This is a genomic window from Chitinophaga sp., assembly GCF_035538455.1.
Classification (GTDB): domain Bacteria; phylum Bacteroidota; class Bacteroidia; order Chitinophagales; family Chitinophagaceae; genus Chitinophaga.
Genome location: NZ_DATLKJ010000079.1, coordinates 1 through 56031, shown reverse-complemented (window position 1 = coordinate 56031; position 56031 = coordinate 1). Strand labels below are relative to the sequence as shown.

The following is a 56031-nucleotide window of genomic DNA, read 5'->3' as shown; positions in this document are numbered from 1 at the left end:
CTAGAATTTGAAAGCGATGCTTCCGCTGAAGTTTCTTGACTTTTGCGGATTTACGGTTGTGTAACCGGTCCAGTATTCTTTGTCTGTAATGTTGTTGAGTTTGAAGCCCAGGCGGAAGCGGCTATTTTCATAGAAGATACTTCCGTTTAATACGGTGTAGGAAGGCAGGTAGAAGTAGCCAAGTGATCTGTCGTTCACAACTTTATTATCACTGGCGTAGTTACCGCCGATACCAAAGCCCAATCCTTTTACAGCACCACGCTGTATGCGGTAACTCACCCAGAGGTTAGCTACAGTGGGAGATCCTGCGGTAGCGGGTCTTAGTCCGTCGAGTTTCTCTTCGATCTTTTCATACTTTGAATCATTGTAAGCATATCCTGCCACGATGTCGAGGCCGCGTACCGGATGAGCTATCACTTCCGCTTCTATACCTTTACTGTACTGAGTTCCATCCTGAACAGATACATTGGGTCTGTCTGTGCTGGGGCGGATTACATCTTTTACCTTGATGTCGTAATAGCTTACACTACCTGTCAGCATACCATTCAGCAACGACACTTTTACGCCGCCTTCCATCTGATTGGCCTGCTCCGGCTTAAAGGGCGTGCCCGCCGAGTTGGCTGTAGGCTTATTGGTGAAGCCGTTCTGGTAATTGGCAAAGAGGGATACTTTATCTTTCAGCGGCTGATATACGATACCGAACTTAGGCGAGAAGGCAGTCTGCGTGTAGCCATCAACGTAAGTTCCCTTTACATCGTCGTAATTGCCTTTGTGTTCAAAATAATCAACACGAACGCCGGCCTGTACCAGCAGGTTGTCTGTAATGTTCAGCACATCGGAGATGTAAGCACTGTAGGTATTGGTAAGATAATGATAGGGAAGCGTATAGTCCGGGCCTTTCGTTTCATACACCTTGTCCAGGTTGCGGCGGTTGAAGTTGCGGTATGTGGGGATATCGCCGGTACCACGGATGGTATCGTAAGTAGCTCCGCCGAAGAGCTGGTTGGCATTATGGTGAAAGAAGTCGAGACCACCTACAAAGCGGTTTCTCAGGCTGCCGATATTGAAATCGCCGTTGAAGTTGTGCTGGATCTCAATTACGTTGTCGTGGCTGTTGTTGGTGTTCTGATCATTACGGGAGATCATACCGGCCGGCATCAGGTAGAAATAAGGTGAAGGACCGTCAGAATAGCTGGCGGTGCTGGTCACGTTTGTTTGCATAGACCACTGGCCTGACAGGCGATAGTTCATTTGCCCGAACAGGTTAGTGCTACGTGAATTCTGGTACAGGTCGTTCATGCTGTAGGCGCGTTTGTAATCCACCTTCAGTTCATCGGCGCGGTTGGCGCCCAACTCCGACATTTTCATACCGGGGTTAAAGAAGAACACACTGAGGCCGGTATTCTGGCCCGCGTAGTATTCCGCATCGAAGTTAAAGGAGAGGCGGTCGTTCACGCGATAGCTGAGGCTGGGCGCCAGGGCCACACTCCTGGTGAAGCCATAGTCCTGGAAGGAGCCTTCGTAATTGTAGGCGGCGTTGACACGGAGGAGAACATCGCGGTTTTTGTCGAGCGGCGTGTTAACATCGGCGCTGAAGCGGTTGAAGCCAAAGCTGCCTGCTGCGAAGCCCACTTCGCCGCCGAAATGATCATATGGCTTTTTCGTAACGCGGTTGATCAGACCACCATAAGAGGTAAGGCTGCTGCCAAACAAGGTAGCAGAAGGGCCTTTGATCACTTCAATTCTTTCGAGATTGGCGGCATCGATGCGGGAGGTAACGTTGCCTGCAACGCCATTACGCAGTTGGCTCTGCACGATAAAGCCGCGCATATTATAGTAGCCGCCGCCATCGCCGCCACGACCGGAAGCATCCCACATTTTAGTAACACCGGTAGCATTCTGCATAGCATCATCCACAGAGAACACGAGTTGCTGTTGCAGCAGGTCTTTTGTGATGGTAGTATATACCTGTGGGTTCTCCATATTCTTCAGCGGTATCTTCGCCACATCGTAGGTAGCGCTGCGGGTAAGCTTTTGCTGGGTACCTGCTACCACTATTTCCTGCAAAGCTTTGCTGGAGGCGGACAATTTCAGTGACACTACAGCCGTTCTGCCGCCTTCCACCGTCACTTCTTCCGTAACAGTGCTATAGCCTGCCAGTGATACGAGCAGGTGATATTTTCCGGGCGCTATATGACGGAATACAAAAGAGCCGTCTGTCTGCGTAGCAGTAGTAACATTGGGTTCTGCGAGGACGACCATTACATCTTCCACTGCTATCGCGTCAGAGGTCAGTACCTTTCCGCGGATGGAGCCTGTTTTCTCATCCTCCGGATCGTTAGCCGATGCATTGAAAGCAACGAGCAGCAGCAATCCTGCTATCAATATTCTGAATATTCCAGAGCCGTAAACCCTTTCCATAGATCCTAATTTTGCGCAAAGGTGGAAAGCGAGCGTTTCCTATTCGTATCGGATCAGGAAAAAAATTTACGCGATACGGAAATATCACTGTAGTGGCGTTATCTTTACGGCCATGGACCGGACCGAACTTATCGTTGCACAGACAAGGAAATGGATAGCGCATGTGGTAGTAGGATGTAATTTCTGTCCGTTTGCCTCGCGGGAGCTGCAACGCAACAGCATACACTACCAGGTGGAAACCGGCGCCGGCATGCAGGCGGGTAAAGACGCTTTTCTCCGGGAATGTGCACGCCTTGATAAAGACAGCAGCATAGCCACTACCCTGCTGATCTTTCCTGATGCATTTCCATCTTTCCAGGAATATCTTCAGCTTTTGTCTGCAGCCAATCAATTGCTGCGACGTAAAAAATATACAGGCATTTACCAGGTGGCCAGCTTCCATCCGCAGTATCGCTTTGCAGACAGCGAAGCAGAAGATCCTGCCGATTATACCAACCGCTCTCCGTATCCGATGCTGCACATCTTACGTGAAGCGGACGTACGAAAAGCGGTGAAGTTCCATCCTGATCCTGAAGGAATACCAGCGAGGAATGTGCAGTTTGCCAGGGAGAAAGGGATTATTTATATGCAACAACTCTATAAGGATAGTTTTTGACTTTCCTGATACAGGAATCAGTACCAGGAAAATCAAAAGCTATCATCGTGGGTTTATTTTGAATATAGCTTATAAAAGATTACGCCATCAGGAGTAGTCTTAGGGGAATACCCTTTACAGTAGTAGACTGCATTGCTTTTATCCTGCCCGATAAGATCCACTTCCGAAAAACTGACCCATTTGGCTTTACCGGTCTCTTTATTCTGTTCTTCCGGAAATCCAATATAACCAGTTTCAGTTCCTGCATAGCAATAAGCTCTCATATCCGTGAGATCATATGCAAACAATGAGGAATATTCTGTGTGTAATACTGTTCCATCTGACATTATAAGAAGAGGTTGAAAGAGATAGTATATTGTATTAATATCCACACTGCCAAGCCTAACGGTACCATTCAGTCTATAGGCCGGATTTTTCTCGTATGACTGGAAGCTGAAACTATTATTATTGGGAATGCTCGCCAGTACGTCGTTCTCTTTCGGATCATATCTTTGGAGAAATGTGGTAACATAGTCAACCGATGAGAAGCCATGCAGGTATCTGCCCATCAGATCAGGGAAGTAGATAGGAAGGGCCACTTTGAAACCAGGCGTAGTGTAATCAAACCCTGAGGCCATCACTGCCGTCACTTTACCATCTGCTGTCATTTTATCTACCAGCGATACGGAGGAAGGAATTGATTCCTGTGTTGCACCTCCATTGGAAATCCCTGCGTACCAGCTGGAATGATCGTCCGAAACATTATCCGGGGCGTAATAGTTAGTGAAGTACAGGTTATTATTGATATCCAGGTTCAGGTGTTTGGCAATAATCTTCAACCGGTCCATCATACCGGTATAAGGGCTTCCGTCTTCGCTATTCGTAGCTCTTACTTTCAATACCAGCGTACGGTTGATGGTGGTGACACCACCGGTAGCGATGTCCATTTTACAGATCCTGAAAATATAATTGGATACAGCATCAGCTGTATTCTCATTATTTTCTGCAGAGAAATACAATGTACTGCCGTCAAATGAGATGGTGCTGCCCAGTATTTGTATAATGCTAAATTTCGCGCCTTTATCGTCTGTGAAGGCGTCACCGGGCTTAATTATATTCTTCACAGCTGCTTTCTCCAGTTTATAGACGCCCAGCTGATTATCGAAATAAACAACGCCATTTCTGTCGTTATGTACAGAGCGGACCAATGCATATCCTTTTCTCAGATATTCATCCTCGTTATCCGGCTTCCAGGAGCCAATCCTGTCTACCCATAACGTAGTATCGGTGCGGGCGCTGCTTTCTGCAAATTCGCGGACAGCAACAGGTCTTCCATAAATAGTATTGCCATTGGCAGTCACTTCTACTTTACGGCCTGTGCCCACGCCCATTTCTCTGGTAACCACAAAGCGGATCAGATCTATAACCGGATACGGATAACCGTGGTTATCGCTATTCCCGTTCGGGTCCAGTTTTTTCTTGTCCACTACCTTCACCGGCACGCCACCTATAGCGACAGATGCGCCAGGTTCGCCGGTAAACAATTTACCGATCAATACAGCAGTATCCCCTACGATCAGTGATGAAGGATACAGCCATTCATTGTTAGGAAAACCAGCCAGGCTGTAATGATCTGCCAGCCAGGGTTGATTGGCTACCAGGGTAGCATGGTTGTCTACCTTACTGCAGGATTGCAGTGTGATAAAAAACAAGGCTACCGGCAGCAGCCACTTTGATATATAAATGTTGTACGCTTTTTTCATGATGAAACCGGATTTAGAAATTCTTGATCACAGTGATAGTAAAATTGTTTTTTATCTCTACACTCCTGCCCTTGCGTGGGTCGATATATATACCGGGATTATTGTCTGAATACCCGCTAATCACCAACGTATATGCATGACCGATAGCTGCTTCCAGGACTGTGCCAGCCAGTAATTCCCGTTCCTGGCTCTTTTTCAACACCTTTACATTGATAGTGCTCCGGCCTGTAAAATCTACCGGAATAAACGATGTATAATTACCATAATAAGTAGCAGACGGAAACCCTGCCGGCACTTCTTTATTAAAGGTGATATAAACAGAATCTGTGGAGGGCGACAGGTTAATGATACGCACTCCTATCTTTCCTTCCGCCGGTATGAATTTATCAGCCAGTGCTATGCTGCGGTAATGTCCCAGACTGTCGCCATAGAACACAGTGGCGGGAATATCCTTATCCAGGCGAACTGTATTGCTGTCCAGTACCCGCCCGGAAGTATCAGCCAGTATCAGTTTATGCGCTCCTGCAAGTAATTCCTGATAAGCGGTCCAACCCTGTATAAGATTGGGGAATGCATTCAGGTAGGACAAACCGAATCCGGGCACTTTTCCAATAATATTGTCCTTGTCCTGATAAGTAGTATCGTAACTGTCGATAAGAATGTGGTTACTGATAGAACCTCCATGAACAAATTCACCGGTGAGGGCTGTAGAAGCATTGTAGAAACTAATATTTGCAAGTACAGGCCTTTCCACCGGGTCAGCATCTTTCGAACAGGACGCCAGTAGTATGACGGCCAGCATGGTGATATATAATGAGCAGGTAATTTTTCTTTCTCGTTTCATAATAAATGCTTTAAAGGGCATAGGTTAATTGCAGTAACCAATACATACCGGGTTTATATCTTGTGTAGATGTTGTCTCCTGTATAATAAATACGGTCGCCAGATCCCAGCTTCGGTTTCTCAGCATCGTAACGCTGGTTATAATTCTGGTCTTCCACAATACGATAGCTCTGATCCAGGAGGTTCTGTATACTAAATTTCACCTGCAGAGACTTTATGAGACGCTGCGTAATGGAAAGATCCAACAGATGCATGGGGAGCTGAAGCAGGTGTGGACGGATGGCTTTATCTTCGTAGGTGGTATCGTTGACGGTACGTTCACTCTTCGCATAAATACGCGCACCGTTCACATTGTACACCAGTCCGATTTTGGTACCCCAGGCGGGATTCTCATAAAACAGGCCTGCGTTTACAGTATAGGGAGATTGACCCTGGAGCGGTTCTCCCTTTTTGGTGATACTGTCTACCGGGAAGCCAAAATTCAGTTTATGCGTTACCGTTGTACTCTTCAACAGGGAACCATTCACTACGATGCTGAGGTGACGGAAAAGGCTACCTGGCAGAAATGACAGGCTCTTTCTGATCTCCGCTTCCACACCATATATCTCCGCACTAACAGAGTTGGCAAAAGAAATACGGGTATAATTCCAGTTATCAGCAAATGCAGCGCTGGTCATATCCCTGCGCATGCGCTCTATCGGGTTTTGCAGACGTTTATAAAAGATGCCGACGTTAAACATCTCATTTTTATTACGCTTTGGATAAAACTCTCCACGCAGATCATAGTTATCGATGGTGGCAGTTATTACATCACGATTCCCTTTCATGATCTCTCCCCGCTGAAAATCGAAATCGTTGTAAGGCGTCAGCTCACGGAAATCAGGCCGGTTTACCGTACGGCCATAGCTACCTCTTATCACAAATGCATCGGAGGGGCGATAACTGAGATTCACAGAAGGCAGCAATACAGTTTTCTTATGGTCAATATTGATCGGATAAATGGTACCAGATCCTGCAAAAGAGAGGGAGTCAGCGCCAGCGAGTTGCTGGCGGTCATATTCCAATCTGGCGCCGGCATTTACTGTGATCTTTTCTCCTGCGGTTTTCCAGTCGCCCATCACATAAAAGGCATTATACTGTTCACTGGCGGTATATGAATCCACCGGGGAAGTAGCATCATATGCATCCAGTCCGGTATTGTCATTCTTAAAGTATGCAGGGCTCCAGACTTTTGAAAGATCAGATCCTTTAAAATGCAGCAGTTTAGGATCATTAACACCGTATCCATCATACCATCTCACGTCATCTGAGGGTGGATCGGTTTCACCCGCACCCAGTCCGGCTCTGTTGATCCGGAAAAAACGGCGGCCTACCTGCCTTGTCTTAAACAGGAGATAGGCGCCGGTTTTCAAATAGAAGTCTTGATGGATATGAAAAGTGTAGTCTGCAGATCCGTTATATACCTGCTCCAGGTTTTTGATATACTGGCGGCTGATCATGCCCTGGAAATTGGAGGGTATGGCAGACCAGGTGGTATCAAAAAGGCCGACTGCTCTTCTCAACCGGCTGATGCGCAGGTCTGGTATACTCTGCAGGTCATGTGTATAGCCGATGTTCCATTCCAGCTCGTGTTGTTTTTTTTCTCCCAGCGTATGTGCACCACTTATATTACCGGAGTACATCATGCGTTGCTCAAAGGACAGCAGCACTTCCCGTTGTTGCCACTCGCCGATACTTTCCACTGCTTTATTACTTACGATGGTGTTGATATTGGAAATGCGGCGGCCGTCATTCACAAAGAAATTCTTCCATACAAGACGATGCCGGTCATTCAGCTGTAATGTCAGGTTTTGCAACAGGTTGACCTTAGCCACTTCTGATGATGGGCTGCTGTAGGTGATCTTGTTATTATCAGCATATGATTGCGTTCCATCATCTAAAGCAATGCCGAAGGCGTGGGTATTTCCGCGCTGGCGGTAAATATCATAAGCAATGGTTTCACGAGTAAACGTAAGCGAGGTTAGATCATACAGGCGGGCTTTACCGATGCGCCAGCTGTTGTAGTAATTGCCGAATACCTGCATGTCGGGCAGACTTTTGCGGGTACCTAAATCCAGTACCGGAGAGAACCCTTTTATCTTTTCTTCCGGGCTCAGGTGCGGCGCCTGCTTATTACTTTCGAAGATACCGGGGGCAAAGCCGGGCAACTTTCGTGTACCGTCATCAAAGCCCAGTACATCGTATTTACCGCCGTTATAGCTGTTGATCTCTTTCATGGTTGACCCTACGCGGTGTGCCAGTTGTATGCCTATATCAAAATGTTTTACGGGCATGGCGTTCTTTGTATATATTTTCACAGCAGCGCCGGCGTAATCCGCCACGAGGTCGGCTACCGGCGACTTGTAGACGAGTATCTTATCGATCACACTGCTGGGCAGCAGGTCGTAAGCAAATGCTTTGCTGTATAACTCTGTAGAAGGTGCAATGTTGCCGTTGAGATACGTGAGGTTGTAACGCTCATTCATGCCACGTACCACGATGAAGCGGTCGTCTACCACGGTTACGCCGGCAATGCGTTTTACAATTTCGGCGGCGTTGCGGTCCGCAGTACGGGCAATCAGTTCATTGGAGATACCAGACACCACGCCGGTGGCGCTCCGGATCTCCTGCAGCAACTGTTGATCTGTACTATGTGTTACGGCGCGCACCTTACGTGGACCGGCATCTACCACTACTTCCTTCAGGGAGCCGCCGGCCTGCATTTTCACATCGTAGGCCGACTGCCTGTTGCCGGATACATTTACATTGTCTATCACCCCTCGCTGATAGCCTATAAAGGTGATCACTAACGTGTACGCACCTACCGGAACATTATTCAGCTGGTAATAACCTTTATTGTCGGTCACCGCACCGGAGGCTGTGCCCTGGATCTGCACAGTTGCGCCAGGAAGTGGTGCGGACGTCTCAAAGTCTACTACACGGCCCCGGATACTTCCGGGTGGAACTGGTTGTCCTGATTTCACCGCCACGGTATTACCATTCACAACATAAGACATCCCTGTAATCTGTGTCAGCTCTGCCAATGCAGCTTTCAGGGGGACGCCTTTCCAGGAGACCTTGTGAACTTTCACGGCGCTGAGCGAGCCACGATCATATGAGAAAGCAAGGGGATTCTGTTGATCCAGTTCTGCGATCACCACTGCCAGGCTGGTGTTGGTGAGCGACAACGTTACCGGCTGATCCAGCGCGGGCGACTGCCCCTTTGCATGCCCTGCTAAGAGCAGGACCAGGAAACATAGAAACGTCCAGCGTTTTCTTTTTCGCCGGTTTGTGTTGCTTTGTGTAAATTTGTCCATACGTAAACTTTAAAAACAATTGTTTTTGATGTCCCGCCGGCCAGCGGGGCATTTTTTATGTGATCAGTGAATAAGCACGGTATCGCCGTGGATTTTGTACCTGAAACCATGAATAAAGCTGATATTCTTCAGGATTACGTCCAGTCCGGCATGCTCGTAGGTTCCGGTAAAGCGGGCGTCGGTATAAAGAGATGGATCGAAAATGATCTTCTTATGGAAGCGGTCTTCCAGTCGTTTGAAGACAGCCGCCAGCGGCACATCATCCAGTACGATGGCGCCACGTTTCCAGGCCTCCTGCTCATCAGCCTGGAATGGCACGGTAGAGAAGTGTTTTGATACAGGCGTATATGTTAGCTTCACTCCCGGTTCGAGGTGTACAATGCTGTCTTTATGCGCCAACGGTAAACGCACCGCTACCCTGCCGCTGGTGAGCGCAATGCTGGCGGTAGTTTCTCCTTTGTAGGCTTCGATATTGAAACTTGTACCCAGCACTGTGGTGCGCAGGCTGCCGGCATCTACTATGAAAGGAGCCGTTACCTGCTGTACCACTTCAAAATAAGCCTCTCCACTTAGTTCCACACTCCGGGTCTTTTCTCCGTAATTATCAGGGATACGCAGACTTGAATGCGGCGTCAGCCAGATGTGACTTCCATCAGGCAATGAGAAGCGGCGTACTTTCGTTGCCGGGTTGTCAATTGTTTGCCAGCTCAGTGCGGGTTTATCTGAGATACCCCCTCTCCGCTGCTGCCACCATAATAATGCGCCGCCGGCCAGCAGTAATAAGGAAGCCGCAGCTGTCCACCAAAGACGGTATGTGTGCTGTTGTTTCCCCTGTACTGTCTTCATCACACCTGCATATAGCTGTGCTGCCGCACCGGCAGGCATCGGTGAAGGCTGTTCACTCCATCCTTCAGATAAATATTTATCCAGCAGCTGATCATCCTGTTCCTTCAGCCATTTAAACACGGCTTTTCTTTCGTCGTCTGTACAGGTTTTATCAATGTAACGCTGCCATAATTCCCGGTTCATCATAACAATAATTCTATATCGGGGGAGCCCCGCTGTAATAAACACGCAGCAACCATCATCTACCTCAATGAAAAAGAGCAAAATTCTTTACAGTTAACAATTTGGTAATACAGTCATACGCAGGACCGCATCTTATATTTGTGCTGATTATGCCTGAAACTGCACACCATAGGGAGCGTATCTTCACACAACTTTATCACGCCACACAGGACAGCCTGTATCAATATCTCTGCTACTATACGCAGGATGTGCACCTCGTGCAGGATCTCATGCAGCAGTGTTACATCAAGGTATGGGAAAGGCTGGAGCAGATCAGTGAGCCGGAGAAGGCGTTACCATTATTGAAGACTATTGCCCGCAATCTGCTTACAGATGTGGTGCGCCGTCGCATACGTGAAGACACCGCATGGCTCGAGTCTGTACAGGAAGAAGTTGACAAACTGGTAACTACCCCACAAAGCAATACAGGAACAGCTTTACAGGCGCTTGATATAGCGATCGAAAAACTTCCTGATAATTGCCGGCAGGTATACCTGTTACATCGTGAAGAAGGATTATCGTACCGGGAGATTGCATCCCGTTTAGCTATTTCCGTTAGTATGGTGGAGAAGCATATGAGTAACGCTATCAAATTACTTAAGCATGATCTCCTGACAGATTATGCGTTACTGCTGATAGTTGCCATAAAGCTACTGTGATTTATGTGATGTGAATGATTATGTTGATGAGCGAAGAGGGAATATTATTCTGTGATAATAAAGTTGAAAGAGCGAACCCGATCCTACTTATATGGATCGGGTTCGCTCTTTTAATTTGATCTTCGCTCATCAACATAATCATTCACATCACATAAATCACAGTTAGTAGCCTGGGTTACGCGACAGTTGCGGATTCAGGGCCAGTTCTATTTCAGGTATAGGGAAAATACGACGGAATACATCGTTATCTTTTTGCTTGTATCCCCATTGGCCTTCGAACTTGCCAAAGCGGATCAGGTCATTTCTTCTCCAGCCTTCCCATGCAAATTCACGGGCACGTTCGTTCAGCAGTTCATCCAGGGTGATTCCTGCTACGGGCGTGGTACCTGCGCGCAACCGGATTTTGTTCACCAGGACGTCAGCAGTCTGCATCTCTCCTTTCACTGCTGTAGGTGCAGCACCGCGGAGAATAGCTTCTGCTTTCATCATCATCACATCTGCAAGACGGAATAGCGGGAAATCGTTGTTCTGGAAACGTGTGGATGTGTTGATGTTTTTGTCAGGATAAAATTTGACAGAACGTACACCTTTAAGCTGCGCGAGGACATCATTACCTACATCCAGCTTGCCTTCGCCGCCGGGTTTCAGTTTCATTTCCGGTGTGATCTCCACCCACCACAGGGTATCCTTGTCAGGACCCGGATAAGTAGCATCCAACGTTTTGGTGGTTGTTTTCAGCATGTTCTTTGAACCATCTTTCTGATACTGCTTTCCAGCGAGCCAGGTACTGTTGCGGACATCATTAGGCAGGTTGAAAATAGCATAGAAATCAGCGATCGTGCTGAGCGCCACGCTGGGGCCAAAACCATCAGGCAGGTCGAAACGCGCTTTCAATGTAGGATGCAGACCGAAGCGGGTGAAGTGGTTACCAGGTATCAGGTTGGCATCATAAGGAATAGCGAAGATCGTTTCTTTGGTCTGCGGGCCATTATCAGGTTTGAAGATGGAAGTATAGTCAGTTTCCAGTGTATAAGGCGCGTTGGTGAGGATACTGTCAGCCATCGCAACGGCATCTTTATAACGCGGTGCGCCGGTATAGTACTCAGCATTGAGGTACATTTTTTCCAGCAGCGAAAATGCCATCCATTTGGTTGCACGGCCATAGGTAGAACCATCCACCTTGGTAGGCAGGTCTGGAATAACGGAGAGCAGCGACTTTTCAATGAAGTCAAACACTTCTTTACGAGGCTTTGTTACGGGCAGGTTGTTTACCGGGAAAGTATCCAGCACGGGTACGTTACCGTATGAGTCCATCATAAAGAAATAGAAAAGGGAGCGCATTGCCTTCAACTCTGCGATGGCGGTGGATTTGGTGGCAGAAGCAGGCAGCTGTGCCACCAGGTTCAGACCATTGTTGGCGATGTTGATACCGCCAAAGCCCCATTGCCATGAACTGATCACGAAAGGCAGATTACCCGTCCAGGTGTGCAGGTGCAGGAAACGGTATTTACCGCCATCATCCCAGTTACCATCCCTGGCAGGAATGATTGCTTCATCTGTGCACAGTTCTTGCAGCATCCAGTAGTCTACTGCGTAGCTGAAGCCAGTACCGTTCATGAAATAAGTACCGTCGCCGGATTTTGAATTAGCCAGCTGGGAATACACGGCGCCAACGGCTGCTGCATAAGATGCATTGTTGGTAGGGAAGTTACCGGGCGTATATCTCGACTCTACGTCTACATCCAGCTTGCGGCAGCCCGTCATGGCCAGTACTGCCAGCAGTAATATGCAGAGAAATTTATTTTGTGTCATACTGTTTTCCTGAGTTTGGATAATTAAAATGTTGCGTTCACACCAAGGATGAAAGACCTTGTTTTAGGATAATAGTTCCTTACATCAATGCCTGGCGTGAGGCCACCCAGGTCAACTTCAGGATCTATACCGGTGTATTTTGTAATGGTAAACACGTTGTTTACGTTCGCATACAACCGCAGTTTGGCGATATGGATACGGCTGGTGTTGAAAGTATAACCCAGTGTAAGATTATCCAGGCGGAAGTAGGAACCGTTTTCCAGGAATCTGTCAGATACGAGGAACGAGTTTTTATCATTGTAAGATTCCTGTAAAGTGAATCTCGCCACGTTGGTCATTTTCGCATCAGTAGGTGTGTTGAGGCCCGCCAGTGTAGCGTTCAGGATCTTGTTGCCAGTTACGCCTCTGAAGAACATGGTGAGATCAAATGCTTTCCAGTTAAAGGTGTTGCTCCAGCCGAAGGTAAGAGAAGGCTGCGCATTACCTGCCACCAGCAGATCTGCGGTGCTGGGAGAAGTTGTGGTGGTGCCGTCTGCCTTCTGATAGGAAGAGATACCATCTTTGTCTTTCCCTACATAATGGAACAGGGTGAATGTACCGATAGGCTGACCTTCCATTACTTTCTGGCTCCAGTTGCCGGATTGTCCTTTACCACCAAGAATAGCTACCGGTATATCTTTCAGTGTGAACTTCCCGTTAGCCAGTGAGCTGATCTTGTTGCTGTTATGCGCAACGTTTACTGTGGTGTTCCAGGTGAAGTTCTTTGTAGACACCGGTACAGCAGTGATGATAGCTTCCACGCCCCTGTTGCTTACCTTACCTACGTTAGCCAGCAGAGTAGTGGCAATATATTGTGTAGTGGAAACAGGATAGTTCCAGATAAGATCGGAGGTTTGTTTGTCGTAGAAGTCGATCGAGCCGCCCAGTCTGCCTTTCAGCACGGTGAAGTCGATACCGGCATTGAACATGGCAGTACGTTCCCATTTCAGATCCGGGTTGGCATTCTGCACCGGTGCGATTGCGTTGATCAGGTTGCCGTTATCGTAGTAGCGGCCTACAGTGCTGTACTGCAGTTGCGCAGTGAGCGGATCGAAGCCGAGAGAGTTACCGGAGATACCGTAGCTTACCCTGAGCTTCAGGTCATCGAGGTTACGCACTGATTTCAGGAAAGGTTCCTGGCTTATACGCCATCCTGCTGAAACGGCGGGAAAGTAGCCCCAGTGGTTGTTCTTACCGAATGCTGAGGAACCGTCATTACGCAATGATGCCTGGAAATAATATTTGTCGGCGTATTGATAGTTGACCCTGGCGTAGTAAGAGATCAGGCGAAGGGTGGTTAAAGTGGTCTGTGCGGAGTTATCGAATACGATAGTACCGCTGGGCGGGTTGCTGAGCGCGAGGTTGTTATAGGTGAGTGCATCGCTGCCGAAGCCCTGGGTGGTAACGCCGAAACCGTCGCCGCTGCGGTCTTCCTGCCAGGAGTACCCAGCCAGCACTTTGAAGTTGTGCTTACCAACCGTTTTATCGTAGTTGAAATAGGACTCAATGATATTCCGTGTATTCGTCCACGTATTACGGCTTGCTTTACCGTTGTTTCCTTTGGCGAGGGTAGACAGACTGTTGTAATAAACGTTCCGGTTATATTGTTCGCGCTGTGTGGTGAGGCTGGCAGTGTAATACAATCCTGGCAGAATCTTCACTTCAGCAAGACCGTTGGCGAGGAACTTGTTGGTTTTGGTCTGATCGATATTATTGTCGATGAGAGATACCGGGTTGCTGCTACCGCGAACGTTACCGGCGTAGTCTTCTGTATAGCTGCCATCAGGTCTCTTCACGGACACGGTAGGCAGGTAGTTGAGCATGTTTGACAATACGGCATCCGGTACGTTGTTTTGTTTGGTAGTGGTGTTGTACACGGAGAGATCGAGACGCAGCCTGTCATTGAAAGCACGCTGGCCAATGTTTGCTTTTACGGCGAACCTGTTGAGCGATGAGCCTTTGATGATACCGGGGTTGTCGAAATAGTTAACGCTGAAGCCGTAGGTAGTGGCTTTGGCGCTTCCCAGCAGCGCAATGTTGTGATTCTGTGATACACCGGTACGTTGTACTTCGTCCTGCCAGTTGGTGTTCACCAGTTTGTTGGTGCCGGGTATAGTATCGTTATTGGCGGGCGACAATACCTGGCCGTTATCTGCCAGATATTTGCGCAGTTCATCACCGGTAAGCACATCCAGTCTTTTGGCTACTTTTTCGATGCCGATATAACCGTTGTAAGAAATATGCATCTGATCATTCTTTGCACGGCGGGTTGTTACCATGATAACGCCGTTGGCGGCACGGGCGCCGTAGATCGCGGTGGAGGCGCCATCTTTCAGTACGTCGATGGAGGCTATATCATCCGGCGCAATCATATCGATGGGAGCACCGGGTACACCGTCGATAACATAAAACGGTTCCTGGGCGCCGCTGCGTAATGTTGACGGACCTCTCAGTATAACCGTTGGTGTTTGGTTGGGGTTACCGCTTTTGGTGATGTTAAGACCAGGCACCTTGCCCTGCAGCAGCAGGGAGGGATTACCCACAACGCCTTGTGCGAACTCGCCCGCATTTACGGAGCTGATGGAGCCGATCACATTCTTCTTGCTGGTTTTACCGTAACCGGTGATCACCACATCATTGAGCTGGCGCAGCTGCGGCGCAAGTGATACATTGATAGTATGTCTGCTGCTGATGCTGATGTCCTGGTTCTCATATCCCACAAAAGCAATGTGCAGTTGTGCATTACCGCTGGATATTTCCAGTTTGTAAACGCCATCCACATTGGTTACCACTCCTGTTTTGGTTCCTTTCTCCGATACACTCACACCAGGCAATGGTTGATTTTTTTCGTCCGTAATTTTTCCCTGTACACTGAATTTCTCCTGCGCCCACGCTTCGGAGGAAGACAGGCTCAGACCCATGAACAGGCATGCAAGAACAAAGCATGTTCTCACAGAGAAATTCAGCAGATAACTACTGAAATAGAATTTGTGCATAAATGGGAGCTTTAGTTGACTTTTATGATGAATAATAAAAAGCAGCTGGTATCCTCTGAAAGTGGATGGTGTATACGATCTAGCTATGGTTTATGTGACAGACTATTTTTATACTGGCAGTTACGAAAAAGATATTGGTTTAATAAAGTTCGACGAAGCTATATACAATATAATGCATTTTTTTCATGAACCTATTAACCCATGAACGAATTAATTAAAGCTGCAAAACTAGACAGTGCTGCGGGCATTTTGCATTTATCCGTGTTACCAGATTATTACCATTTCATTTTTTTATTTAGTCATTTTACTATGTAGCTATGTAAATAAAAATGCAGCGAAGATTATGTTATATTAAACAACATAATCTTCGCTGCATTTTAAATAACTACATAACAAAATAGAAAATATCCTTAAGCTAACTTCTCTCCCGTTTTCCTTTTCACGTGCATGCTTACACGGTATACCATGATAATAGAGATTGCTGAAAGTATGACCATCAGGTAACCTACAATATCGTAGTGTTCCAGCGGGCTGGTTTTTGTTTGTTGTACAACAATTTTACCTGCAACAGCAGCAGCAATACCTCCTGCAATTTGTTGCAACGATGAGTTGATACTCATGAAGGCACCACGGTCTGCCATGTCCGGCACTGCGCTTACCAGTGCGGTGGAAGGGATTACGCGGCTCATGATACCTATCATCATTAGTACGTTGAGTGCAACTACAAGCCACAATGGGATCTGATACTGATTGGTGTAGATCACCACCATGATACAGGTCCAGATCACTGCCACCGCAAAGAGCTTGAACTTATCGATCCTGTCGCTCAATCTACCGGCGAGCGGCATGATGAAAAGCGATGTTACGCCAGATACCATGAAGAGCAGCGTAAGTTGTTGCTGTGACACATTCAGGTTATTCACGGCAAAGGCGCTGCCAAAGGGCATCATCATGAAACCTCCGATAGATATGAGCGCTGTGGCCAGGAAGCCGATGCGGTACTCTCTTTTCAGGAATGTTTTTATCAGATGCGCCAGTGGATCACGGTTTTGTTTCACTGCCAGGTGTGCATTCACGGGACGCATTTTAGTAACGATCAGGAACAGCACGAGCAGCGCCAGCATCGCCACCATCAGGAACGGCGCCTGCCATCCCCAGTAGTTGGCGATAAAGAGACCTACAGGTACGCCCAGCACCTGGCTGGCGCTGAAGCCCATCATGGTGAAACCCATTACACGGCCGCGATGATGAAGATCAAACAAGTCGGTTACGATGGCCAGGGATATAGATCCTATTACACCACCGAACAAACCGGTAATAATACGCGCTGCTATCAGCAACGGATAAGTAGTGGCTACGCCACAGAAAATAGTACCCAGTACGAAGCCCAGGTAAAAGAATAATAATAACTGCTTACGATCAAAACGATCTGCAAAGCCGGCTGTGAGCAGGCCCGACGCGCCGGCACTGAAGGCATAGGCTGATACAGCCCATCCAAATTGATCCGGATGCAGGTTCATTGATTTCATCATCATATCACCGAGCGGCGACATGATCATAAAGTCGAGCACCACTGTAAACTGAGTAAGCGCCAGTATTACTATGATGAGCTTTTGATACGAAGTAAACGGGATCTTAGCGACATCCTTTTTATCGGATACCTCTGCGGTTGTTGTTTCCATAGATTATGCTTGTGTATAAGTAAAGAAGTGATGTTATTTTTTAAGCGCTTTTAATACAAGTCCGAATGTTTGCCAGATGATCTTCTGACTGATCACAAATGGCTTTCCACTGAAGCTGCTGCCTTCATGATGGAAGCGCAGTAATGAATACAAAGGAGAAAAGGCAATGGACCAGAAGACCTCCACCGGCATTTTTTCGATTTCATTGCTGTCAATTGCGTTCGCCAGGAATCTCCCCATACTGTCCTTAAACTTCATCAGGATACAACTCCATACTGTTTCCTGATAGGAAGAGTGTCGCAATTGTTCGAAGAACATGACCGTCAACGGGTTTTCCATCATATGCTTTGCCCTGTTCTTCCATTGAAGCCGCAACCCCTCCGCAAAGGGCGCTTCCGGATCAAACCCCTTCAGCACCGTTGCACTCATCCGCTCTGCTTCTTCCTTTGCCACCTCGGCAATCAGATCGTCCTTGTCTTTGTAATAAATGTAAAGTGTAGCCACAGAAATACCACATGCTTTCGCCAGTTTGTTGACACTGAAGCCTTCCAACCCATCTTTCACCACCATCTCAATAGATTTTCTCTTAACCAGCTCCTGCTTGTCTGCATTTCTTGTTCTCATGTTTTACATCTGAATTTTTAGGTTGTACATGCTATTCTTTTTTACAAAAATAAGTGAATATTCGCTTACTTATGAAATTTCTATATAAAAAAATTCCGTCCCGCTGTCAGCGGAACGGAATCATATTATCTTCCGTAAAAAAAACATTATCCTTCGGAATATCTTGTCAGCCGGGGTTTTCAGCTCAGGCTCTTCACCGGGTTTACCAATGCAGCCTTCACTGCCCGGAAACTTACTGTAGCCAGTGTCAGCAAAATGGCCACCAACGCGGTGACTACAAACACCCACCCACCAATACTGATACGGTAAGCAAAATTCTGCAGCCAGCGCTCCATGATCAGCCAGGCGAGCGGCGATGCCACTAAGATAGCCACCACCACCAGCTTCAGAAAATCTTTTGACAACAGGGTAACGATGCCGGTTATACTGGCTCCCAGCACCTTGCGGATACCGATCTCCCTGGTACGCTGCTCGGCGGCATAGGTAACCAGTCCGAATAACCCCAGGCAGGAAATGAATATCGCGAAGAAGGCAAATGAGACGAAGATCCTGCCCGTGCGTTCTTCTGACTTATATAACTGGTTGAAGTTATCATCGAGGAAAGAATAGTGGAAAGGCTGGCCTTTCATATCACCGGCAGCATGATACTTCTGCTCTATCTGCGCAATGAGTGCCGGTACATTGGCTGTACTGATACGGAAAGCCATGTTCTCCCTTACCTCCACCAGCCGCATTACAATCGGCGGGATCTTCTTACGCAAAGAGCCGGCATTAAAATCCTTCACAACGCCGATGATACGGAAAGGCTGATGACCACTGTACAACACTTTGTCATTGATGTCTGTAAACCCTAACAGTTTGGCAGCCGTTTCATTGATGACTACTGCACTGCTGTCGGAAGGGCTGTTAGGCATGAAATTCCTGCCTGCCGCCATCCGCATGCCCAGCGTCGGGATGTAGTCAGCATCCACCAGCCATTCAAATATACCTGTTACCTGGCCGGCGCTGGAAGCGGCATCTTTTGAATAGATACCCGTATACATCATGCCGGTTGTTGGCAGCTCACGGGTCATGGTTCCTGATGCTACACCAGGCAGCTGTAGCACCTCCTGCCGGAGTGTTTTGGCATGGGTTCCTAAGGCAGATACGTCATGCAACACCAGCACCTGTTCACGATTATATCCCAGCTTGCGGTTGCGTATATAATCAAGCTGACTGTATATGACCAGGGTGCCTATCATCAGTATAATGGCGGTAGAGAACTGGAACACCACCAGTGCATTTCTCATGCCCCCGGCCTTCATCCCCGCTGCCAGCTTACCTTTCAGTACCTTCACCGGCTCAAAGGATGAAAGATAGAAAGCGGGATAACTACCTGCGAGGAACCCCACCACCAGAACAACGCCCACAGCTCCGGGCACCAGCCATCTGTTCAGCAATACTGCTGTACTGATCTCCTTGCCCGCCATCTGGTTCAGAAAGGGCAGCAACAGTACAGCTATACCTCCAGCCAGCACCAGTGCAATACTACTGGTCACCACAGACTCCACCAGGAACTGCGCGACCAGGTTACCTCTATGCGACCCTAATACTTTCCTTACCCCTACTTCCCTGGAACGGCCGGCAGAACGCGCTGTGGAGAGATTCATAAAGTTCACGCAGGCGATCAGCAGTATCAGCACAGCCGCTACCAGGAAAATGTATACATACTGGATGTTGCCGGAAGGCTCTATTTCATTGGTCAATGTTGAGTACAAATGGATCTTTGTCAGCGGCATGGCATAATAACCAAAATGGCCACCACTTTTTTCGATCTCCGCAATACTGCTGCCAGTCATCGCTTTCAATGGTTTATCCATATAGCGTAGCGTTGCTTCACGGAGATAGCGGTTAATTTCCTGCTCTCCTGGTCCAGGCTTCGCCAGCAGGTAAGTATCGAAGATGTCGCTCATCCAGTTATCATTGCGACTCTCCTCTGTACCGACCATTGCTTTAATGAAATCGGGATGTATATGTGAAGCGGCGGGAAAGTTGCGGATTACGCCTGTGATGCGATATGTGATTGTATTATCTGTGAGCAGCGTCTTTCCTACGACATCTGTGCTACCGAAATATTTGACAGCCGCACTTTCGGAGATGACCATGCCATCAGGCTGGGTCAGCGCGGTGCGCGGATCTCCGGCAATCATAGGAACCGTAAAAATGTTGAACAACGTAGAATCGGCCAGCATAATATTCTTCTCCCTGAACGTCTGCTCACCTTTCTTCACCAGTATGCCCTGTCTGGCTGCTAATATGCGCACATAGTTCTCTATCCCCGGAAACTCCTGCTGCAGCACCGCCCCCAGCTGCCCGGGCGTATATCTTTCCTGAAACGCACTGCCATTCACCAGGAAATCTGCATTCACACGATATATCCTGCCTGCCTTCTCATTAAACCGGTCGTAACTGAGTTCATCTGTCACATATAGTGTAATGAGCAGGCACACTGCCAGCCCTATCGCGAGCCCAATAATGTTGATGGCAGAAAAGCCTTTGTTTCTCCAGAGATTCCTTGCTGCGATTTTTAGATAATTCCTGAACATACTGGTTGATTGATCTGTATACTGATCTTATCAAAAGAATGCCATCTTTCTACCGTATTAAGAATAAGCATGTTAGATAAATGATAAAAAGGGAGATGTTCATTTTTGAACAGATAATGTCCGATTTAGGTTCTCGCAAAGGCGCAAAGGGTGCAAAGAAGCAAAGGATATTTTTAAGTTAAATAAGACTATTTAATAGTACCCAAAATATTTACGGACTATAAAACAGTTCTTTGCTAACTTAAAAATACCCTTTGCTTCTTTGCTCCCTTTGCGCCTTTGCGAGAAACTTATCTGATTTCAGGTGTAGGACGGGTTACCCCTTTCACTGATTTTGTTTTCAGCTGCGATACGATCTCTTTAATGGCGGCTTCCAGCTGTGGATCCACACCCTTGGCCATTTCGCCGAGGTTTTCGCTTACGCGGATATCCGGGTCCACACCATGACCTTCACGGAACCACGTACCATCCGGATTGATCATACGGAAGGAGGGCACGCTGAGGTCGCCGCCATCTACTAACGGTGGTGCTCCACTGATACCGATAAGACCACCCCAGGTACGGGCGCCAACCAGTGTACCCAGGCCGGCTTTGCGGAAGTAGTCCGGGAAGGCATCTCCACCGGAACCGCTCCAGGCATTGATCAGCATCACTTTGGGACCAAGGTTTGTAAGCATAGGGCCCGTGTTGGGATCTTCGTTGCGGCTCACCCAGTAAGAGGCAGGCTTGCGGTTCAGCAATTCTATGAAACGATCGGGAATTTGTCCGCCGTTATTGAAACGTTCATCGATGATCAGGGCGGCTTTGTTCCATTGTGCAGTGAACTGGCGCACCAGTTCATCCTGTCCGTCGATGCCGGTGCTAGGAACAAAGATGTATCCTACCTGGTCGTTGGTAGCTTCAGCAACACGTTTGCGGTTGCCCTCGATCCAGGCGAGGTGGCGCAGGCGATAGTCGTTTCTCATCGCTTTCACTACGGCTGTCTTAGCGCCGTCCCAGGAAGGACGCGTGTTATAGGTGAGTTCCACCGGCTTTTCAGCGAGAGTCTGGAATACTGCAAACGGCTCCTGTGCAGTAGTTAACGGCACACCATTTACGGCGAGGATGTAATCTCCTTCATTGATATTTACACCTGCCTCGTCCAATGGAGAGCGCACTTCTGCATCCCAGGGGGCTGAGCGGATAATGCGTTTTATCTTATAGTACTTACCGTCTGCTTCCCAGTCAACACCCAGGTAGCCGACGTTTTCCTGACGCGGAGACTCGATGTCGCCGCCACTGTTATAAGCATGTGAGGCATTCATCTCACCAATCATATCACCGAGCACGAAGCTTACTTCCTCACGTGTGCGGGCGCCTTCCAGCATGCGGAGGTACTTTTCTTTTACTTCGTTCCAGTTAACACCGTGCATGTTGGGATCATAGAAGAAATCGCGCTCAATACGCCATGCATCCAGAAACAACTGTCTCCATTCCTGTACGGGATCAAGCATCATTTCCATTTCTTCTACACGCAGCGTTTTATCCAGCTTCTGGTTTTCTGCTACATCAATCACGCCAAGACGGCTGCCTTGTACGAGTATCTTCTCGCCGTTGTCGGAAAGCTCATAGTCACCAGGATTTTTGAAAATCGTTTTCTCTTCCCGCTTCTCTGTATCATAATACTTCAGCACTCCCTGCTGGTCGTAGGAACCGGTGTTCGGGAAATTGACATAAAGTATCTTACCCTTGACGGCGTTCATCCTGCCATAGTTGCCGGCTTCCACTGGTAACACGACCATACGGTATTCCAGGCCATCGAGGTCGATGTCGGTAGCCGCTGATTTTGAAGGCTTCTTATCCTCTTCCGGTTTCTTCTTTTTATCGTCCTTCTTCTTATCATCTTTCTTCGCTGCCTCCGGAGCGGCATCTGCCTGTTTGATACCTACAGTGTCATTCCTGGTATAGAGCAACGAGGGCGTATTTTTCTTCAGGCTTATGGCTGCTACATTAGTAGAGTTAGAATAAATGAAGCTATTGTCATGATCGCTGTAGGAGGGCCTGAATGTGCGGTTGGTGAATAAGTACAGGTACTTGCCATTCGGATCAAAAGCAGGTTCGCTGCAGTCGTAATACCCGCTGGTGGCCTGGTGGAGCTTACCGTCACGGGTGTCGTAGAGGAACACTGCATTGTGCCTGTTCTCAAGATTACGGCTATACGTAATCCAGCGGCTGTCTGGCGACCATTTAATACGGAAGCCTTCCATGCCGGGATGACTGAGGGAAACCGCTTTATCGATGCTCGTGGTTTTACCGGAGAATACATCCAGGAGATAGATCTTCTCATTACTATCGATGAAGACTACCTTTTTGCTGTCGGGCGACCAGTAAGGGCGGTAACGGAAGCCAGGGCCATAAGAGGTGATCTTCTTAGCCAGGTGTTCTTTGCCGGTTTCTGCCAGATACAATTCATACTCACCTGACTGATCGCTCCAGTAAACGATATAGCGGCCATCGGGCGACCATGCTGCATATCTTTCAGCGGCGCCGCTGGTGCGCGTAACATCTTTCACGTAGCCATTCTCCGCGGGCACGGAGAATATATCTCCCCTTGCGCTGAGCAGTGCGCGGTTGCCATCAGGGCTAATGGTGGCATACTGCACCAGTGAACCTGTTTTCACTACACGCGGTCTGAGCGCTGCCAGGTCTGTCGTGATCTGCACAGGCACTTCCTTCGACTGCTGCGTGGCGAGTGAGAACAAATATAACTTACCGCTTGCTTCATATACAATATCGGATGGCCCCATTGAAGGGTAATGAATATCATAGTCTTTATAATTCGTAAGCTGTTCGTAGGATTTATTGTCCAGATTATAACGCCAGAGGTTCATCCTCTTCTCCTGACCGCGGTCAGACAGGAAATAGATGTAGTTCTTGTACCACATCGGGAACTCCTGCCCAGGCTCATCTTCAGGGGTGATGATCTCTGATTGTCTGGTATCGAAGTGGAAGATGTTGATATCTGCTTTCCATCCGCCGCGATAACGTTTCCAATTGCGGGAAGCCTGCGAACGTGTAACAAGGGCCATGCTCCTGCCATCGGGGCTGTAGGAGCCGAATTCAGCGATTGCTAACGGGAGTTTCTCTGCCGGGCCGCCATCCTGCGATACGGTATAAAACTGGTTGTAGCGGTCTTTGGTACTCTCTCTGCCGGACGCGAAGAGAATACGTTTTCCATCGGGAGTCCAATCCACTACGGCATCGGGGTAGCCATGCTGTGTGAGACGCAATGGAACGCCGCCATCTACCGGCAACACATATACGTCGACGTTGCCATCATAATTAGCGCTGAACGCCAGCTTCTTTCCATCCGGCGAAAACTTGGGATAACGCTCTGCTCCCGGTGGAGAACTGAGTTTAATGGCGGTTCCTCCTTCTTTGGGAACAACCCATACGTCGTTGGCATAACAAAATGCGATCTGTGTCTGCGACACATCAGGGTACCTGAAAAGTCCGGCGTGTATTTGCGCCGTCGCCGTGGAACCTAACATAGCAGCCATAAGCACCAGGGTACATCTCATACTGTGATTTTTTTGATGGTTTTGATTATCCTGATTGTCGAAGATTTTGGCGAATAGGTAAAATCTATTAGGATAAAAATATACCAAGGAAGATACATTTAATATCTATATCGTCAGATAAAATAATACGAAGCATGGAAAAAAAGGTATGAAACTCCAATTAGTTTATTTGTCTGGTTATCATGCGCAAAATATAAACTTGGATTAAGATAGCAGATTTATTATCTTTAATATATATGAAATCGGGGAGCCTGTACCCTACTAAGTCGAGCGCTATAAAATATCGCAGCAGTGTTTGTTTGATAAGTCACCCGAAACAATAATATTGATACAAGTAAGTTAATTCCGCGGCGTCATTAACCCGCAATTGGCAAAACAAGTCAGCTATTCTTATGCCCTGACGGCAATGTATTTGTATGGCTACCAACGATTGCTAAAAAGCCTGTTGACTCAGATATCCTCAATCCTAAATAAATAAACTATGAAAAAAGAAAATCAGAAAAAACTCCGGTTAGGCAAAATCCAGATTGCGTCACTCCACAATGACGGCCAAGGCCCCCAGGCGATTGCTGACACCTGGACATTTACTTCATGCTGGCCCTTTCATTGCACCCCTGGCCCCGGCAGCAGGTTAGAACATTGCCTTCCAACTGCAAAAAATGCCCATTGACTCCACCTCCTAAATCTAAACAGATAAACTATGAAAAAGGAAAATCAGAAAAAACTCCGGTTAGGTAAAATCCAGATTGCGTCACTTCACAATGACGGCCAGGGTCCCCAGGCGATTGCTGACTCATGGACTTTTGGTTCATGCTGGCCTCTTCATTGCAGTCCTGACGTACTTAGTAAACTTGGTACCTGCATCAAGAATGCTCGTTGATGCAAACAATCCTTAGTCCGATTAAAGTAAAATCAGTTATCATCAGATAGGGGGCTAGGCCCCCTATAATTTTCATGTAGGGAGCTATGCCTGATATAATTACCCCTGATTACGGGCGTCACTGTTGCCCTTCGAGCCAACTTTTAAATTCCGTAACCCTTTCACGGCTAATAATAACATCAGTATCAACATGAGGCGTCAATTGTAAGATTAGTCTGCTGTTGTAATAGGTAGTAATTTTCTTGATGGCATCCAGGTGGATGATGAACTGCCTGTTAATGCGGAAGAACACATTTTTATCGAGCAGCTTCTCAATCTGGTCCAGTGAGTAATCGAGCGGCACACGCTGGCTGCCGGTGGTAGTGGCGATAGTGGCGCCCTTGGTAAACTGAATATAGGCAATGTCCTGCGCTTTCACATATACCAGCTGGTTGTTGATCTTACCGATAAAGCGGGTACTGTTGCGGCGCATAAACTCTTCCGCGATCTTTGCGATATTGATGGCATTGTTGGCAGCAGGCCGGAAGTGTTCATACTTTTTCAGGGCATTCTTCAGCTCTTCCAGGTCGATCGGTTTCATGAGGTAATCTATGCTGTTCACCTTGAAAGCCTGTAGTGCGAAGCCATCGTATGCTGTGGTAAAGATAACGGGCGTCTGTACTTTTACTTTGCTGAAGATCTCGAAGCAGTTGCCGTCAGACAATTGTATATCCATCATCATCAGATCTGCCGGCGGATGCTGTTCCAGCCATTTGATGCCGTCAGCCACGGATTCAATCACACCGGCTATTTCAATACCGGGATCACATTTATGAAGCAGCTGTATCAGCCGCTCCGCGTTATGCATTTCGTCTTCAAAAATTACAATCTTCATGCAATATTTATAACGGGTATCTTTACAATAAACATCTCATCCGCTGTCAGAATTTCAATTTCTTTGTCGCTGATCAGGCTGTATCGGTTGCGGATGTTTTCAAGCCCTATGCCGGAAGATATATCCGGATTGGCTTTCCGGCGGATATGATTAGACACCACCAGGTAGCCGCCTTCACTTTTCACGGTAATCACCAGCGGATCATTGGCGGAAAAGCGGTTATGTTTGATGGCATTTTCTATCAGCAATTGCAAGGTCACGGGTGGTATCATGCCTTTGGATTTCACCTGCTCATCTATACTGGCCAAGAACTGAATACTTTGCTGGTGGCGTATCCTGATCAGGAAAAGGTAAGCGTCCAGAAAGTCCAGTTCTGTTTGTACAGTTACCAGGTTCTCAAATTTTTTATCCAGTATATAGCGATACGTCTTGGCCAGCTGTGTGATATAATCTGCGGAGAGGTCCGGGCTTTTATATACCAGGTTGGTCAGCACGCTTAATGAATTAAAGAAGAAGTGAGGATCTATCTGGTTGCGCAGCGCATCATACTTGGCTTGTATATTTTCGCGCATCAGGCGCTCCGTCTGCACCTGGTATTCCTTCCAGATGGTGTAATAATGTACAATACCGTTAAAGGCAAGAATCAGCAGGTAGAACAGGAAGATACCGAAGTTGAGGTCATAGCTGAACGACAACCAGCTGTCCCACGCTTCATAGCGATGGAATAACACCATATCCATCAATCCATACACGAAGCCGAATGCATATGCAATGAGCAGGCCATAGATCACCAGCGTAGTGCAGAGGATGGCCAGCTTCCGCGATGTCTGTTTGTGTGCGATTCTTTTTTCAATGATCCTGCTAAGGCGCACCGCCCCTTCCCAGGCCAGCAATCCAAATACTACAGCGATAATACTGAACAGTTGTCCCCGGAAATCAAAGGTCCTGAAATTGTGCATGAAAGTATGATCAAAAGATTTGAAGATCATACTGAATGTATAGAGTATCAGTATCCTGGAAAGATACAGGAACAGTTTGCTGGAGAATAGTTTTTCGTTCTGCTGGAAATTCATGTTATCTGCCTGCATAGATCTAAAAATAGCCATTTTCCTCAAACCAGCCCAAAGCAGCGCCTACAGCCTCTTCTATCGGCGTGTAGCGTACCGTCAGTTCCCGCTCCGATTTTTTGCCGGTATAATAGTTATCCAGGCATAACAGGTAGGCCGACGTAAAGTTCAGTTTACCGGAGGTACTCGTAAGCCGGTGGAACATCGATGCCATGATGCCGGCCAGTTTCAGTACAAAAGCCGGAATGCGCACCATGATCTTTGATTCTTTCGATACTTTATTGAGCAGCGTAAAAAATTCACGGTAGCTGAGGTTCTGGCCGGCCAGCAGATAGCAATCTCCTGTCCGTCCTTTTTCAATGGCATTGATGATGCCTGCGCATACATCCTGTATATGTACAAAATTCTTTCCACCGGGAGGATAAAACAGCAGTTTCTTCTTCAGCCCGTAGAGTATCAGTTTTCCTGAGCTGGGAGCCGTATCCCGCGGGCCTATCATGAAGGTGGGATTCACTACTATTGCCGGCAGGTTACGCGCAACCACCTGCTCCAGTATGTATTGCTGCGCCAGATATTTGCTGTTGATATACCCTGAATTGGCGTGAAAGAGCGTGAAACCATTCAGCTCCGTACCTGGATTGCTTTTGGAGCCGGGCCCAATGGTATTGGCCGTACTCACAAATATGAGGCGGCTCACCTTTTGTTCGAGGCATGCATCCGCGATATATTTTGTGGCAAAGAAATTAACCCGCTCATATGCTTCAAAGGTAATGTCCCATTGCGCAGTGATGCAGGCAGCATGTATCACGATACTGCAGCCGCTCACCGCCTCTTTTACATCATCTTCCTTGTCTATCCTGCCGTAAAATATCTCACAGGGAATGTCTTCAATGCCTTTCAGGTTGGCTGATGGCCTCACCATCACTTTTACATCGTACCCCCTTCTGTATAACTCTCTTGTGAGATTAGCGCCCAGGAAGCCGTTGGCGCCTGTAACCAATACCTTATTCATGGTGATTATATAAATTGGATTTCTTTCTTTACCTCCCTTGACACCAGCCGTAATTTGAACGACAGTGGCAGCAGCTGCATCAGTTTATGATTTAACCTGTTCATAAAACCTGGGATAATGACCCGGTATTTTGCCAGGGTGCCGCGCAGTGCGATGCGCGCGATCTCTGTAGTGGGCAGCAAGCCCATTCTGGCTTTCATGCCCTGCCCGATGATCCTGCGGGAAGTATGTGAATTGGTCATAATCGGGCCGGGATAAACAACGCTTACTGAAAGGCCGGTGCCGGAAAGCTCTTCCTGTAGTCCGAGGAAGAAGGATGAAATGAATGCTTTTGATGCAGGATATACCGTTTTATAGGCAATGGGCATGAAAGCCGCCATACTGGCTATGTTCATGATATAGCTCTCTTTGTTCTCCAGCAGGTGCGGGATCAGCAGACGGGTGAGCAATACGGTGCTGCGTACGTTGAGCTGAATGATGCTGTCCAGTTTTTCCAGTGGCGTATCCGTGATGGAAGCGGTACCGCCCACTCCTGCGTTATTAATCAGGAAATTGATGTTGTATTGCGCCATGATACTGGTTAACTGTTGTTTCAGCCGGTCCGTATCGGTGAGGTCGAATTCAAATACCGGAACATCCACGCCGTATTCCTGTTGCAGGTTATCGGCCAGGGAGTGCATATTGCCACCTGGCAACGCTATCAGTATCACGTTCATGCTCATTGCGGCGCAGCGCACGGCGAACTCCTTCCCCAGCCCGGAACTGGCGCCTGTTATCAATGTGTAATTGCGGTTCTGCATCTTTCTTTGCTATTCAATGGTACGGTACAAAATTGCAGCGGCCTGCACACACTGCCATCAAATTTCCAATGAACTGTCGAATAGAACAGCTGGACTGTTGAATATGCCGTTCTCAGTACCGCCACCGGAACTGCTCCATTGCGGCGGACGATATGGCGCCGGGAAGCTCTCCGTGAGCCTGATCTACTTCAAAAACAAAGATGTCTACATCGTATTGTTGTTCCAGGCTGGCGGCCATGGCATGTACATCTGCGCCGGGCTTTACGGCCAGTATAATATTCATGCCCTGGGATGCATACCGGGCAGCCAGTTCCATGTCCGGCTCCGAAACGACCCCTAGTATCAGTATGTATGTAAGCTGCTGCATTGCGATGCGGTTTGTGCGCACGCAAAAATGTAACGGCCATCGCTACCAGTAAGCAATTTTCCGATGATCTGTTGGATAGAAAGGATGGAGTGTTGCTAAAAGCAAAAAGCTGACAGTGTTCCGGTTTCTGCTACATGGAAAGAAGAATTGCCACGTAGTGGCAGACCGCAGCGGCCAGCACGAAGCTGTGCCATACAGCATGCGTGTATTTGTATCTATCCCGCAGGTAAAAGTAGACGCCTGCTGAATAAAGTGCGCCACCAATACATATCATGATCAGTACTGACAATGGCAACTCTGTGAAAAACCGGCGGCCACCGGCCACGAGTATCCACCCCATGAGAAGATAGATAATCGTGGAAACCACATCGAACTTGCCGGTAAACCACGATTTGAATATCACGCCTATCAAAGTCAGCCCCCATAATACCGACAGCAGCGTAATACCGAAGGCATTGTTCATATATACCAGGAGGAAAGGCGTATAAGTACCGGCAATCAGGAAATATATACTGATATGGTCGAAGATGAGAAACAGCTTCTTCACAGACGCTTCCCTCGAAAGATGATATACCGTTGAACTGGCGAAAAGCAGGATAAAACAGAAGCTGTAAATACCCGCGCCTACAATGCCGGGTATGTTACCATGACTGGCAGCGATGCCTGTCAGTACCGGCAATGCGCTGACCCCGAAAAGAATGCCTGCTGCATGTATCAGGCCGTTCACCAGCTCCTGCTGGCGGCTGTAATGCGTTTCCTGCACAATGGTTTCCATGTCCGCTTCTTTATCTTTTGACAAAAATAAATGAAACGTTCCATTGAGGAAGATAGAGTTTGTCTATGCGGATATTAAAGACTATTCAGGAACGGTAAAGTAAGCTCTAAATGGTCTGGCATGACTGAGGAATGGTGTAAATACAGTGGATACAGGGATCAGGCAGGAAGATCTGATCCCTGTATTCAACAGCCATTAACAGGAGATTAACTGAGTGAATACAGCAGTGTTCCGTTATTTTGCCCATTTTATTTATTCTTAACATATACTCTGCAACTATTTCATTAGCTTTAAAAATAACCCATTACGTATAGCCTATACCGTACACCCACTGACCATTTTCTTCAATCATTAATCCCTTAGCAATGAAAAAAATTGTACTGTTGTTACTGGCCATGGCCTTTCTCAATTCCGGTCATGCACAATCCTGCACCACTCCGCTCCGTATTGTAGTACTGGGCTCTTCCACAGCCTGGGGCAACGGTGTACCAAGTCGCGACAGCGCCTGGACGTTCCGGTATGCCCGCTACCTCAAAGCGAATCACCATCCTGCCGATACGGTGATCAATCTCGCCAACGGCGGTTTCACCACGCAACATATCCAGGCCACCGGCACGCCGCCTTACACGGTACTGGGCAATACTTATCAACCGGATGTCAACAAGAATATTACAAGGGCCATTGCACTTGCGCCACATGCAATCATCATCAACATCTCCAACGATGACGAAGGCAGAGGCTTTCCATTATCTGTGCAGGTGGCCAACTATCTTGCATTGAAACAACAGGCCGCACAGGCCAACATTCCGTTGTGGGTAGCCACCACGCAGCCGCGCGATAACCTCGGTACCGCAGGGTCTGCAAGACTGGCGCAGATGCGTGACAGTATTCTCTACTACTTCGGCGACAAAGCCATCGACTTCTGGACAGGGCTGGCCAGCAACAGCAATACAATTGATCCTGCCTACGCCAGCGGCGACGGCTTCCATTTTAATTCAGCCGGGCAACGCATCCTGTTTGAGCGTGTGGTAGCCAAACAACTACCACAAGTACTCTGTGGCACCCAGCCGGTATCTTCTTTTCAGCTGAGCGCCTTCTCCGTGAGCGATGTAAACGGTAAGCTACAGCTACGCTGGCGCACCACTGCGGAAATGAATACGCTGCGCTTTACCTTAAAGAGAAGTGCAGATTCACTGAACTGGAGCCAGTTGACACAGGTGGCCGCAGCAGGAAACAGCACTAGCGTAAACGATTATACGTTTACAGATAACAATGTCGTTCCGCAACAGCAATATTTCTATTACCTGGATATGGAAGGCGCCGATGGCCGTCATTTCTACAGCAATGTAGTGAAAGGGAAAATCACTATAGCACCAGCCACTTGTACTGATCCACTGCGCATTGTAGTGCTGGGCTCCTCTACCGCCTGGGGTAACGGCGTCCCCAGCCGCGACAGCGCCTGGACATTCCGGTATGCACGCTACCTCAAGGCCAACCACAACCCTGCCGATACGGTGATCAATCTCGCCAACGGCGGCTTCACCACGCAACATATCCAGGCCACCGGCACACCGCCTTATACGGTGCTGGGCAATACCTATCAACCAGATGTCAACAAGAATATCACACGGGCCATTGCGCTGGCGCCACATGCTATTATCGTCAATATTTCCAATGATGATGAAGGCAAAGGCTTTCCATTGTCTGTGCAGGTAGCCAATTATCTTGCATTGAAACAGCAGGCCGCACAGGCCAACATCCCGCTGTGGGTGGCTACTACGCAACCGCGCGATAACCTCGGCACTGCGGGGTCTGCAAGACTGGCACAGATGCGTGACAGTATTCTCTATTACTTCGGCGATAAAGCCATCGACTTCTGGACAACACTCGCCGGCAGCAGCAATACAATCAATCCTGTATACGCCAGCGGCGACGGTTTCCATTTTAATTCAGCCGGGCAACGTATCCTGTATGAACGCGTGGTGGCCGCCATGCTGCCGGAACGTATCTGCCAGGCGCCTGATACCATTGCTTTCCGCCTCTCCTCCTTTGCTGCCAGCCCTGCAGCAGGCAAGCTGCAACTCAGCTGGAGTACGCTCCGCGAGAACAATACGGTACGTTTCATCATTGAACGCAGCACAGATACGGCGAACTGGATTACGAAAGGAAATGTATCCGCTACCGGTAATTCCACTACCACACGTTATTACAGCTATACCGACACCTCCGTGATGCCAGGACAATTATACTACTACCGGTTGAAGATGGAAGCCTCCGGCAGCAGGTATTACTACAGCAACATGGTGAGTGCGGTTGCGCCGGATACGGTACCTCATTGCAACAGACCGTTACGGATTGTGGTGCTGGGCTCCTCCACCGCCTGGGGTGACGGCCTTCCGAACCGCGACAGTGGCTGGGTATTCCGGTACGCACGTTATCTCAAAAGAGCGCACAATGCTGCTGATACTGTGATTAATCTCGCTATAGGTGGTTACACCACACAGCATGTCCTCCCGGACGGCACGCCACCGTATACCGTGCTGGGTAATACTTTCAACGTAGATACACAACATAATATCACCAAAGCGCTGTCGCTGAACCCGGATGCCATCATTATCAATATGCCCACCAACGATGAGGCACGTGGCTTCCCACTTGCGAAGCAAACAGCCAATTTCCTGTTGCTGAAGCAACTGGCAGCGCAGGCAAATGTGCCATTATGGGTGTCTACCACACAGCCACGCGGCAACCTTGGGTACGATGCTGCCAACAGGCTTCGACAGATGAGAGATACGATCTTCCAATACTTCGGTAGCCATGCTATTGATTTTTATAACGGTCTGGCTACTGCAGACGGATTCATTGATCCCGCCTATAACAGCGGCGACAATGTGCACTTCAATGCTGCCGGCCAGCGCATTCTTTTTGAGAGAGTGGCGGCTAAAGCCATCCCCGACTCGTTGTGCACGATAGTGGCGGCCAATGTACCCAAAACCGCCACAGCCTTCCATATGACAACTCCATTCTCCACTCCGGCCGGCAATAGCTCGCTATATCCCAACCCTGCTACAGCTTATGTAATAGTGCCTGGGACCAACGGCAAAGTGTATACGCTGGAAGCCTACACGCTGCAGGGCATACTGGTGCGCAGGGAACGGATAACCGGCAACACACGCCTGGATATAAGCGGATGGCAGCCCGGTGTGTATATTATTGTGATTGATAACAAACAACGGTTCAAACTGGTGAAGATGTGATCATTCAATATCTTTCAACACAGAAAACGGAAGGAGCCACCACTCCTTCCGTTTCTATTTTAATCAGGATACCAAACGTGTCACACTGCACGCGCTGCCGCTACTACCTCAAACAGGTTGGTGACGCCCCAGTGCTCCACATACCGGCCATTTCGCAGCCTGATCATATCCATTACCTTGATTGTCACTTTTTCGTGACTGGGCGGTATGCCGTCGAACTCGCCACTGTGTATAGCCTCAAATGATTTATAGGTTACCACCAGGTCATTTTCTTCCACCTGCTGGTGAATGATCACTTTAATATCAGTGAATGCCTTGCGGAACAGGTGAAAGAGAAAATATACCATGCTGTCCGGCCCGCTGGGAGCGCCGGCCGGCGCACTGTGATTGATGCAGTCCGGGGCTACCAGTTCATGAAAGGTCGCCAGGTTCCCCTGTTCTACTACCTCCCTGTTGAAACGTATAACAGTAGCTTTGTTTGGTGTGATTGTAGTTGTCATAGATACCAGTTTTGATCCGGGTGTAAAATTAGCCGGAAGCACGCCTCGTACTGTAAGGCGATGCGTTCAAAAACTAGTGCTGAACGTTCAGGACGGCGGGCTGAAAATCTTTGGGGGTTACGCCATAGGTTTGCCGGAACGCCTTGGAGAAGCTGGAATGGTTCTCATAACCAAGCTTGTGGTAGATCTCACCGGGTTTTTCTTTATGATGCAACAACTCCCTGGCAATCTCCATACGCCGGTGAAGTATCCATTTATTGGGCGTGGTGCCGTATAGACGTGCAAAGCGCCGTTTGAAAGTAGAGATGCTGGTGTTGCAGAGAAAAGCCATATCAGCGATGCCGATGTTACTGGTAATGTTACCTTCGATAGTTCTGCGGATGTCCAGGTCTTCCGCGTCTGCTTTATTACCAGCCTGAAATGACAATAGTTCCTGCGGATACTGTTCCAGCAGGTGCAACATCAGCTCTTCAAACTTGAGCTGCCTCATAGCGCCAGACAACCCTTTTCCGTTGGTGATAAGCAGCTCCAGTGAGGTAATATAATTGCGGATAAACGCGTCTTTCCTGAAAGAAAGATATAGTTTACCGGCAACAGGCATCTGTTCATTCATCTCCCCGATCCTGTCGCGGTACTTGAGCAGAAATTCAGCCAGCACGGCACTGTCGAAGAAAATCAGGATACTCCTGTATTCCTCCCCTCTCACCAGATCCATTGAGACCAGGCAGTTTCCTGAAGATAACAGGTGTAAAGAGTTGCTGTCTACCTCCACCTTGCTATTGGCAAATTGCATGGTCTTGCTGCCACTAATCACCAGGCTCACTGCGTTCATGTGCAGTACGCTTTTCCCTCTGAAAGATCCAGGCGCAGCAACATAATCATGAATGATAATGTTGTCGTCCGGTGTTCCTTCTCCTTCGAATATCACCTGTGGCAGGTGGTAAATCATAACTGTGATTTATTTGATTTATATGATTGTTCTGATGAGCGAAGATAACAATGTTAAGAAAAATATTCCTGTCAGCAATAATAATCTTCGCTCATCAGAACAATCATATAAATCATATAAATCACAGTCCGGACGATATCCGTTCATCATCATCGAAGATCCCTTAACAATTATCACCTTACTGTTACGCACAGCTTGCTATGAGGATCAAAGTGTATAGCGCATCCTTATTTTATACAGGCAAGAAAGCAGGTATCTCCGGCATGAATATCAAACTCACTAATTTTTTTATCATCATCCAGCCTTTTCTTTTTATAGACTACTCTACCACCATTACATTGAATATTAGCCTGGGCTTCTGCTTTTGTTTTTAATTCTCCTACAGTATTATCGCCTGCTGTTTCTACCTGAATAAACCGCAATATTCTGTTTTCATGATAACCTACACTGATTGTGAATTTCTCTGCGGTATCCGGCCTTAAAGCGGTATGCCGGTACGAAGAATCTCCGGATGCTTTTGTATTGATAATACTGCCAGCTATTATTGTAGAGCAAATAACAATAGCCATCATAATGGTTGAGGTTTTCATATAAGATAGTTTTTGAGGTGAAAAAGATTTTATTTTTTCAACATTGTATATTACAACCGACTCCTTCGGTTTGTTTAACTCTCTCACGGATAAATGCAATATAGGAAAATATCATCTCATCAACTCACCACGACTATCAATGATACCCCTTAACAATTACCATCGTACAGTTACGCACAGCCTGCTGCCTGATGGCTTTGAGCGGCTGGTATGCAGGATCATTATAGCATTGCAGGGCCGCGTCTTCAGACGGAAACCTTACAATAGCATTCATCATACGGGGCGTACCTTCCACGGCAATCCCTTCCAGGTCAGAGGCCACTACTTCTGCACCATACTTTTGCAGCAGCTCCATCACCTTGGGCGGATAATTGCTGAACAGTTCCATGTCCACCACATCATAACTGTTGATATAATATACTTCCATAGTCCCGTTGTTTTTTAATAAGTGTATTCTGGTGGCGTGATGCCTTTACAACGCAGATATACCGTTGCCTGTCCGCGATGATGGGTGATGTGATCAAGGGTGGCATAAAAACCAATGACGGCTTTTTCATCCGGAGCGGTTTTTTGAAGCGTAGCCTCCAGCAGATCAAAACCTGCTGACAGATAGTCTTGCGTAGCTTTGGGCGTACGGGTTATGGTGGATGGATTCCAGTCTGCGGTCAGTTGCAGGATATAGTTTTCGTGCCACCACCGGATGCCGTAGCCGATGTGATGCATGAGTTCATTGAAGGTCCATACTTCACTGGCTGGTTTGAAATGATAGTCTGCAGCGGGCATGGCGCCAGCAACATGCAGTGTGTACTTGCGGGCATTTTCCAGGGTGGATAATAATTGCTTTTTCATAAATTTTATTTGATAAAGCAAAGCTACATTGCCCTTGGGGAAAGGATTTAAGATATATTGCTGTTTTTAGCGGCGGATGTGTGAAGGTGGTTTTCCGTATTGTTTTTTGTAAGCCGCGGAGAAATGTTCGAGGCTGTTGAAGCCTGCGTCAAATGCAATATCCGTAACAGAACGTCCCGTATGCAGCAACTGCATGGACGCCTGTTTCAGCCGTACCTGCACGAGGTAGTTATAGGGGCTGATACCGGTGATCTGTCTGAAAAGCCGGTTGAAATGAAATGGGCTCAGGTACCCGATGTCAGCCAGTTGAGGCAGGGAAATATCATCAGAGAGGTTGTCATTGATGTAGTCTTTCACCTGCACAATCATAGGCAGGTAATTCCTTTTCTGCTTCATGCTGAGCATGGCCATCTGCTGTCTGTCTCCTCTGGATAGCACCAGCGCAAAGAGGTCCATCATCAGCTGCTCTGCCCACAGTCTTGGGAAATGCGGCTTTTGCAGGAGGCGGAATATCCGGTGATGCAGATATTCCATTTCAGGCGTAGCCTTCACGAGTGTTGAATGAATATCAGGATTCTTCAGGAACCAATTGAGCGCAGTGGCCTGCTCTTCCAGCCGGGCAATGCTTTCCGCAGGAAAGGAGAAGATGGTGCATTGATCAGGCATATCATGTACATGCCCGACGCGGTGTTCAAAGCCCGGCTTACAAACGAGGAACATGCCGTTATAGGCGTCCAGGTCATTGCGGAATACTTTGAATACAAAGTTGCCCTGGCGGATAAATGCAATGGAGAATTTCTCCTGGTGTTCTGTGGCCGATACGGTACAGTCCTGGCACTGGCACAGGAAATTGTGCACCGAACATATCGCAGAGTCATATATAGTTTCAACGGTAGCGTCCATCTGTTCCGGTCTGTTGAATGATGCAGAAAATACTGTCTCCTGCAAAGGTAAATGCTATTCCATTATTCTCTGTAAAATCATTCTCCGACTTCCTCACACCAGACTGGTGGTCTGATCAACAACAAACTCCCCGTTATCTTTCCGGACTCCCCGGAAAGGTGGTGCAGAAAACGAACGCAGGAGCAGCGGGCGATATCGGGTATTGACAATACAACGGAACAGTATTATGTGGCTGGAATAAATGGTGAAGTGGTTGGTTGCGGTGGTTACTACCTCCATCAGGATACATATACAGCAGGTATGACCTGGGGACTTGTACACAGAGATTTTCAGGGAAGAGGTATTGGCAAACAGTTACTGCTGTACAGGATCAGTATGATCAGGAAGATAAGCCCGCATTGTACCATAAAGCTGGACACCAGCCAGCATTCAGCGCCTTTCTTCGGGAAACGGGGATTTGCTGTCACCCACATCACGCCTGACTTCTATGGTCCCGGACTGGATCGCTATGATATGGCGCTAAAGGCATAGGGACCGTTTTATTTATTTATTTTTTTATTTAGATATTTAGTCATTTGTGCAGACGTTTGCGGTATCGATAACTAAATATCTAAATAAAAAGATAAATAAATAAAAAGATCCCTGGTTAAAAAATACTTTGAGCTTGCTAAAGGTTTCTGGTATTACAGGATATGATATATAAAAAGGATTTTGTTCAGAAAGTTGAAAAGAAATGCGGCTTTCGGCTACAATAGTTACTTCCGGTCACTGGTCATTGAGATGTTGCTTTTCCGCGTATCTGAAAATAAGTAAATCCCTTAATACCAGCAAAATACAGCACTCCTCTTTTTTCGTTTAACCTTAGCCGTTAGTTCTACAATCCTTATCTGCGGCGGAAACGCAGTATTAAACTATTTTCCCCGGGCAGCGAGGGAAATATTCATATTCTTATCTAGCTATAATAATACTGTCTGATAGAGCGGACGCAGCATTAAAAACAAGATAAAAATCATCCTTTTCCGTGATTGATTATCTATGATGCACCAAGTATCTTAGATACATCCATTAACCTTTAATCAGAAATGTTATGAAAAAGAAAGTAGCTTCTAAATTGAAACTTGCCAAGATCAAAGTTTCCAATCTGAACCAAACTGCAACAAGCGGAGACAACAACCGTACGTTGCCTATCACGAAATATGCGACCTGCTCAGCAACAGAGTGGGTTTGCTAAGGCAGCTCAGTCACGTGTTAGCATTTTAGTTTAGTATATGTGCCCCGCAGACTATACCGTCTGCGGGGCATTTTTATTTCTCTCTAAAAATGTTTTGTAGTTTTCATTATTATCGGACTTCAAAAACTATTTATGCGTGCCTGTTTTCTGTTCCTGTTGCTGACTTTTGGTCAGATTGTATGTGGCCAACCTACCCGCCCCGGGGATTATGGGTTGAAGGCCTATACCATACATGATAAAGAACTTGGTGATATTCACTTCTATATAACGGTATCGGGCATTGATAAAACTAAGCCGGTGCTCCTTTCTCTTGATGGCTCAGGGCATATCCCCCTGGCCACTTATGCGAAGCTGAAAAAAAGTGTCTTTATAGCCAATTCATTTGATAATGATGTGCTTGAATTAAGGGATAAATTTCATGTAGTGATGATCAGTAAACCTGGTATCCCCTTCTGCGATACGGTGAGGATAGAACGCGATAGTGCCAGCGTATCTGATGCTATTTCCCTGCTGCCTGTTCCCCGTGAATATAAAGAGCGTAGCGGCCTGCAGTGGCGCGCGGCGGCAGCTTCCCGTGTAATTGATTATGTCTGTGCACACCTACCTGTTGACAGGTCCAGGATCATTGCATACGGTTATTCAGAAGGGGCGCAGGTGGCGCCCCGACTGGCTGTTATCAATAAAAAGATTACACACTGTGCCAGCATTGCAGGCTCCGGGCTTAACCAGCTTTACGACTGGATCACGGCTGTCAGGATCAGAGCTGCACAGGGACTTATCTCTCAGCCGGATGCACAGCATGAGGTTGATTCCCTGTTTGCCGTATTTTCCAGGATCTATGCGGCGCCCAATGATACGGAACATGAATGGGAAGACAATACCTATCAGCGGTGGGCCAGCTTCTGTACTGACATTCCACTGAGCAACCTGGTACAGTTGAATATTCCCATCTTCATGGCAGCTGGCACCAGGGACGACAATTCCCCCATCTACAGCCAGGAGTATGTAAGGCTGGAGTTTCTGCGACTGGGGAAAAAGAACCTTACTTTTAAGACTTACCCCACGGATCATTTTTTTAACGAGATAGTAAAAAAGGACGGAACAGAAACGGTCATTTCCCACAAACAGGAAATGATGCAGGATCTCCTGAAGTGGCTTGAAAAGACCCAATGAGGAGCATCATATCGGGCAGATCAGCACTATACTGCCAGCTGCTATATCCGCTGCGGTGACTACGTGCGGCAGGCTCGTTACAGTGTTGAGCTTCATATACAACTGTGTGGTAAAAACCAGTGACTGGCCTTCGGTTACATCGACAGTAGCAGTACTGGAAGGACAACTGACCGGTGCAGCAAAGACGCCGTCAGCCTTTACATAGGGCCCAAAGATTGGCAATGCACAGATGCTGAGGTTGAATCCGGTGTGCTGAAAATAGGCATGTACCACTACAGTTGCACGGATGACCTTTGAAGAACGGGCTACGCTTGCAGGGGCACTGCTTAATAGTAAAGCAGCTACGATCATTAACATCAATGTTTTCATTTTAATGGATTTTGAGGTTATAAAAATCACCAGGAGGGTGCTGGTATTACATGTACAATCTTCCAATGTAAAGATACAGCAACCTCCTGGTTATTATTTGCAGACCTGGGCGGAACCGGGTTGTAATTTCCGTATAAGATCATTGTAAGCAAACACAGGGTTAGACAACCAGCAGTGCGCTTTTAATACCTGTGAGAACCGAATGACAAGCGAAGGAAAAGCCTATGAAAGCGCTGCCAAAGGCGTATACCCGGCGAATTCCGGTAGTCACGGATTTCTAACGACGTCGCGTTTCACCCTTTAAGGCAGTCTTTTACATTTGACGGCAGTCTGATTTTAGGGTGTTACCTGCATTTATACGGCCTGTTCCATTACCTGTGCCGCCTTCTTCTCCTGCCTGAACACAACAAAGCTGATTACTGCCAGGACGATGATACCGGTTCCCCCATACAGCATGACCAACCCGAAACCATGTACCAGGGCATCGTGTACAACTTTCCCGGAAGGATCGGCAGCGGCGAGTTCCGGGAATTCATTTCCTGCGGTATTTACGCTGCCGGAGGCGATCTTTTCTGCCAACTGGTGCAAAGGGCCGTGTGTATCTGGTAGTGCACGCTTCAGGTAGTACAATATGCCTTCTATGAGAATGAATCCCATCAACGCGATGTTTACCGCCAGCGCGATCATTCTGGCGCTCATATCGATACCGGAAGCCATGCCGGCGCGATCGGACGATACGGCGCCTGTAGTGGTGTTGGTAACCGGCGTATTGATAATCCCCAGGCCGGCGCCGGCTATCAGCAGACCAGGCAGCATGGTTTGCCAGCCGGGACGTGCCGCTGCGCTGCCGGTCTTCATCAACAAGAAACCGATGCCAATGGCCAGCATTCCCCAGGGGATAACGACTCCGGGGTTGTAACGCATGGCAAGCCGCTCTCCTACCGGCGGAAATACAAGTGTCGGTAGTGTATAGGCCAGCAAGGCCATACCGGCAGTAACGGCATCATATCCCAGTCCGCTTTGAAAATAGATGGGCAGGTAGATCATGAATGGCCAGAAGCTGAAGTTCATACCCATTGAGCCAAGCAATGCCCCTGAAAAGCGACTGATCCGGAACACAGAGAAATCGAACATGGGATGCTTCACTCTTTTTTCAGCGATCAGGAAGATGATAAAGCTCAATGCAGCCAATGTGATGACGCCAATGCCTGCTGCGCTGGAGAAGCCGATCTCAGGACCCTGTGTGATATAGTAAGACAATCCCAATACGGTGGCGGACAGCGTGATGATGCCGATGATGTCCACTTTTTCTGCGTGAGGATCAGCGGATTCCCGGATGCTGCCGGATACCAGCAGCAGTGTTACAATGGTGATCACTACGTGCACCAGGAACACCCATTGCCAGCTGGACACCGCTACTATCAATCCTCCGATGATTGGCCCGAAGCCGAGCCCTATGCCGAAAACAACGCCCCATATGCTGAAGGCTCTGCTGCGTTCCCGGCCATCGCGGAACTGGTGTGAGAGGATAGCTATCTGGCAGATCAGCATAGCCCCGCCGCCGGCGCCCTGCAACAACCTGCCTATCACGAGGATGCCTACACGTTGTGCCAGTCCGCATATCAGCGACGTGATGCCAAATAATACAAGGCTAATGACAAAGACGCGCTTTCTTCCATAGCGGTCTGCCAGTGCGCCGATAGCCATCAGCACGGTGGTACACGCAATGGTATAGGCGTTCATGATCCATTGCATATCCCGGAAGTTGCCATGCAGCACCTTTTCGAGTGTTGGAAGTATTACCGGCACACTGGAAATCTCCAGGCCAAACATCAGCGCCGCCAGGCAGATCGCTGCCAGCGCTATGGTATTTTTGCTAAATCCAGATCCTGTTTTCATATACTTTTGTTATCGCTTTTCTTCATTTCAGCGGCAACAAAATTATAGCAGGGTATGGTCTGACTTCCGGTACAATTCAATGATAAAAAAGTAATTTTATGATATGCAAAAGATCAATATACACCAACCCGTAGAAGTGATCTATGAAAAGGTGAATGAGTGCCCGCTCAGCAGAAAGGAACTGACGTTTTTCCAGATCGTGTATATTATTTCAGGAACAGGCTCCGTGGAGATCAACGGTAACCGGCTGGCCTACGGGCCGGAAAACCTGCTGCTCTTTACGCCCGGCGATCATCAATATATGGATATTGGTACTACGTCAGAAATCCTGCTCATCCGGTTTAACTGCAAATACATCAGCGAGCACCGATGGAAAACCATAGCGCAGCTGGAAACACTACTGGAACATGCTTCGCACGTATCTGGCTGCATTATGCGGAACCGGGAAGACAGTGTGCTGGTGCGCTCGATTGTATCCTCGATATTGCATGGTATACGGCAGCCGGGGTTGTATCATGAAGACCTGACCATGCACTTCATTAATGCACTGATAGTAGTTGCCGCCCGGAACATTTCCGGCATGAAACCCACCGGTTTGAAAGTCAATGCCGACAAGCGTATGCTGGAGATCATCAACTATATACAATCCAACATTCATTGTCCGCATAAGCTAAAAGCATCAGCTATCGGCGAAGCCTTCGGCATATCGGAAACCTATCTCGGCAGCTATTTCAAAAACCAGTGCGGGGAAACGATACAACATTTTATTGCTGTCTGCCGTATCCGGCTGATAGAATACCGTCTGAAATACAGCGATATGCGGATCAATGAAATTGCGCTTGAATTCGGGTTTACTGATGAAAGCCACCTGAACAAATTCTTCAAGAAACACCGGCAGCAAAGCCTTACCGGATACAGGAAAGCAGAAACCGTCTACATTGCATGAAACAACTGACTATCGTGGAATGCCCGTTCAACCTGGGGCTAAAGGAACTTACACCCGGCGTTGCGCCAGGTGTTGACAAGCTGCCTGCATGGTTGCGGCAACATGGCCTTTATGATCGTTTAGGCGTTACCGATATACATACACTGGCGGCGCCGTCTTATGCGATGGATCTTGATCCGGCGTCTGGTATCCGCAATGCAGATGCTATTGCGGCCTATGCGATGGAACAAGCTATCCTGCTGCGACAATTGATGAAGGCAGGGACATTTCCGCTGGTCATTGGCGGCGATTGCAGTATTCTTATCGGCAATATGCTGGGGTTAAAGCAGGAAGGCCGTTACGGTCTCTTCTTCCTCGACGGGCATACGGATTATATGCCTGCTACACTCTCTTCCACACACGCGGCAGCCGGTATGGACCTGGCCCTGGTAACAGGTTACGGACATGCCAAGCTGACCAATATCCAACAGTGTACACCGTATGTGCAGGAAGCGCATACCTGGGCTGTTGGCAACCGCTGGCAGGAACCGGCTTATGTGGCAGAAATATACCGTTCATCAATACATTACCTGGATCTTCCCGCCCTCCGCAAACAGGGTATGGAAAGTTGTGCCGCCGCTTTCCTGGAGATGATTGCCCATCAGCCTCTCGATGGCTTCTGGATACATGTGGATGTGGACGTGCTGCACAACGATATTATGCCGGCGGTAGACTCCCCGCAGGATGACGGTCTTTCCTATGCAGAACTGGAAGCGCTGCTGATCCCGCTGTTGCGGCATCCTCAAGCAGCGGGTATAGAGGTCACTATACTGGACCCTGACCGCGATCCAATGGGGAAGTATACACGCCCTTTTGTTGACAGCCTTGTGAGGGTACTTGTTCACTAGGTAACGGAAGTTTTCTCGCAGAGGCGCAAAGAGTGCAAAGAAGCAAAGGATATTGTTAAGCTGGCAAAGCTGTTTGATAGTCCGTAAATATTGCCGGGTACTATTAAATAGTCTTAATAAACTTAAAAATATACTTTGCTTCTTTGCACTCTTTGCGCCTCTGCGAGAAAACCCAAATCAACTCATGCGTCTGCGGGAAAAATCTCATCTGCTCTCTTCGGTTTGCAACTGCAGTGCTTTATAGCTGCTGATGGCCAGCTGCGGCTGAAGGGGGAGCATGAAAGTAGCCTGCGCTCCGTTATTAAGGTATGACTGATCATTGGATACCAGCAGCAGTCTGTCGCCTACCACTCCCAGCCATGTAAGCGGCGGTGTGGTATAGATAATGGCAACCTGATGCTGCTGCCGGTCCTCAATATCAGATTCTATGATCTCAAAGTGATGTGTATCAAAAGGCAGTGCAGTAACTCCAAGACTATCCTTTACGCCGGGAATGCGGCCTCCGAGCTCCTGAACATACAGCCCGACGGCAAATCCTACTTTGTAATGCAGGGAGTTGGATTTTGGCTTGTGGGTTTTCAGTTCGCTGAAGGTTCTGTATAGTTTTTCCTGGTTATATGCCTGCGCCTGCATAATGAATTCGATGTAGGAATCCTCAAAGACCCGGCTTTCAAAGTCTCCTGTACTGGAGGCGTTGATCACCTGTCTGAAGGTTAACGTGATCTGTGCTGGCTGCATAGTGGTAACAAAAGCCGGCTTCGTTTAGTCGTCGCCGTGTGATAGGTTGCTGATTATATAGAAAGTACAGTTAAGGGTTGCTATCAGATTTTGATAACATGCGAAAGATTGTATACGCCGCCGGAGTTTGTAACGGTGGCCAGTTCGGTAGCCAGAGAATCACTGATGATGCTGTCCAGGTAGTTGGTAGTTGGGTTCTGACCGTGGGCTATGTACTGTGATGTGTTATACACCGCCGCGTTGATAGCGTCGGGGAATGCAATCTGGGTGGTAAGGTACAGCGTAGTGCCGATGAAGATCTGTGCATGCAGATGCGTACAACGGCCAGGATACCACCCTGGATAGATAGAGGCAAAATGTACCTTTCCTACGCTGTTAGTGTATTGTAGTCCCCTGCCAAATAAACGGCCCTGGTTATTCTGAACGCCCAGATAGCCATCATTAACATAGCCTGAATAGTAACCGTCTTTATCGCAGTGCCAGATGTCCACGCGGGCATTGGTAACCGGTGCACAGCCTCTGTACACGCTTTGCACGGTAATGTCAATGTTCAGCGGAATACCAGGTTTATTGTCCGCGATATTAACACGGTTGATAGCAGAGCCACGGCTGCCGTACAAAGGATAAGGTCCTGCCATATCCGGGTCTGTCGGTATACAGGCGGCTTCTGTTTTGGCAGTACCACCGGCCAGCAGTGCATCAGTTTCCTTACTGTCTTTTTTACAAGCTTCCAGCAGCACGGGTGCTGAGATGGCTGTCATAGCCAATGACCTGAGAAAATTTTTTCTTTCCATAAGATTTGCGGTTGTTTGTCTTAAAGTTCTGCCACACGTCACTTTTTATCAAGTGAGTATCGGTAAAGCCCTAAGATGTGCCGATCAGAGGATATTGATCTTTCCGCTCCACTCACGGATAAAGTCGGCGTAGGTATCGCTCACCGGCAACATGGCCCCGGAAGACAGCACCACTCTGCGATGCGCGATGGTACAGATGCAGCGTACTGCTACAATATAACTGCGGTGTATTCTTCTGAAGCGGTCCTGCGGTAGTTTTTCCAGCACCTTCTTCAGGGGCATCAATGTCAGTACAGGTCTGGTGTTACTGAGGTGTATGCGGATATAGTCTTCCAGGCTTTCTATGTATTCAATATCATTCAGCATGATCCTCACCTGTTTATATTCTGCATAGACAAAAAACGATGCTGGCTCCGGCGTCTTATCAGCGATGTGCTTGTTGTGATACTGCCGGAGTGTTTTTTGCATGGTGCGGGCGAAGCGTTCCTGGCTGATGGGCTTCAGCAGGTAATCCAGGGCGTCCAGTTCAAAGCCTTCGTAGGCAAAGCGTTTGTAGGCAGTGGTAAAGATGATCATTGGTTTTTCGGGCAATGATCTCACCAGATCAATACCGGTAATATCAGGCATGCTGATGTCGATGAACAACAGATCTACTTGCCGGTGCCGCAGGAACTCTGCGCCGGACAATGCATCGTCGAAGGTTTGCAGTAACTGTAATGCGGGGAACTGCGCGCTGTAGTTTTTTATCAGCTCTAGCGCGAGGGGTTCGTCATCGATAGCTATGGCTTTGATTTTCATACGGGTGTTTTGGTTGAAACAGGCAAGCTGCGGGTTAATCTGTAAATAACGTGAGCCTTACGGTGTACAAGTTGTTATCGTCTGTGATGTCAAGTTTATGTTGTTGAGGATACAGCAGTTCCAGCCGCTGCCGGGTATTGGGAATGCCTACACCGCTGCCTTGTCTTGCAGCCCGCTGCGGATATATGCGATTGCTGCAATAGAAGGTAATACAATGCGGCAGGGCATGCAACCGGATAATAATGGGCGCCGGGCAATGTTTGCTGATGCCGTATTTGAATACATTCTCCACGAAAGTCATCAATATAAGCGGGCCTATCTTCCGCTGGTTTAGTTCTCCGCAGACGTGGTACTCCACCTGTCCTGGTATCAGCCGCAGCTGTTGCAGGGCGATATAGTCACGGATGCATTCCACTTCCTGTTGCAGCGATACATAGTTGGCGCTTACTTCATCCGTAATATAACGCATAATGTTGGACAGTTTCATGATACTGTCTGCCGTATTATTATTCTTTGTAAGCGCCAGCGTATAGATGTTGTTCAACGTGTTGAAAAGAAAATGCGGATGCACCTGCGCTTTGAGGAAGGACAGCTCTGCACGTATCTTCTCTCCTTCTGCCTTGATGGCGCGCCGTTCTGTCTCCTGCCAGCGGCGGGTAGTGGTAATGGCAGTGCCCAGCGCCATTATCATAAAAAAAATGAACAGGCTTGTAATATCTATCAGTGGCGGTTCATACACCCATGCCATCGTGAGGGCGGAAGCCGGCGGCGTAGCCCACTTCTGTTGTAACAACCTGTCGAACGGTTGTAACATAAAGATACATCCACACAACAGCGCAGCTGCGGCACAATAACAGATATACCTGCGGGGCAGGAAGAAACACGGGATGAGGACATACCGGTTGATATAAAACAGGCAGATATAACATCCACAGAACAGCCAGTAACTGTAATGCGTGGCCGGAGAAACCAGCGCAGTGTAACCATTACCGTTAGCCATGAACAGCAGCGGGAAGATCATAAAGAGAATCCAGCCGACGATGTGGATACTGATATGGGGGGCTTTCCGGGATGGCATATGCAAATTAATGGCTGACAGCAACGTATTTTTCATATGTACCGATGAAACGGGTAAATGTACCGACCTGGCAAATGTAGCATGATTAACTGCTACCTGATCTTCATATATTTGAGAAGTTTTGTCCCCCTCCGGTATTACCGGTCGTCATCAGGATAGATCAACTATTTAATGTCATGAAAGAGTTTGTATTAATTTTCAGAAACAAAGACGGGAAGCATGATGATCCCACGCCGGACATGCTACAGGAACGAATGAACTGGCTGGCTGGTATAGCTGCCAGGAACAGGTTGGCCAATGCAGGTAATAGTTTGTCGGCCGACAGCGCTAAAACGGTGAGACCGGACAATATTGTTACTGACGGTCCTTTTACAGAGATCAAGGAATTCATTAACGGCTATGTAATCGTTCTGGCGATGGATATTGACGAAGCGGTGGAAATGGCGAAAGCCAACCCCTTGCTGAAAGCAGGCGGTACGGTGGAAGTCAGGGAAGTGATTGTGAGAAAAAAACAGTAGGCCAATGACTGCAAAGCCCGCCTCTCCTCATGAGTTGCTGCCACATCTTTTCAGACTGGAATATGCCAGGATGACCGCGGTGTTGTGCCGCCAGTTTGGGCTGAAGCACATTGAAACGGCAGAGGATATTGTCAGTGAAACGTTCCTGAAAGCCACGGAAACATGGCCAGTGAATGGTATCCCTGATAATCCTGCGGCGTGGCTTTATACCGTGGCCAGCAACAAAACCAAAGATTACCTGAAGCGGCTGACGATCTTTGAATCAAAAGTCAGGGGCGTGGTGGAGAAGGAAGAGACACAGCCTGCAGAAATGTTTGAATTCAACAACCGGGTGATTGCGGATAGTCAGTTGGCCATGATCTTTGCCGTGTGCAACCCGGCTAATTCCCCGGAAGCACAGATCTGCCTGGCGTTGCAGATCCTCTGCAGTTTCAGTATAGAAGAAATTGCTGATGCTTTTCTGTCTAAAAAAGAGACCATCAAAAAGCGATTGCTCAGGGCGAGGGCAAATCTCCGCGAAGATAATTTCCAGATCAGGGTACTGGAGGAGAGCGCCATACAATTCAGGCTGGATACTGTTTTGCGGACACTCTACCTGTTATTTAATGAAGGCTATTTCTCCAAATCAGGCAATCACCTGATCCGGAAAGACCTTTGCTCTGAAGCCATGCGGCTGGCATTGTTGCTTACGGAGCATCCGCTCACCAACACTACGGAGGCCAATGCATTGCTGGCGCTTATGTGCTACCAGGGCTCCCGCCTGGATGCCCGCGAAGACCAGGAAGGGCAAACCATTCTCTTCGAACAACAGGACAAAAGCCGCTGGAGCCAGGAGCTGATTACCCGCGGTAATTATTACCTTGTAAATGCATGCACCGGCCAGGCCGCCTCCAAATACCACCTCGAAGCCGGTATCGCCTACTGGCATACGACTCCCACAGATGAGGGCAAATGGCAGCATATCCTGCAACTCTACAATGAGCTTATCCTGGTTGAATATTCACCCGCTACAGCGCTCAACAGAACCTTTGCCTACGCCAGGGTATATGGTTATGAGCAGGGCATAAAAGAAGCAGAACAACTACAACTGGAAGCGCTCAGCGATTACCATGCGCTGATGGGTTACCTGTATGCAACAGTGGATACGGGTAAAGCCATTCTGCATTACGACAAGGCGGTGAGCCTTACCAAATCCGTGTCGGAGAAGAAGACACTGCAACGGGAGGTAACACGGCTGCGTGAACAAACGCAATAGCTGTTTAGCCATCCGCGTTACACCACTGCCACATTCATCATTTTCTGTTATCTTAGTACGGAATTTAATCGCATGCCTAAGGAAACCTCCGGCTATATTCCTGCCGGTATTCAACTCAGCAAAACATCCACCGTTCCGCTATACATGCAGCTCTACCAACAGTTCAGGGAGATGATCACCCGCGGGCAGCTGCAACCGGGCGACCGTGTACCATCCAGCAGAAGCCTGGCAACAGAACTGGGCGTATCGCGTATCATTGTGAGTCAGTGCTTTGAGGCTCTGATCATAGAAGGTTACTTTGAGAGCAGAACCGGCGCCGGTACTTTCATTGCCGCGGTACTGCCTGAACAGTTATTACAGGTACAACCGGCGGCGCCTCCTGTTAAAGGTTTACCTGCATACGGTGAAACACTTTACGGTAGCCGTATTGAAGAAAATCCTTTCCAGATCGGCCTGCCTTCCCTCGATAAATTTCCCTATCATACGTGGTATAAAGTGGCGGGTAATATCCTAAAAACACTGAAGCATTATCACCTGGGTTATGAGGACACATTTGGCTACGGAGCACTGCGCACAGCGATCGCCGCTTACCTGCGCGTAGCGAGAGGTGTTAACTGTGAGGCGGAGCAGATCGTAGTAGTTACTGGTTCTCAGCAAAGCCTGAACCTTGTGTTGCTGGCGTTGTTGCAACCAGGCAGTAAAGTATGGATGGAAGATCCGGGCTATCATGGCGCAAGGCTTGCGCTGCAGCATGCGCAAATGAATATCTGCCCTGTGCCGGTGCAGTCAGATGGCATGGACATAGACTATGCCCTGCAACACTTCCCGGATGCCAGGCTGGCTTATGTAACACCTACCCATCAGTTTCCGCTGGGTTATTGTCTTTCGGATCACAAACGGCAACAGTTGCTGGCATGGGCCGCCGCAGGTGACAACTGGATACTGGAAGACGATTACGACAGTGAATACCGTTATGAAGGCAGGCCCACGCCTTGCCTACAGAGCGCCGATAAACATGCCAGGGTGATCTATACCGGTACTTTCAGCAAGGTACTGTTTCCCGGCTTGCGCCTGGCTTACCTGGTGCTGCCTTCCCTTGCACTGGCAGACACCTTTCGCCAGGTGAAAGAAAGTATAGACCGCCAGTCGCCCGTGCTGGATCAGTGCATCCTGCACAGCTTCATGGAGCAGGGCCACTTCATCCGGCACATTCATAAAATGCGCCTGTTATATGCAGAAAGGCAGCTGGTGCTGATTACCCTGCTGGAGAAACATTTGCCGGCATACCTGGATGTATGCCATATCCCGGCCGGTATGCATCTGCTCTGCCGTTTACGTGATCATGTAAATGTTCCGCGTTTAAAAGAAGAGATCCATCGGCAAAAGATCAGGGTGTCGTTTCTCGATTCCTATTTCATGGCGCATTACCAGCCACCGGCCATACTGTTGGGTTTCACGGCCTATACAGCCTACCGGCTGAGAACAGCCGTAGAAAAGCTGCTGCACTGCTTTGAGCGTGCGGCTACATAGTGGCCTTATCGAATTGCGCAAAATGGACCTATACTCCCATCGATGCTGTTGGTAGATTTGTTGCATAAACATACCACATCATGAACACCACATCCGCTATTACTGGCACTACTTCTACCGGCATCAGTGCCGCTGACAATCACCCTCGTAAAACAATCACCTGCATTGATACAGAGATCAGTTATGTTGATACCGGCAACGGAGAGCCGGTGGTTTTTCTTCATGGCAACCCTACTTCATCCTATCTGTGGCGGAACATTATTCCGTGGCTGAGCCAACACCGCAGATGCCTCGCGCCAGATCTGGCAGGTATGGGCAGATCTGGCAAATCACCTGATAAAAAATATCAGTTCACTGATCATGCCGCTTACCTGGATGCCTGGTTTGATGCATTAGACCTAAAGAACGTAACACTGGTGTTGCACGATTGGGGCAGCGCACTGGGCTTTTACCGGGCATCCCGTTTTCCGAAGCAGATCAAGGCCATTGCCTATATGGAAGCGATTGTGCAACCCCGCCTGTGGAGCGACTTCCCTCCTGGCCGCGATGGCATCTTCAGGGCTTTGCTTTCTGAAAAGGGAGAAGAGATGATCATGAAAGATAACTTCTTTATAGAAACTGTATTACCGAAGAGCGTTATCAGGAAGATGAGCGAAGAAGAGATGGATGCGTACCGTGCGCCTTTCCGGAGCGAGGAAGACAGGCTGCCGATGCTGATCTTCCCCAGATCATTACCAATTGAGGGCCAGCCAGAAGAAATCGCACAGATCGTGGAGCAGTATGGAAAATGGATGGCCGGTAACGATATTCCCAAACTGATGATAGCCGCAGAACCGGGCGCTATACTTGTTGGCCGTGCGTTGGAGTTCTGCCGCACCTGGTCCAGCCAGAGAGAAGTAAGTGTGAAAGGGATACATTATGTCCAGGAAGATTCTCCTGCAGAGATTGGTGCAGCCTTACAGGATTTTGTATTGGGACTTTGAGATTTTGGGATGTAGGGATTTTGAGATTTTGGGATTTATAAATTCCTACATCCCAAAATTTCAAAATTCCCAGATATTATCATTTCTTCAGAAACTCTTCCATCAATGCGACTGTCAGTTCCGGCTGTTTACTGGTTTTGCCGGGGGTACAGATCTCGCCGATCGCTTCACCGTGCACACCAGGCAGCACGATCATTTGTCCATGCGGTAATAAGCGCGACAACTCCAATCCATGTTCCGGCAGCACAGCGTCTTTATCTCCATTTATCACCAGCGAAGGCACCTGTATGCCTTTGATATCCGCATCATTGATGTCTTTGAAAACCTTCATCCTGGCCACGTCACGATTGAACATGGCTAGCAGTCCTTTCTGGTCGTCGGGGTTCACTTTGAGATAAGCATCCTGCAAAGGTTGCGGCATATGATTGAGGGTGGCATGCTCAAAACCGTCGAAGAAACCCGGCGGCATACCGCTACGTTTGTAGAGTGCTGCTACCAGTACAAGTTTGTTCACCAGTTCAGGATGACGGATAGCGATCTGCAGGCAAGTGGTACTACCATTACTGAATCCCAGGAAGTCTGCTTTTTCGATATGCAGTTCTTTCATTAAAGTGGCTATGTCATCAGCGTCCTGCCCGAAACTCAGCGGGCGGTCAATATCTTTTGTGTGCCCGTGCGCCTGTAGCTCTACTGCTATCACCTGGTGTGAAGCCGCCAACAGCGGCAGTATGCGGCCAAAGCTGGATTCAATCGTAGAGCCTCCGCCATGCAGCAATACCAGCGGATAGCCTTTCCCGTGAATTTCATAATATAGTTTCAAACCGTTTACAGCGGCATAATGACTGGTTGTTTGTTGTGCATTCATCTGTATACTAGTTATCAGTAAGATGAATGTAAATAAAAAAGCGTAGCGTTTCATGTGATAATTGTTTTGAACACCACAAACCTACAGTGAAATCCCTTCCTGCCTGAAATGGTAATACGACAATTCTGATGGGGTAATACGACATGCTGTTCTTCAAAAGAAATATTATCCGTCTGGTGATTTATTTGTAAATTAAATATAACCAAAATCTACCTACTATGCCGAACCGCATCTACCGGCCCACATGCTTATGGGCGTTACTCATCCTCCTATCTGTCTCACATGCATATGCGCAAACAGCCACTATACAGGGCAGTATTTCCGATGGGAAAGGCCCGTTACTGGGCGTTACTGTGCATGTGGAAAGAACTAACAAGGGCGCATATACGAATGCTGAGGGGAAGTACAGTATCAGCATCGTGCCAGGCAGTTATACGATCAGCGTCAGCCATGTGGGCTTTACCACACAGCACAAAGACGTGACGCTAACCGCGGGCAAGACGTTGCAACTGGACTTTACCCTGGCTGAAAGTACCACTATGAACGAACTGGTGGTGCTGGGCTCTCGTAACCTGCCCCGTACACAAACGGAAACACCGGTTCCTGTAGATGTGATAGATGTAAAGCGCATCGTGTCTGATGCGCCGCAGATTTCTATCAACCAGATCCTGAATTATGTGGCGCCATCCTTCAGCTCCGGCACGCAGACGGTGGCCGATGGTACGGATCACATTGACCCGGCTTCACTGCGTGGACTTGGTCCCGATCAGGTGCTGGTACTGGTGAATGGAAAACGCCGGCATAACACGGCGCTTGTGAATGTCAATGGTACCTTTGGCCGTGGCGCCGTAGGCACTGACATGAATTCCATTCCCACGGCTGCAATCGATCGTATTGAAATACTGCGTGATGGCGCCGCTGCACAGTATGGCTCCGACGCCATTGCCGGTGTTATCAATATCGTACTGAAAAGTACTGTAAACCGTGTAGGCGTGAACGTTACTACAGGCGCTAACGTTACATCCAAAGCACCCAACGGTATGGATGGACAGACAGTTCAGACAGCTGTCAACTATGGTATTCCGCTGGGCCCCAAAGGCGGATACATCAACCTTGGCGGGTCTTTTGACTTCCGTGACTACACCAACCGCTCCGGCCCGTGGACAGGTCCTGTTTACAAAAGCTATCCTGGTGGCGCAGACAGAACAGATTCCTTCCTGTTGGCCAATAACATCACCCGCAACGATATACGCATGCGGGTGGGGCAGTCGCGCCTCCGCAGCAGCCAGGTATTCATGAACGCCAGCCTGCCTCTGGAAAACGGCGCAGAAGTGTATGCCTTTGGTGGCATCGGGTACCGCAAAGGCTCAGCTGCCGGTGTATACCGGCTTCCGAATGACAGCCGTAATGTGATCGACATTTATCCGCTTGGCTTCCTGCCTGAGATTCATTCTGACATTTATGACCGCTCCCTCGCGCTGGGTATACGCGGCTCGCTTGGTGAATGGAAGGTAGATCTGAGCAATGTGTTCGGGCAAAATGAGTTCGACTTCAGCGTGGAGAATTCGCTCAATGCTTCACTGGAGAAGGCCTCTCCTACCCGCTTTAAAGCCGGTGGGCCTATCTTTACACAGAACACTACCAACCTGGATTTCTCCCGGCGGCTGAATGTGCTGGAAGGACTGGACATCAGCTTCGGAGCAGAGCATCGTTTTGAACGTTATAAGCTGGTAGCCGGTGCAGAAAACTCCTACACCGACTATGGCCGCGCCACCAAACTGGGCACCGATGCATCCGGTAATCCTATCCTGGTTCCTGATCCGCAGGGTGCTATCAATACCAGGTTTGGGCCTGATGGTACACCACGGCCAGGTGGTGCGCAGGTATTTCCGGGCTTCCGTCCTGAAAACGCGGTAGACGCCACCCGTAGCGCTATTGCCGGTTATGTGGATGCGGAGGTGAACTTCACGCAACGTTTCCTGCTGGGAGGCGCCGCACGCTTTGAGAACTACAACGACTTCGGCTCAACGTTCAACGGCAAACTAACGGCAAGGTATAAACTGGGAGAACAGACCGCACTGCGTGCCTCCGCCAGCACCGGTTTCCGCGCGCCGTCATTACACCAGCGCTTTTTTTCCAATACAGCTACCCTCTTCGTGGATGGTGTGCCTTATGAAGTAGGTACTTTCACCAACGACAGCCGCCCGGCACAGTTGCTGGGAATACCGCAGCTGAAGCCCGAAAAATCCAAAAGCCTGAGTGCAGGATTCACCGGACGCTTCGGTAAGTTCAGTCTTACGGTGGATGGTTATTTCACACATATCGACGACCGCATCGTGTACACCGATCAGTTCTCCGGTAGTAATGCACCTGGCGCTTCCCCTACAGACAAGGAGATCTATGAGTTGCTGCGGCAGGCCAATGCCAACAAGGCGGCTTTCTTTGCCAATGCTATCAACTCAGAAACCAAAGGTGTTGACCTGGTGCTTACCTACGGTTCCCGGCTGGGGAAAGGCAGCTTTCGTGCAGATCTTGCCGCCACAGCTTCCTATACGCAACAGGTGGGGGCAGTGAAAGCATCACCGAAGCTGGCTGGTAAAGAGAATATTTATTTCAGCAGGGCCAGCCGCATTTACCTGGAACGAAGCGTACCCCGCGAAAAAGTGAATCTCACTTTATCCTATACGGTTGGGAAGTTCAATGCCTTTGTACGCAATGTATATTTCGGCAGCGTGGAAGAAGCCACCAACGACCCGGCTTTCTACCAGACCTTCAAATCAAAAGTAGTTACAGATATAGCGTTGGGCTACAAACTGCTGAAAGAGCTTAAGCTCAGTATTGGCGCCAATAATGTATTTGATATATACCCGGATCTGATCGCCAACCCTAACAACACCACCAACAATCAATTCCTCTACAGCCGACGCGCCACACAGTTCGGCTTCAACGGCCGGTTCCTTTTTGCAAGACTGGAACTGAATCTTTAATAAAAAAGCGTATAGCCGCCGGAGTTATTCCGGCAGCTATACGCTCATTCCTATCTATAAAAGTCATTTCCTTATCTCCACAAAGGCCGCCTCCGAAACAGGTTTGTTATACTGAGCCATTAAATCGTTGAAGGGTACCATACTGGTACCGCTAGCGGGGTCTATCACGTATACATTCCCATTATTATCATACCCACAAATCACCACTGCATGCCCGTTTTCCTGGCTTTGCTGATTCACGTACGACAGGATCACAGGTATCTTGTAATTGATTGAATTCTGCACCTGTGGTAAGACAACGTTTCCGACATGCTCAGTTCTGCCCATACCATTCACCTGTGCCAGCACCATGCTTGCCAGCCCGGCTCTGTTACAGTCTGACGGCGGATTAGATCCACAGCAGACGATTCCCAGCAGCGGAGTTATCAGCTGGCATTGTGGTATTTCTCCATTCCCAATAAAGAACTCATGCACCCCGACAATACATGCCAGCCAGGCCCAGTTGCTCTGCCCTGGTGGCGGTACGCTCATAAACAACACGGCGGCAGCGTCTTCTGGCGGTATCACCAGGTTCCTTGTACTTAGTGCAGGTGTGAGGAGTTTACTTGATCCGGGAAGAGTATCCACTATGCCCGCAGCTGTTTTAAGGTTTTCCATAGTGCAATTTTGAAGGTAGATGTTTCCGCTTTCAGATTAATAACTACTATCTGCTGTAAAATGTTTACGGGGAGATCTTTGTTTAACAACAAAGCCCGATGAGCCTGTCAATGACGCATAGCCTCACCAACAAGCCCAACGTGCTTTTCAGATGTTCAGCGTTAAAGCCGTCAATAAAATTTCTCTAGCAGAGTTGTCCGTTTCTGCGGGCTTCCAGATCACAGTTAATGAACGTGTGATAAGAGATGGCTTCTGCGGAAGATTTCTGTTGTTCGGTAAGAGATGCGATGGCGGATTTGCCGATCATTAATTTCTTCTGGAGAGAAAGTTTCTTCTTTTTCATTTCATAACATTTAAATGGTTAAATCCTCCCTGTCTTTAATCGGGTGATATGGCCGTGGGCGGGTTATTCAGCACAATAAGCATATGTGTAAAACGGGTTCACAATTTCATTGGAC

At 48.3% G+C, this 56031-nt stretch carries 46 protein-coding genes; 14 read left to right on the top strand and 32 right to left on the bottom strand.

Going from position 1 to position 56031, the window contains the following annotated elements; genetic code table 11:
- Entirely contained in the window at positions 1–2421 is a 2421-nt protein-coding gene (locus tag VM802_RS09110; RefSeq protein ID WP_325529523.1) for a TonB-dependent siderophore receptor, read from the bottom strand.
- Positions 2422–2533: 112 nt separating this feature from the next.
- On the opposite strand from VM802_RS09110, the gene VM802_RS09105 reads away from it, so the two are divergent.
- A complete protein-coding gene (locus VM802_RS09105) occupies positions 2534–3076 on the top strand; it encodes a DUF1415 domain-containing protein (protein ID WP_325529522.1) in 543 nt (180 codons plus the stop codon).
- A gap of 53 nt (positions 3077–3129) precedes the next feature.
- Here the strand turns inward: VM802_RS09105 and VM802_RS09100 are convergent, their stop codons facing one another.
- The 4 genes from VM802_RS09100 to VM802_RS09085 all read right to left on the bottom strand — a co-directional run bounded on the left by VM802_RS09100 (position 3130) and on the right by VM802_RS09085 (position 10049).
- Positions 3130–4818, bottom strand: a complete 1689-nt coding sequence (locus VM802_RS09100; RefSeq protein WP_325529521.1) for a hypothetical protein — start codon at positions 4816–4818, stop codon at positions 3130–3132.
- A 13-nt stretch (positions 4819–4831) separates the two neighbouring features.
- On the bottom strand, positions 4832–5662 hold the full coding sequence (locus VM802_RS09095; protein WP_325529520.1) for a hypothetical protein: 831 nt from the start codon (positions 5660–5662) through the stop codon (positions 4832–4834).
- Between the two features lie 10 nt (positions 5663–5672).
- Complete coding sequence (locus VM802_RS09090) at positions 5673–9017, bottom strand: TonB-dependent receptor (RefSeq protein WP_325529519.1); 3345 nt, start codon at positions 9015–9017, stop codon at positions 5673–5675.
- Between the two features lie 63 nt (positions 9018–9080).
- A complete protein-coding gene (locus tag VM802_RS09085) occupies positions 9081–10049 on the bottom strand; it encodes a FecR family protein (RefSeq protein WP_325529518.1) in 969 nt (322 codons plus the stop codon).
- A gap of 146 nt (positions 10050–10195) precedes the next feature.
- Between VM802_RS09085 and VM802_RS09080 the strand changes: the two genes are divergently transcribed.
- Positions 10196–10744 (top strand): RNA polymerase sigma factor, encoded by a 549-nt coding sequence (locus VM802_RS09080; RefSeq protein WP_325529517.1) that lies wholly within the window; start codon positions 10196–10198, stop codon positions 10742–10744.
- 162 nt (positions 10745–10906) lie between these two features.
- Here VM802_RS09080 and VM802_RS09075 read toward each other — a convergent pair whose 3' ends face one another.
- The 12 genes from VM802_RS09075 to trhA all read right to left on the bottom strand — a co-directional run bounded on the left by VM802_RS09075 (position 10907) and on the right by trhA (position 29817).
- Positions 10907–12556 carry a RagB/SusD family nutrient uptake outer membrane protein gene (locus VM802_RS09075; protein ID WP_325529516.1) on the bottom strand — a complete coding sequence of 550 codons (1650 nt, stop codon included), beginning with the start codon at positions 12554–12556 and terminating at the stop codon, positions 10907–10909.
- 23 nt (positions 12557–12579) lie between these two features.
- Complete coding sequence (locus tag VM802_RS09070) at positions 12580–15591, bottom strand: SusC/RagA family TonB-linked outer membrane protein (protein WP_325529515.1); 3012 nt, start codon at positions 15589–15591, stop codon at positions 12580–12582.
- A gap of 410 nt (positions 15592–16001) precedes the next feature.
- On the bottom strand, positions 16002–17273 hold the full coding sequence (locus VM802_RS09065; protein ID WP_325529514.1) for an MFS transporter: 1272 nt from the start codon (positions 17271–17273) through the stop codon (positions 16002–16004).
- Between the two features lie 33 nt (positions 17274–17306).
- Positions 17307–17897, bottom strand: a complete 591-nt coding sequence (locus VM802_RS09060; protein WP_325529513.1) for a TetR/AcrR family transcriptional regulator — start codon at positions 17895–17897, stop codon at positions 17307–17309.
- A 179-nt stretch (positions 17898–18076) separates the two neighbouring features.
- Positions 18077–20482: an ABC transporter permease gene (locus tag VM802_RS09055; RefSeq protein ID WP_325529512.1), complete on the bottom strand. Its 2406-nt coding sequence runs from the start codon at positions 20480–20482 to the stop codon at positions 18077–18079.
- 290 nt (positions 20483–20772) lie between these two features.
- On the bottom strand, positions 20773–24042 hold the full coding sequence (locus tag VM802_RS09050) for a S41 family peptidase (protein ID WP_325529511.1): 3270 nt from the start codon (positions 24040–24042) through the stop codon (positions 20773–20775).
- A gap of 998 nt (positions 24043–25040) precedes the next feature.
- Positions 25041–25796, bottom strand: coding sequence for a LytR/AlgR family response regulator transcription factor (locus VM802_RS09045; RefSeq protein ID WP_325529510.1), 756 nt, complete (start codon positions 25794–25796; stop codon positions 25041–25043).
- On the bottom strand, positions 25793–26884 hold the full coding sequence (locus VM802_RS09040) for a sensor histidine kinase (protein ID WP_325529509.1): 1092 nt from the start codon (positions 26882–26884) through the stop codon (positions 25793–25795). The genes VM802_RS09045 and VM802_RS09040 overlap by 4 nt, the downstream gene beginning before the upstream one ends.
- Before the next feature lie 4 nt (positions 26885–26888).
- Complete coding sequence (locus VM802_RS09035; RefSeq protein WP_325529508.1) at positions 26889–27875, bottom strand: NAD-dependent epimerase/dehydratase family protein; 987 nt, start codon at positions 27873–27875, stop codon at positions 26889–26891.
- 5 nt (positions 27876–27880) lie between these two features.
- Positions 27881–28675 carry an SDR family NAD(P)-dependent oxidoreductase gene (locus VM802_RS09030; RefSeq protein WP_325529507.1) on the bottom strand — a complete coding sequence of 265 codons (795 nt, stop codon included), beginning with the start codon at positions 28673–28675 and terminating at the stop codon, positions 27881–27883.
- A 112-nt stretch (positions 28676–28787) separates the two neighbouring features.
- The gene (locus VM802_RS09025) at positions 28788–29042 is read right to left on the bottom strand and encodes a hypothetical protein (RefSeq protein WP_325529506.1); all 255 of its coding nucleotides are present in this window, start codon (positions 29040–29042) and stop codon (positions 28788–28790) included.
- A 130-nt stretch (positions 29043–29172) separates the two neighbouring features.
- Positions 29173–29817 (bottom strand): PAQR family membrane homeostasis protein TrhA, encoded by a 645-nt coding sequence (gene trhA / locus VM802_RS09020; RefSeq protein WP_325529505.1) that lies wholly within the window; start codon positions 29815–29817, stop codon positions 29173–29175.
- Between the two features lie 365 nt (positions 29818–30182).
- Here trhA and VM802_RS09015 point away from each other — a divergent pair, with 365 nt between their 5' ends.
- Complete coding sequence (locus tag VM802_RS09015) at positions 30183–33074, top strand: GDSL-type esterase/lipase family protein (RefSeq protein WP_325529504.1); 2892 nt, start codon at positions 30183–30185, stop codon at positions 33072–33074.
- 80 nt (positions 33075–33154) lie between these two features.
- Here the strand turns inward: VM802_RS09015 and VM802_RS09010 are convergent, their stop codons facing one another.
- From VM802_RS09010 to VM802_RS08985, 6 genes are all read right to left on the bottom strand, one after another.
- Entirely contained in the window at positions 33155–33574 is a 420-nt protein-coding gene (locus VM802_RS09010; protein ID WP_325529503.1) for an ester cyclase, read from the bottom strand.
- A 73-nt stretch (positions 33575–33647) separates the two neighbouring features.
- Positions 33648–34523, bottom strand: a complete 876-nt coding sequence (locus VM802_RS09005) for a helix-turn-helix transcriptional regulator (RefSeq protein ID WP_325529502.1) — start codon at positions 34521–34523, stop codon at positions 33648–33650.
- A gap of 227 nt (positions 34524–34750) precedes the next feature.
- A complete protein-coding gene (locus VM802_RS09000; RefSeq protein ID WP_325529501.1) occupies positions 34751–35113 on the bottom strand; it encodes a ubiquitin-like protein in 363 nt (120 codons plus the stop codon).
- 136 nt (positions 35114–35249) lie between these two features.
- Positions 35250–35540, bottom strand: a complete 291-nt coding sequence (locus VM802_RS08995; protein WP_325529500.1) for a DUF1330 domain-containing protein — start codon at positions 35538–35540, stop codon at positions 35250–35252.
- Between the two features lie 14 nt (positions 35541–35554).
- Entirely contained in the window at positions 35555–35962 is a 408-nt protein-coding gene (locus VM802_RS08990; RefSeq protein WP_325529499.1) for a DinB family protein, read from the bottom strand.
- A 66-nt stretch (positions 35963–36028) separates the two neighbouring features.
- A complete protein-coding gene (locus VM802_RS08985; protein WP_325529498.1) occupies positions 36029–36865 on the bottom strand; it encodes a helix-turn-helix domain-containing protein in 837 nt (278 codons plus the stop codon).
- Positions 36866–36882: 17 nt separating this feature from the next.
- Between VM802_RS08985 and VM802_RS08980 the strand changes: the two genes are divergently transcribed.
- From VM802_RS08980 to VM802_RS08965, 4 genes are all read left to right on the top strand, one after another.
- The gene (locus VM802_RS08980) at positions 36883–37071 is read left to right on the top strand and encodes a hypothetical protein (protein ID WP_325529497.1); all 189 of its coding nucleotides are present in this window, start codon (positions 36883–36885) and stop codon (positions 37069–37071) included.
- Complete coding sequence (locus tag VM802_RS08975; protein ID WP_325529524.1) at positions 36980–37396, top strand: GNAT family N-acetyltransferase; 417 nt, start codon at positions 36980–36982, stop codon at positions 37394–37396. The genes VM802_RS08980 and VM802_RS08975 overlap by 92 nt, the downstream gene beginning before the upstream one ends.
- Before the next feature lie 556 nt (positions 37397–37952).
- A complete protein-coding gene (locus VM802_RS08970; RefSeq protein WP_325529496.1) occupies positions 37953–38096 on the top strand; it encodes a hypothetical protein in 144 nt (47 codons plus the stop codon).
- Positions 38097–38228: 132 nt separating this feature from the next.
- Complete coding sequence (locus tag VM802_RS08965; protein WP_325529495.1) at positions 38229–39269, top strand: alpha/beta hydrolase family protein; 1041 nt, start codon at positions 38229–38231, stop codon at positions 39267–39269.
- Positions 39270–39275: 6 nt separating this feature from the next.
- Here the strand turns inward: VM802_RS08965 and VM802_RS08960 are convergent, their stop codons facing one another.
- Entirely contained in the window at positions 39276–39638 is a 363-nt protein-coding gene (locus tag VM802_RS08960) for a hypothetical protein (RefSeq protein ID WP_325529494.1), read from the bottom strand.
- A 354-nt stretch (positions 39639–39992) separates the two neighbouring features.
- Positions 39993–41537 carry an MFS transporter gene (locus VM802_RS08955; protein ID WP_325529493.1) on the bottom strand — a complete coding sequence of 515 codons (1545 nt, stop codon included), beginning with the start codon at positions 41535–41537 and terminating at the stop codon, positions 39993–39995.
- Positions 41538–41640: 103 nt separating this feature from the next.
- On the opposite strand from VM802_RS08955, the gene VM802_RS08950 reads away from it, so the two are divergent.
- Both VM802_RS08950 and VM802_RS08945 read left to right on the top strand, forming a co-directional pair.
- The gene (locus tag VM802_RS08950) at positions 41641–42483 is read left to right on the top strand and encodes an AraC family transcriptional regulator (protein ID WP_325529492.1); all 843 of its coding nucleotides are present in this window, start codon (positions 41641–41643) and stop codon (positions 42481–42483) included.
- Complete coding sequence (locus tag VM802_RS08945; protein WP_325529491.1) at positions 42480–43370, top strand: arginase family protein; 891 nt, start codon at positions 42480–42482, stop codon at positions 43368–43370. Before VM802_RS08950 ends, VM802_RS08945 begins: the two co-directional genes overlap by 4 nt.
- 204 nt (positions 43371–43574) lie before the next feature.
- Here VM802_RS08945 and VM802_RS08940 read toward each other — a convergent pair whose 3' ends face one another.
- From VM802_RS08940 to VM802_RS08925, 4 genes are all read right to left on the bottom strand, one after another.
- Positions 43575–44108 (bottom strand): hypothetical protein, encoded by a 534-nt coding sequence (locus VM802_RS08940; RefSeq protein ID WP_325529490.1) that lies wholly within the window; start codon positions 44106–44108, stop codon positions 43575–43577.
- Positions 44109–44191: 83 nt separating this feature from the next.
- Positions 44192–44902 (bottom strand): peptidase associated/transthyretin-like domain-containing protein, encoded by a 711-nt coding sequence (locus VM802_RS08935; protein ID WP_325529489.1) that lies wholly within the window; start codon positions 44900–44902, stop codon positions 44192–44194.
- An 84-nt stretch (positions 44903–44986) separates the two neighbouring features.
- Positions 44987–45700 carry a LytR/AlgR family response regulator transcription factor gene (locus VM802_RS08930; RefSeq protein ID WP_325529488.1) on the bottom strand — a complete coding sequence of 238 codons (714 nt, stop codon included), beginning with the start codon at positions 45698–45700 and terminating at the stop codon, positions 44987–44989.
- A 34-nt stretch (positions 45701–45734) separates the two neighbouring features.
- A complete protein-coding gene (locus VM802_RS08925; protein ID WP_325529487.1) occupies positions 45735–46814 on the bottom strand; it encodes a sensor histidine kinase in 1080 nt (359 codons plus the stop codon).
- Between the two features lie 140 nt (positions 46815–46954).
- On the opposite strand from VM802_RS08925, the gene VM802_RS08920 reads away from it, so the two are divergent.
- From VM802_RS08920 to VM802_RS08905, 4 genes are all read left to right on the top strand, one after another.
- Entirely contained in the window at positions 46955–47296 is a 342-nt protein-coding gene (locus VM802_RS08920; protein WP_325529486.1) for a YciI family protein, read from the top strand.
- 4 nt (positions 47297–47300) lie between these two features.
- Positions 47301–48551, top strand: a complete 1251-nt coding sequence (locus tag VM802_RS08915) for an RNA polymerase sigma factor (RefSeq protein ID WP_325529485.1) — start codon at positions 47301–47303, stop codon at positions 48549–48551.
- 72 nt (positions 48552–48623) lie between these two features.
- Positions 48624–50081: a MocR-like pyridoxine biosynthesis transcription factor PdxR gene (pdxR, locus tag VM802_RS08910; RefSeq protein WP_325529484.1), complete on the top strand. Its 1458-nt coding sequence runs from the start codon at positions 48624–48626 to the stop codon at positions 50079–50081.
- An 80-nt stretch (positions 50082–50161) separates the two neighbouring features.
- Complete coding sequence (locus tag VM802_RS08905; protein WP_325529483.1) at positions 50162–51064, top strand: haloalkane dehalogenase; 903 nt, start codon at positions 50162–50164, stop codon at positions 51062–51064.
- Between the two features lie 79 nt (positions 51065–51143).
- On the opposite strand, the gene VM802_RS08900 is transcribed toward VM802_RS08905, so the two are convergent.
- Positions 51144–51983, bottom strand: coding sequence for an alpha/beta fold hydrolase (locus tag VM802_RS08900; protein ID WP_325529482.1), 840 nt, complete (start codon positions 51981–51983; stop codon positions 51144–51146).
- A gap of 164 nt (positions 51984–52147) precedes the next feature.
- On the opposite strand from VM802_RS08900, the gene VM802_RS08895 reads away from it, so the two are divergent.
- Positions 52148–54916 carry a TonB-dependent receptor gene (locus tag VM802_RS08895; RefSeq protein ID WP_325529481.1) on the top strand — a complete coding sequence of 923 codons (2769 nt, stop codon included), beginning with the start codon at positions 52148–52150 and terminating at the stop codon, positions 54914–54916.
- 63 nt (positions 54917–54979) lie between these two features.
- On the opposite strand, the gene VM802_RS08890 is transcribed toward VM802_RS08895, so the two are convergent.
- Together VM802_RS08890 and VM802_RS08885 are read right to left on the bottom strand one after the other, a co-directional pair.
- A complete protein-coding gene (locus tag VM802_RS08890; protein WP_325529480.1) occupies positions 54980–55573 on the bottom strand; it encodes a C39 family peptidase in 594 nt (197 codons plus the stop codon).
- A 184-nt stretch (positions 55574–55757) separates the two neighbouring features.
- Positions 55758–55916 (bottom strand): class I lanthipeptide, encoded by a 159-nt coding sequence (locus VM802_RS08885; protein ID WP_325529479.1) that lies wholly within the window; start codon positions 55914–55916, stop codon positions 55758–55760.
- Positions 55917–56031 lie beyond the last annotated feature (115 nt).

Bases quoted from the DNA above. Each gene is read 5' to 3' on its own strand.
- VM802_RS09110 (WP_325529523.1), bottom strand. From the start codon at position 2,421: ATGGAAAGGGTTTACGGCTCTGGAATATTCAGAATATTGATAGCAGGA.
- VM802_RS09105 (WP_325529522.1), top strand. From the start codon at position 2,534: ATGGACCGGACCGAACTTATCGTTGCACAGACAAGGAAATGGATAGCG.
- VM802_RS09100 (WP_325529521.1), bottom strand. From the start codon at position 4,818: ATGAAAAAAGCGTACAACATTTATATATCAAAGTGGCTGCTGCCGGTA.
- VM802_RS09095 (WP_325529520.1), bottom strand. From the start codon at position 5,662: ATGAAACGAGAAAGAAAAATTACCTGCTCATTATATATCACCATGCTG.
- VM802_RS09090 (WP_325529519.1), bottom strand. From the start codon at position 9,017: ATGGACAAATTTACACAAAGCAACACAAACCGGCGAAAAAGAAAACGC.
- VM802_RS09085 (WP_325529518.1), bottom strand. From the start codon at position 10,049: ATGATGAACCGGGAATTATGGCAGCGTTACATTGATAAAACCTGTACA.
- VM802_RS09080 (WP_325529517.1), top strand. From the start codon at position 10,196: ATGCCTGAAACTGCACACCATAGGGAGCGTATCTTCACACAACTTTAT.
- VM802_RS09075 (WP_325529516.1), bottom strand. From the start codon at position 12,556: ATGACACAAAATAAATTTCTCTGCATATTACTGCTGGCAGTACTGGCC.
- VM802_RS09070 (WP_325529515.1), bottom strand. From the start codon at position 15,591: ATGCACAAATTCTATTTCAGTAGTTATCTGCTGAATTTCTCTGTGAGA.
- VM802_RS09065 (WP_325529514.1), bottom strand. From the start codon at position 17,273: ATGGAAACAACAACCGCAGAGGTATCCGATAAAAAGGATGTCGCTAAG.
- VM802_RS09060 (WP_325529513.1), bottom strand. From the start codon at position 17,897: ATGAGAACAAGAAATGCAGACAAGCAGGAGCTGGTTAAGAGAAAATCT.
- VM802_RS09055 (WP_325529512.1), bottom strand. From the start codon at position 20,482: ATGTTCAGGAATTATCTAAAAATCGCAGCAAGGAATCTCTGGAGAAAC.
- VM802_RS09050 (WP_325529511.1), bottom strand. From the start codon at position 24,042: ATGAGATGTACCCTGGTGCTTATGGCTGCTATGTTAGGTTCCACGGCG.
- VM802_RS09045 (WP_325529510.1), bottom strand. From the start codon at position 25,796: ATGAAGATTGTAATTTTTGAAGACGAAATGCATAACGCGGAGCGGCTG.
- VM802_RS09040 (WP_325529509.1), bottom strand. From the start codon at position 26,884: ATGCAGGCAGATAACATGAATTTCCAGCAGAACGAAAAACTATTCTCC.
- VM802_RS09035 (WP_325529508.1), bottom strand. From the start codon at position 27,875: ATGAATAAGGTATTGGTTACAGGCGCCAACGGCTTCCTGGGCGCTAAT.
- VM802_RS09030 (WP_325529507.1), bottom strand. From the start codon at position 28,675: ATGCAGAACCGCAATTACACATTGATAACAGGCGCCAGTTCCGGGCTG.
- VM802_RS09025 (WP_325529506.1), bottom strand. From the start codon at position 29,042: ATGCAGCAGCTTACATACATACTGATACTAGGGGTCGTTTCGGAGCCG.
- trhA (WP_325529505.1), bottom strand. From the start codon at position 29,817: ATGGAAACCATTGTGCAGGAAACGCATTACAGCCGCCAGCAGGAGCTG.
- VM802_RS09015 (WP_325529504.1), top strand. From the start codon at position 30,183: ATGAAAAAAATTGTACTGTTGTTACTGGCCATGGCCTTTCTCAATTCC.
- VM802_RS09010 (WP_325529503.1), bottom strand. From the start codon at position 33,574: ATGACAACTACAATCACACCAAACAAAGCTACTGTTATACGTTTCAAC.
- VM802_RS09005 (WP_325529502.1), bottom strand. From the start codon at position 34,523: ATGATTTACCACCTGCCACAGGTGATATTCGAAGGAGAAGGAACACCG.
- VM802_RS09000 (WP_325529501.1), bottom strand. From the start codon at position 35,113: ATGAAAACCTCAACCATTATGATGGCTATTGTTATTTGCTCTACAATA.
- VM802_RS08995 (WP_325529500.1), bottom strand. From the start codon at position 35,540: ATGGAAGTATATTATATCAACAGTTATGATGTGGTGGACATGGAACTG.
- VM802_RS08990 (WP_325529499.1), bottom strand. From the start codon at position 35,962: ATGAAAAAGCAATTATTATCCACCCTGGAAAATGCCCGCAAGTACACA.
- VM802_RS08985 (WP_325529498.1), bottom strand. From the start codon at position 36,865: ATGGACGCTACCGTTGAAACTATATATGACTCTGCGATATGTTCGGTG.
- VM802_RS08980 (WP_325529497.1), top strand. From the start codon at position 36,883: ATGATGCAGAAAATACTGTCTCCTGCAAAGGTAAATGCTATTCCATTA.
- VM802_RS08970 (WP_325529496.1), top strand. From the start codon at position 37,953: ATGAAAAAGAAAGTAGCTTCTAAATTGAAACTTGCCAAGATCAAAGTT.
- VM802_RS08965 (WP_325529495.1), top strand. From the start codon at position 38,229: ATGCGTGCCTGTTTTCTGTTCCTGTTGCTGACTTTTGGTCAGATTGTA.
- VM802_RS08960 (WP_325529494.1), bottom strand. From the start codon at position 39,638: ATGAAAACATTGATGTTAATGATCGTAGCTGCTTTACTATTAAGCAGT.
- VM802_RS08955 (WP_325529493.1), bottom strand. From the start codon at position 41,537: ATGAAAACAGGATCTGGATTTAGCAAAAATACCATAGCGCTGGCAGCG.
- VM802_RS08950 (WP_325529492.1), top strand. From the start codon at position 41,641: ATGCAAAAGATCAATATACACCAACCCGTAGAAGTGATCTATGAAAAG.
- VM802_RS08945 (WP_325529491.1), top strand. From the start codon at position 42,480: ATGAAACAACTGACTATCGTGGAATGCCCGTTCAACCTGGGGCTAAAG.
- VM802_RS08940 (WP_325529490.1), bottom strand. From the start codon at position 44,108: ATGCAGCCAGCACAGATCACGTTAACCTTCAGACAGGTGATCAACGCC.
- VM802_RS08935 (WP_325529489.1), bottom strand. From the start codon at position 44,902: ATGGAAAGAAAAAATTTTCTCAGGTCATTGGCTATGACAGCCATCTCA.
- VM802_RS08930 (WP_325529488.1), bottom strand. From the start codon at position 45,700: ATGAAAATCAAAGCCATAGCTATCGATGACGAACCCCTCGCGCTAGAG.
- VM802_RS08925 (WP_325529487.1), bottom strand. From the start codon at position 46,814: ATGAAAAATACGTTGCTGTCAGCCATTAATTTGCATATGCCATCCCGG.
- VM802_RS08920 (WP_325529486.1), top strand. From the start codon at position 46,955: ATGAAAGAGTTTGTATTAATTTTCAGAAACAAAGACGGGAAGCATGAT.
- VM802_RS08915 (WP_325529485.1), top strand. From the start codon at position 47,301: ATGACTGCAAAGCCCGCCTCTCCTCATGAGTTGCTGCCACATCTTTTC.
- pdxR (WP_325529484.1), top strand. From the start codon at position 48,624: ATGCCTAAGGAAACCTCCGGCTATATTCCTGCCGGTATTCAACTCAGC.
- VM802_RS08905 (WP_325529483.1), top strand. From the start codon at position 50,162: ATGAACACCACATCCGCTATTACTGGCACTACTTCTACCGGCATCAGT.
- VM802_RS08900 (WP_325529482.1), bottom strand. From the start codon at position 51,983: ATGAAACGCTACGCTTTTTTATTTACATTCATCTTACTGATAACTAGT.
- VM802_RS08895 (WP_325529481.1), top strand. From the start codon at position 52,148: ATGCCGAACCGCATCTACCGGCCCACATGCTTATGGGCGTTACTCATC.
- VM802_RS08890 (WP_325529480.1), bottom strand. From the start codon at position 55,573: ATGGAAAACCTTAAAACAGCTGCGGGCATAGTGGATACTCTTCCCGGA.
- VM802_RS08885 (WP_325529479.1), bottom strand. From the start codon at position 55,916: ATGAAAAAGAAGAAACTTTCTCTCCAGAAGAAATTAATGATCGGCAAA.